Here is a 57179-nt window from a genome sequence, read left to right as displayed (position 1 = left end):
TCAATCAGCCGTTCTGGCGTCGAACCGACGCTATTCCCGGCCGTCACTCCGCGACTCGGTGGAAAAGTGAAACCAGGTCGTTTTCGCCGGCTCGGCACCACATCTCCCTTTCCCAAAATTCTGTGATTTTCTCCATACACTCTTAGAGTGTATTGCTGCGGACCGGCCCGCAATTTGGGCGCTTCCCCTTGACCGGATGCAAAAGCGCGGCCATGTGAGCGACAAATAGAACGAGATTTCGTCGCGCGCAGCGGAATTCTTCTGCCGCACCACAGCTGATATGAGACCTCATGGACGTCGTCGTCGTCGAATCGCCGGCCAAGGCGAAGACAATCAACAAATACCTCGGCAAGAACTACAAGGTTCTGGCCTCGTTCGGCCATGTCAGGGATTTGCCGGCCAAGGATGGCTCGGTGCGTCCGGATGAGGATTTCGCCATGTCCTGGGCGGTCGACACCGCCTCTGGCAAACGCCTCGCCGACATCGCCAAGGCGGTCAAGGACGCCGACGGCCTGATCCTCGCCACCGATCCGGATCGCGAAGGCGAAGCGATTTCCTGGCATGTGCTGGAAGTGCTGAAGCAGAAGCGCGCGCTGAAGGACAAGCCGGTCAGCCGCGTCGTCTTCAACGCCATCACCAAATCGTCGGTGCTGGAGGCGATGGCCAATCCGCGCCAGATCGATGCACCGCTGGTCGATGCCTACCTCGCCCGCCGGGCGCTGGATTATCTCGTCGGCTTCACGCTGTCGCCGGTGCTGTGGCGCAAGCTGCCGGGCGCCCGCTCGGCCGGCCGCGTCCAGTCGGTTGCGTTGCGTCTCGTCTGCGACCGCGAATCCGAGATCGAGCGCTTCATCCGCGAGGAATACTGGCAGATCGCCGCCCTGCTGGGCACGCCGCGCAACGAGAATTTTGAAGCGCGGCTGACCGCCTTCGACCGCAAGAAGCTGCAAAAGCTCGACATTTCCAACAAGGCGCAGGCCGACGACATCAAGTCGATGCTTGATGGCGCAACCTTCAAGGCGGTGTCGGTGGAAGCCAAGCCGACCAAGCGCAATCCCGGCCCGCCCTTCACCACTTCGACCCTGCAGCAGGCCGCTTCGTCAGGTCTCGGCTTCTCGGCCAGCCGCACCATGCAGGTGGCGCAACGCCTCTATGAAGGCATGGAGATCGGCGGCGAGACCACAGGTCTCATCACCTATATGCGAACCGACGGCGTGCAGATGGCACCCGAGGCGATCGACGCCGCACGCGACGCCATTACCAAGGAATTCGGCGCAAAATACCTGCCGGAAAAGCCGCGCCAGTATACGGCCAAGGCCAAGAACGCCCAGGAAGCGCACGAGGCGATCCGCCCGACGGATTTCATGCGCACGCCGGCATCGGTCAGGCAATATCTCGATTCCGACCAGATGCGGCTCTATGAGCTGATCTGGAAGCGCGCCATCGCCAGCCAGATGCAGTCGGCCGAGATCGAGCGCACCACCGCCGAGATCGAAGCGGTCAATGGATCGCGCACCGCCGAGCTTCGCGCCGTCGGCTCGGTCGTTCGCTTCGACGGCTTCATTGCCGCCTACACCGACCAGAAGGACGACGATACGGAAGACGAGGAAAATCGTCGCCTGCCCGAAATCCGCGCCGGCGAGCAGCTTGCCCGCCAGGCGATCAATGCCACCCAGCACACCACCGAGCCGCCGCCGCGCTATTCCGAGGCGTCGCTGATCAAGAAGCTGGAAGAACTCGGCATCGGTCGGCCTTCCACCTATACGGCGATCCTGAAGACGCTCGAAGACCGCGACTATGTCACCATCGACAAGCGCCGGCTGGTGCCGCAGGCCAAGGGCCGGCTGCTGTCGGCCTTCCTCGAAAGCTTCTTCAAGCGCTATGTCGAGTACGACTTCACCGCGTCCCTCGAGGAAAAGCTCGACGAGATCTCGGACGGCAAGCTCGCCTGGAAGGACGTGCTGCGCGATTTCTGGAAGGATTTTTCCGGTGCCGTCGCCGACATCAAGGAACTGCGCGTCACCGACGTGCTCGACGCGCTCAATGAGGAACTGGCGCCGCTGGTGTTTCCCGCGCGCGAAGACGGTTCGAACCCGCGCATCTGCCCGAAATGCGGCACCGGCAATCTGTCGCTGAAACTCGGCAAGTTCGGCGCCTTCGTCGGTTGCTCCAACTATCCCGAATGCTCCTTCACCCGCCAGCTCGGCGACGCCGCCAATCCGAATGGCGAGAATGGCGGCGGCGAGGACGGCACCAAGGTCATCGGTAAGGATCCCTACACGTCAGAGGAAATCACGCTGCGGAGCGGCCGCTTCGGCCCCTACCTGCAGCGCGGCGACGGCAAGGAAGCCAAGCGCTCCAGCCTGCCCAAGGGCTGGACGGCCGAGTCGATAGACCATGAGAAGGCGTTGGCGCTGCTGTCGCTGCCGCGCGATGTCGGCCAGCATCCGGAAACCGCCAAGATGATCTCGGCAGGGCTCGGCCGCTACGGTCCGTTCGTGCTGCATGACGGCACCTATGCCAATCTCGAGAGCATCGAGGACGTGTTCTCGATCGGCCTCAACCGCGCCGTGTCGGTGATCGCCGAGAAGCAGTTGAAGGGCAAGGGTGGCCGCAATGGCGGCACTGCCGCTGCGCTCAAGGAACTTGGCGACCATCCCGATGGCGGCGGCAAGATCGTCGTGCGCGACGGCAAATACGGACCTTACGTGAATTTCGGCAAGGTCAACGCCACCCTGCCCAAGGGCAGGGATCCACAGTCGGTGACCATCGAGGACGCGCTGGCGCTGATTGCCGAGAAGGAAGCCAAGGGCGGCGGCGGCAAGAAACCTTTCCGCAAGGCAGCAGCGGCCAAGGCCCCGGCAACCAAGAAAGTGGCAGCCAAGAAGCCGGCCGCGAAGAAAAAAGGATAGGGCAGCGTGGCGCGCAAGATCACCGGCAGAACCCACGGCGATCCGCGCACCGCCGACACCAGGGCCAAGGTCAAGGACGACTACCGACCGTCGCGTGACGAAATCCTGCGCTACATCGCCGAAAATCCCGATCGCGCCGGCAAACGCGACATCGCAAAGGCGTTCGCGCTGCGCGGCGACGACCGCATCTGGCTGAAGGACATTTTGCGCGACTTGCAGGACGAAGGCGTCCTTACCAAGGAGCGCAAGGGGTTGGCCCGCGTCGGCGCCCTGCCCCATGTCACGGTCCTCGATATTTTCGACCGTGATGCCGATGGCGTGCTCTTGGCGCGTCCTACCGAACACACGGCCAATGGACCGCCGCCCATCGTTTCCATCCGCCTGTCGCGCAGTGGCAGTGGACCGGCGCCCGGCATTGGCGACCGCGTGCTGGCCAAGACCTTTCCGGCCGACGACACGAACGTCGCCCTGGGCGGCCCCGCCTACACCGGGCGGGTGGTGAAGATTTTCGAAAAACGTACCGATGCCGTGCTCGGTGTCTTTCGCATCTTGCAGGACGGCACCTTCCGCATCGAACCGGTGGAACGGCGCCAGCCCGAACTGATCGTCGACAAGGAATTCCAGAACGGCGCCAAGAACGGTGACCTGGTCGAGGTCGAGCCGGCGCGGGCTTCCCGCTATGGGCTGCCGAGGGCCAAGGTGCTCAACGTGCTGGGCTCGCTGACCAGCGAAAAGGCGGTCTCGATGATCGCCATCCACGCACACGACATTCCGCATATCTTCCCGGCCGACGTCATCGCAGAATCCGAAGCGGTCAAACCCGCGACGCTGGATCACCGCGAGGATTGGCGCGACCTGCCGTTGATCACCATCGATCCGGCCGACGCCAAGGATCATGACGACGCCGTCTTCGCCACGCCGGATCTCGACGAGAAGAACCCGGGCGGCGTGGTCGCCACTGTCGCCATCGCCGACGTCGCCGCCTATGTGCGCTACGGCACGGCACTCGACCGCGAAGCGCTGAAGCGCGGCAATTCGGTGTATTTCCCGGATCGCGTCGTGCCGATGCTGCCCGAGCGCATCTCCAACGATCTCTGCTCGCTGCGCGAGGGCCAGGACCGGCCGGCATTGGCAGTGCGCATGGTTTTTTCGGCCGAGGGCCGCAAGCTCAGGCACTCCTTCCATCGCGTAATGATGAAGTCGGCGGCAAAGCTCGCCTACCAGCAGGCTCAGGCGGCGATCGAGGGCGCGCCGGACGACAAGACAGGCCCGATCCTCAAAACCGTGCTGAAGCCACTGTGGGACGCCTATGCGATCCTGAAGCGCGGCCGCGATGGCCGCCAGCCGCTCGAACTCGACCTGCCGGAGCGCAAGATCGTGCTAAAGCCGGACGGCACCGTCGATCGCGTCATCGTGCCGGACCGGCTCGATGCCCACAAGCTCATCGAAGAATTCATGATCCAGGCCAATGTCGCGGCGGCCGAAACGCTCGAGGCGAAGAAACAGGAACTGGTCTATCGCGTCCATGACGCGCCATCGCTGGCCAAACAGGAATCGCTGCGCGAGTTCCTGCAGACATTGGGCCTGTCACTTGCGCGCGGCGCGCAGATGCAGCCAAGCCAGTTCAACGGCATTTTGGAGCGCGTGCGCGGCGCCGACAATGAAGGCCTGGTCAACGAAGTGGTTCTGCGCTCGCAGAGCCAAGCCGAATACTCGCCAAAGAACATCGGCCATTTCGGTCTCAACCTCCGCCGCTACGCCCATTTCACCTCACCGATCCGCCGCTACGCCGATTTGATCGTGCATCGCGGACTTATTGCCGCACTCGGATTGGGTTCGGGCGGGCTGACGCAGGACGAAGCGGCACGGCTCGAAGATGTCGCCGTGCTGATTTCCGGCACGGAACGCCGCGCAATGGCGGCCGAGCGGGACACGGTCGACCGTCTGATCGCCAGCTATCTCGCCGAACGCGTCGACGACCGGTTCGATGCCCGCATCTCCGGCGTCACCAAGTCAGGACTATTTGTCCAATTGCCGCAGTACGGCGCGGATGGTTTCATCCCGGTGTCAACTCTGGGCGGCGATTACTATATATACGATGAAACGGCCCGCTCCCTGTTCGGGGAACGCTCGGGCAAAGGCTACCAGCTCGCGGACCGCGTCGAGGTCCGACTCGTCGAGGTGGCGCCGATGGCCGGCGCGATGCGCTTCGAAATGTTGACCGACCCGAAGCCTTTGCCGGGCTCCAAGCGGTCGTTTCACAAGGCCAAGGGCCGCGCCCGCGCGTCGCAATCGCGACCGGGTTCGCGCGGCAGGAGACGATGATGACAACAGCCATGGAAGAACAGGTTTTCGGCGGAGAACATCACTCGGGCCGGACCGCGCGCCCGCTGTGGACGGCGATGAAGCGCGGCCTGCTCGGCCGCTGCCCGCGTTGCGGCGAAGGCAAGCTGTTTCGCGCTTTCACCAAGACCGTCGACACATGCAGTGTCTGCGGCGAGGAACTGCATCACCACCGCGCCGACGACCTGCCTGCCTATCTCGTCATCGTCATCGTCGGCCATATCGTGCTGGGCGCCTTCATGGGCGTTGAAGCGACGTCGACGCTGTCCACATGGCAGCACATTGCCATCTGGGTGCCGCTGACCATCCTTTTGTCGGTTGCGCTGCTGCAGCCGATCAAGGGTGCCGTCATCGGACTGCAATGGGCCTTCTATATGCACGGCTTCGGCGGCGAGCACGACGTGATCGAGCCGCATCCCGGAGCCTAGGCCGCAGCCAAGAATGCTGCCTGGTGCAACATACCGACCGTGAAAGGCCACTTTCGCTTGCCAGAAGTTTCCGCTAGGTCCTGCGCATGGACGGTATGACCAAGGCGGAAGTCGACAAGATCGAGCGGAGCATGATCGCTCATAGCGACCGGCCAATCCGCCCGCGCGACGCGGCAACCCTCATCCTGCTCGACCGCAAGGACGATGATGTGCTGGTTCTGATGGGTCGCCGTCATGCCGGCCACGCCTTCATGCCGGGCAAGTTCGTCTTTCCCGGCGGCCGCACCGATCCGGCCGACAGCCGCATACCGGTCGTCGCCGCCCTGCATCCGGAGCAGGAAGCCAGGCTGATCGCCGGGCCAGGGCGCACAAGCGCCGCACGAGCCCGCGCCATCGCCCTGTCCGCCATCCGCGAAACCTATGAGGAAGCCGGGCTGCTGATCGGCCGCAAGGGTGCCTTCGCAACCTCCAGGTCCGACTGGCAGGGTTTTGCCGAACACGGCGTGCAACCCTCGCTGGACATGCTGCGCTTCGTCGCGCGCGCGATCACGCCGCCCAACCGGGTGCGCCGCTTCGACACCCGCTTTTTCAGCGCCTGGCGTGACGACGTCGCCGTCGAACTGCCCGGTGGCGGTCCCACCAACGAGCTCGAAGAGCTGGTCTGGCTGCCGCTCGCCAAGGCCAGGGAAGCCGACATACCCGATATCACCCGAATGATCCTGGACGAGCTGGAAAAGCGCCTCGCCCATGATCCGCTGTTGCGTCCTGGCGGTCCCGTGCCCTTCTACCGGCTTGTCCGCAGCCGCTTCACCCGCGAACTTCTCTAGAGCAATTCCAGGAAAAGTGTGACGCGGTTTTCCGCCCGGAATTGCGTAAGATCAAAAAGACAGAGTATTCAGCATCCCATGACGGTCGATACCCAACCACAGGGCGACGAACGCGTACACTGGCTGCCGATGGTGGCGGCGATCTCGTCGATCAGCGTCGTCGGCATCGCCATCGGCCTCGGTATGCCGCTGCTCAGCGTCATCCTTGAAACGCGCGGCCATTCGGCTTCGATGATCGGCCTCAACACCGCCGTTGCCGGCCTCGCCTCGATCGCCGGTGCGCCTCTGGCGACCCCGCTCGCCATGCGCTTCGGCGTTGCCTGGACCATGATCGCCATGATCGCCGCCGGCGCTCTGGCCTTTGTCGGCTTCCATTTCGCACCCGATTTCTGGATGTGGTTTCCACTGCGCATCGTGCTGCACATTGCGCTGACGGTGCTGTTCATCCTGTCCGAATTCTGGATCAGCACCTCGGCGCCGCCGCACCGACGCGGCCTTGTCCTCGGCATTTACGCCACTGTCCTGTCGCTCGGCTTTGCCGCCGGACCGTGGCTGTTCGCCCATCTCGGCAGTTCCGGTTTCAGGCCGTTCGGCGTTATCATCGCGTTGGTGACGCTGGCGGCCATACCCGTGCTGGCAGCACGCAACGAGAGCCCGTCGATCGCCTCGGATGGCGAAACCAGCAATTTTCTGCGCTACATCTGGCTCGTGCCGTCGGCGACCGCTGCCGTGCTGGTGTTCGGCGCGGTGGAAACCGGCGGCTTTGCGCTGTTCCCGATCTATGGCAGCCGAATCGGCTACTCCGAAGCCGATGCAGCCCTTCTGCTGACCATGATCGGCCTCGGCAATGTGTTGTTGCAGATCCCGATCGGCATGATCAGCGACCGCGTCAGCGATCGCCGCTACCTGCTGATTGCCTGCGCCACGGTCGGTCTTATCGGCACCGTCTTCATGCCCTTCTTCGCCCAGAATTGGCATTTGATGGCCGCGCTTCTGTTCGTCTGGGGCGGCGTCGTCGCTGCCATGTACACGATCGGCCTCGCCCATCTCGGCTCGCAGCTTTCCGGCCATGAACTGGCGTCGGCCAACGCCGCCTTCGTGCTGTGCTACGGCGTCGGCATGGTGCTCGGCCCGCAGGCGATCGGCATCGGCATGGATGCGTTCGGCCCGTCCGGCTTCGGCTGGTCGCTCGGCCTGTTCTTCGCCGCCTATATCGCTTTGGTCGCCGTCAGGTTGGTTCGCAAGATCCTGCTGTAGCGCGACTGTGGCCAGCCATGCATTTGGCACGGCACGGAGACAGGCTGCTGACAGAACCGTGTCAGGAGCACAGGGCTAAAAAGGCGTCCCAAAACACTCGAGGACACTTCCATGATCGACAGCGGCTTTGAAACCACATCGCTACGAATGACACTGCTTCTGCTCGTAACGTTCCAGGCTCCGGCCGCCGACGTCGACCGCATCATGGATGCCGTGGTGGCGATTGCGCCGCTGGCCATGGGCAAATACGACCGCAATGCCTATCAGTCGGCGCACGGCATCGAACGCTACAGGCCGCTTGACGGTGCGGCCGCCGGCGCCGAAACCGAATTGAGACGGCGGCCCGGCACGGTCGAGGTTTCCTTCGAACTGCCGGACGACCAGGGGCTGGCCGCGCGTGTCGTCGAGGCGATTTTCCAAGCACATTCCTATCAGGAACCGGTGATCCGCATTCAACCGATTCTCGCCAGCCGTTCCAAGGGGCTGGACGACCGCGCCAATCCGAATCGCTGGTGGAACACGACCGGAGACTGGAAGAAGGTTGCTGCACCGGCGACAGAAACCGCATGATTTCCGTTCACCAGCAGGCTCAGGCGGATCGCACGAGGCTTGCCGGGCTTGACTTTCCGGGCGCGTTCTTTATGTGTCGCGCCAAGTTTCCCGCGTCCGGGTGTTTCCCCGTGCTCCAGCGGCCAAAACCCCACGAACAAACGGACTGATATCATGGCCAAAGCCGCAAACATCAAGATCAAGCTTCTGTCGACCGCCGACACCGGTTTCTTCTACGTGACCAGCAAGAACAGCCGCACCAAGACCGACAAGCTGTCGTTCCGCAAGTACGACCCGGTCGCCAAGAAGCACGTCGAATTCAAGGAAACCAAGATCAAGTAATCTGGGTTTCCCGCTGCAATGCCGAAACGCCGCCCAATGGGCGGCGTTTTTCGTTTGTAGCCAATTGATTTCGTTGCATCCGAGCAGAGACTCCAGCCAAAGGATTGACCCTTCGCCATGGTTGCGGCACCCTTGGCCGTGGGTTGGGTGTCACGAACAAGGCGCCTATGGATGTCGAAGAAGTTGAAAGCTGCAATCATTGCAGCCCTTGTCGCTCTGGCTGCTGGTTTCGCCGTCAGCAACGGGCTGATAAGCCAGCAGACGGCCGATGAGATCAAGGCCAGGACTGACCAGGTTCTGACTGAGGAAGAGGCCGCACAGCCTGCACCTCAGCCTGACAGCCCCGCCCCGCCTTCCACGGAACCCGCACCGCAGGCTCCGGCCCCTCCCGCCGCGGCACCCCCGCAAGGATCACAACCGGGTCAATGAAGAAGCCCCGCCGGCATGGGCTCCTCTCGTGCGATCGTGCCATCACCATACCTGCTGAGTGTATCGTTTTAATACAATCGCCGATTGGTAGACTTGCGCCACGGATAGGCAGTTAGTTTCAGCGTCAGGCAAAAAGGGGGGAAATGCCTCGCACTGGGAGAAAACGATGTCCGTACAAAAAGGCGACTTTCGAACCAACAGAGCCGACTACGTGATTGCCGCGATGCATGGCGGAGTGACCGCCGAAGACAGCGTTCGAGACGAGAACCTGGCAAGGAGAAAGAAGTCCCTGTGGCTGAAGGAGCGGCGATCGGCCAAGTCGGCTGAGAACCCGTTGGACAGCTCGCCGCTGTCTAAAAGAAGCCCTCGCGGTTAGCGATTTACAATCACCTTCCGCGATCACACCATATCCGCACACAACCCACTCACCCATATTGCAGGTGCCGCCGTCGGTGTTGACTAGCTCCGACGGCGGCCTAGTTCGTGGCGAAATAACCTCCGTTCTTTTGAGAAGACGGCGGGACTAAGGTCTTGTGCTCTACGCGCAAAGGTCCAAGCGGTCCTGTTAGGTTCCGGAAATGTCTCTTGGACGTTCCGCTATTTTATCCAATTGAAATGTAGCGTTACCGTGTATTCCCGCCCGATAACTGCGCCTGATCCGGCTGCCCGCATCCGCCCTGGCCGAGTCCCCTCAGCCGATGCGCTCACCGCCCTTCGGATCGAATAGATGCAGCTGGTGTGGTTCGGCCGCCAACCGTACCTCGTCGCCGGGCTTCACGCCGGCACGGCCCATGGCAAAGACGCAAAGCTGCTGGCTGGCCAGCTTGACGTAGAACTGCGTCGAAAGTCCGAGCGGCTCGACCACCCCCACCTCGCCCTTCAACGCGCCGTCATCCGCCAACTTGATATGCTCGGGCCGCAAACCGACGGTGATGGCGTCACCATCCTTGAGCGGCAGGCCTTCCGGCAGCCTCAGCGCCTGGCCGTCGGTCAGTACGGCCTCCGGGGTAGTGCCCTCCCGAACCGTCGCCGGCAGGAAATTCATGCCCGGTGAGCCGATGAAACCGGCGACGAACATGTTGGCCGGCCGATCATAGAGATCGAGCGGCGCGCCGACCTGCTGGATCAGCCCGTCATGCATGACGACGATCCGGTCGGCCATGGTCATCGCCTCGATCTGGTCGTGCGTGACATAAACCGATGTCGTCTTCAGCTGCTGGTGCAGCGCCTTGATCTCGGCGCGCATATGGACGCGCAGCTTGGCGTCGAGGTTCGACAGCGGTTCGTCGAACAGGAAGACCTTGGGATCCCGCACGATGGCACGGCCCATGGCGACGCGCTGGCGCTGGCCGCCCGACAATTGCCGCGGCAGGCGCTGCAGGAAGGTGTCGAGCCCGAGCCGCTTGGCGGCGCCGTCCACCCTGGCATCGATCGTCGTCTTCTGCGCCTTCTTCAAGAGCAGGCTGAAACCCATGTTCTTCGACACGTCCATATGCGGATAGAGCGCATAGGACTGGAACACCATGGCGATGTCGCGGTCTTTGGGTGCTACGTCGTTGACCAGCCGCTCACCGATGCGGATCTCGCCGCCGGAAGCTTCCTCCAGCCCGGCGATCATGCGCAAGAGTGTGGACTTGCCGCAGCCTGACGGACCGACCAGGACGACGAACTCGCCATCGGCGATTTCAAGGTCGACCGCGTGCAGGACGCGGACGGCGCCATAGTCCTTGCGGACCTTTTCGAGCGTAACAGAGGCCATAGATCTATCCTTTGACGGCGCCGGCGGTCAGGCCGGTGACGAGATAGCGTTGCAGGAAGGCGAAGAAGATGCAGACCGGGATCAGCGCCAGGATGGACGCCGCCATCATCTGTCCCCAATCGACGGCGAACTTGCCGATGAAGGTGAGCAGGCCGACGGCAAAGGTCTTCTGATCGTCGCTGGAAATCAGCATCAGCGCGAACAAAAGCTCGCTCCAGGCTGCAGTGAAGACGAAGCCGAGGGTGGCGCCCATGCCTGGCAGCGTCAGCGGCACGATCACCTTGCGCATCGCCTGCGCGCGGGTGCAGCCGTCGATCATCGCCGCTTCCTCCAGATCCTTCGGAATGCCGTCGAAGAACGACTGCATCAGGAAGGTGGCAAAGGCCGTGTTGAAGGCGGTGTAGATGATGATCAGCCCGGTCAGGCTGTTGATCAGGCCGATCTGACCCATCACGCGGTAGATCGGCGGAATGACCATCACCAGCGGAAAGGTCTGGGTCAAAAGCAACATCAGCGCCAGTGCCGCCTTGCCGCGAAAGGTGAAGCGCGACATTGCATAGCCGGCGAGCGTGGCGATGATTGTCACCAGTGCCGCCGTCGATACCGAGACGATGACGCTGTTGAGGAAATAACGCGGAAAATCGGTGGCCTCGAGCACGGTGACGAAATTCTGCAGCGTCATGTGCGACGGCCAGAAGGTGATGCCTTCGGAATAGAGAAGCCGCTCCGGCGTGACCGAGATTTTTAGCGTCCAGTAGATCGGGAACAGGGCAAAGAGCACGTAGGCCGCGATTGCCGCGTAGAGGCCGATGCCGCCGAAGAAGCGCTGCGAGGTTGAGCGTCCTGCGATCATCAGACGTGCCTCACCAGGGTGCGGCGGATACCGATCAGCGCAATCGCATAAGCAATGAGCAGGACGAGCAGCAGCACCGCCACCGCCGAGGCATAGCCCTTGTCCAGCGATTTGAAGGCGCTGACATAGATGTAGACCGGCACCGTGTTGGTCGAGCCGGCTGGCCCGCCCTCCGTCATGACGAAGATCAGGTCGGCGAAGGTGGCGATCCAGGTGGTGCGCAACATCACGGTGATGGCGATGGTCGGCGCCAGAAACGGCAGCGTCACCTTGGTGAAGCGCTGCCAAGGCGAAGCGCCGTCGATGGCCGCTGCCTCATGCAGTTCCGACGGAATGGATTTCAGCGCCGCCAAGAGCGTGATGGCGAAGAACGGAATGCCGAACCAGATGTTGGCGACGATCGGCCCCCACATGGCAGTCGAAGGATCGGACAGCACATTGGTCGGCTCCGCCTTCAGTCCCAGTGCAAACAGCCAGTGCGGCAAAGGGCCGATGATCGGATTGAACAGCCAGGCCCAGGTCAGACCCGACAGGAAAGACGGCACCGCCCAAGGCAGGAAGACCAGGGCTTGTACTGCCTTGCGGCCGCGAAACGGCTTGTTGAGCAGGAGCGCCAGGCCAAGGCCGAGGAAGAACTGGAAGAAAAGGCTGGCGACAGTCCACCACAACGTGTTGACCAGCGCCTGCCCCAGCACCTGATCCGACAGCATCGCCTGATACTGCCCGAGCCCGACATATTCGGATTTGAACGCCGAGAACTTGCGGAAGGAGTAGCTGATGCCGATGACCAGCGGCACCAAAAGCACCACGATCAGCAGGATGATCGCCGGGCTGAGATAGAGCCATGGCTCGATTGCGGCGTGGGATAGCCGCTTGCGACGCGGCTTGTCGGCGGATCGTATTTCGGACACGGCGTAGGTCATTGGGTGTGGATCTAGCTCCCTGGAGCGGCGTCGGGGACAGCGTCCTTCTCCCCGTCGCTATGCGGGGAGAAGATGCCGGTCCCACCCTCCGCAGCTGCTGCGGAGGACGGGCAGGCAGATGAGGGGCAGCGCGAACCTATCGAGGCGTGGCGCCGCCCCTCATCCGTCACTTCGTGACACCTTCTCCCCGTGAACGGGGAGAAGGGAAGAAAAACTACTTCTTGTTCTTCGCCAGCCAATCCTGCTGTTCCTTGGTCAGGAAGGCAGCCCACTGGTCGGCGACGTCCTTGGCCGTCTTCTGGCCAAGCAGCACTTCCTGAAAATTCTTGATCGCCACCTGGTCGACGAAATTGCCGAGGTTCTCCAGATGCGTCGGCGGGGTGACCATTTCATATTTGGAGCTGTCGCTGAGCTCCGTAAACCAGCCCTTGAACTGCTCCGTCTTGAAATGGGGATCCTGGTCGGCGCCGTTGTGGATCGGGACAACGCCGACTTCCTTGGCCCATTCCAGATTGTCCTTCGGCGACAGAAGCGTCGCCATCAGTTTCCAGGCGTCGTCCTTGTGCTGCGAGTTGGCGAACATCGCCCAGCCGGCATAGCCCAGCGTCGGATAGGATTTGCCGCTCGGCCCGACCGGCAATGGCGCTACCGCGAAATCGTCGGCGCTCATCTTGTCGGCAATGCCGAGCAGCGCGTCCGGATCCTGGTTGAGCATGGCGCAGGTGCCGGAATAGAAGCCGGTGACCGTTTCGTTGAAACCCCAACTCACCGCATCCTTAGGCGCCAGTCCGTCCTTGTACATGTCGGCCAGCATCTGCAGGCCCTTGACCGAGCCTTCTTCGTTGATCGTCGAAGTGCCATCCTCGTTGAAGTAGCCGCCCTTGCCGGCGGCGATGTTCATGAACATGTGCATGCCGTTGAAAGCGCCCGGCCCGCCGCGCAGGCAGTAGCCATATTTGCCCGGCAACGCAGAGATTTTCTTGGCGTCGGCGATGAAATCATCGAGCGTCGCCGGCGGACCATCGAGGCCGGCTTCCTTGAACAGTTTCTTGTTCCAGAACAGCGCGTTCACATAGTAGCCGTAAGGGATCATGAACTGGGTGTTGTTGACGGTCGAGCCGAACTGCTTGGCGCGGTCGCCCAGCGTTTTGGCGTCGTCCCATTTGGCCATATAGGGGCCAAGATCCTCGAGTTGGGCGTTGTTGGCATAGAGGCCCATCCAGCGTTCCGGCATTTCGACGATGTCGGGCGTATCGCCGGCCTGCACCATGGTCAGGAATTTCTCGAAGGCCTGGCCCCAGGGCAGCGAGATCAGCTCGACCTTGATGCCCGGATTGGCTGTTTCGAACTCGGCGATCTGCTTTTTCAGGAACTCGGTGCGTGGCGGGCTGGTGATGACTTCGACCATTTTCAGGGTCGAATCGGCCACGGCATTTCCGGCGGAAATCGCCAGTCCCGCAACGGTGGCAAGCATGACGGTCAGTTTTTTCATGTTCAAGACTCCCATTTTGAACCCGCTTGTTATTTTCTGGCTTTTTCGAAGGCTTGGGCGACATCCGCCCACAGGTCTTCGACACTCTCCAATCCGACATTGAAGCGGATGGTTCGGGGGCTGACGCCGAAGCGCGCCATCGAATTCAGGCCAGGCGTCTGCTCCAGCGACGCCTTGGCCGGCACGACCAGGCTTTCATGCCCGCCCCAGCTGACGCCGATGCGGAAATATTTCATCGCATCGACGAAGACGGGGATGTCGATCTCGTCCGTCACCTCGAAGGAGAACAGACCGGCATAGCCGGCCAGTGTCGCCTTGCCCGGATGGTTCGAATAGACAGGATGGTTGACGCGCTCGACATTGGCATGCGCCTTCAGCCGTTCGGCGATGGTCAGGCCGCTCTTCATGTGGTGCGGCAGGCGCAGCGGCAGCGTGCGCAAGCCGCGCAGCAACAGCCAGGCTTCGAATGGCGACAGCTTGCCGCCGAGATAGGAATAGGTCTGCTCGTTGATGTGCTTGATATGAGCGGCCGAACCCGCGACGACGCCAGCGACGGTGTCGCTGTGGCCGCCAAGGTATTTCGAGGCCGAATGCAGCACCAGGTCGACGCCATGCGCGATCGGCTTCTGGAACACCGGCGTCGCCCAGGAATTGTCGATGGTGGTGACGATGCCCTGTTCCTTGGCCAGCCGTGTCAGATGCGCGATGTCCTGCAGCTCGAACATCATCGAGGTCGGGCTTTCCAGGTAGAGCAGCTTGGCGCCGGGAAGTGCCGCCGCGACCGCATCCGGGTCGGAGCCGTCGACATAGTCGACCTTGATGTTGAGCCGAGGCAACAGCCGCTCGAACAGCCGGTAGGCATCGCCATAGCAATTGCGCACCGCCACGATGCGCTCGCCTGCCCCAACGAACGCAAGCACCGTGGCGCTGATCGCCGCCATGCCGCTGGAAAAGCCGCGCGCGGCTTCTGCGCCCTCAAGCGCTGCCACGCGCGCCTCGAACTCCATCACCGTCGGATTGTCGCCACGCGAATAGATCGGCTGCTTTCGTTTCCCGGCAAAGGTATCGGCCATCTCGGCATAATTGGCGAAGGTGAACAGCGAGGTCTGGTAGATCGGCGGCACCACCGCGCCGCCAGGGAACGGTTCGTCATGCGCCAAGAGTGTCGCGGCCTCGGCAAGATAGTCGTGATCGAAACCTGATGGATGCTCGTTCATGTCTGGCTCGAAAGTTGGAGTTTGGCCGCACCGCGCTTGAGATCGTCTTCGACGGTGGCGATCAGCTTGAGCGCCTCGGCGCGTGCGCCTTGCGGGTCGCGCGCGGCGATGCGTTCGTAGATGGTGCGGTGATAGGGAAAGCTGGCGTGGCCGAAGTCGCGCACGCCGAGCGGATGCTCCCAGAAGCGGTGGAACAACTCGTACATGGCGGCGATGATCTGCTCGAACAGCGGATTACCCGAGGCCCGGTAGATCGCCTGGTGGAACTCCCAATCCTCTTCCGACGACATGCCGTCGCGTGTGCGGAACGCCTGCTCCATGATGTCGAGCTTGCGTGCGATTTCGGCGATATCTGCCTGGCTGGCGCGTTCGGCGCAAAGAGCTGCGGCCTCCGCCTCCAGTGCGCGGCGGATCTCCATCGTCTGCATCAGGCTGGTGAAATCATTGCCGCCCGCCAGCGTCAGCGGCATGTGCAGCATATCGTGTGAAACAGCCGCCTTGAGATAGGTGCCGCTGCCCTGGCGCCTCTCGACGAGGCCGAGCCCTTCCCAGCGTGTCAGCGCCTCGCGCACGGTGTTGCGGCTGACCTTCAGCCGCTCGGCCAGAATACGCTCGGTTGGAAGCCGCTCGCCCGGCTGCAAGGCCTCGGCGCGAACAAAGCCCACCAACGCCTTCAGCACGGCGTCATCGCGCGCCGTCGTCTGGATGGGTGGCAGGCTGTTCTGGTCCACATTTCCTCCAAGTGGTCCAATGGTCCAACCAATTTCTGCACAGAAGGAAGCTCCTGTCAACCAACTGTCAGGAGCACTGTCGGAGGGAGCGACGCAATATTTTCAAGGCGGTCGCGCGATTGCGCTTCGATCGTATCTGCTAATCTGAGGCAGCAGGCGACCCGAACCAGGTGGTCAGCGCGTCCACCAGCCCCTGTTGGGTTCCCGCCCCGGCCCAAGCCACATAACCATCGGGCCGGATCAAGACGGCGCAGGGCGCGGCGACCCTCCCGAGCACCGGGAGGTCCCAGATACCGGCGTAACCGGCGTCGATCTGCCGGACCCGATCAGCCCAGGGCGCGAGGTCCAGCCTGCCGGGCTCACCGAAGTTGAGCAACACTGGCTGCGCGTCGTGCAGGTGAAGACCCGCAACGGTCCGCCAGCGGTGGTCAGATCGAGATCGGGCATTCGCCGCCCAAGCAGTGGATGCCCCTCGCCAAGGTCGTAATGGACACCCAAACCAGACATCTCCGCGGCGATTTTCTTGCGGGCTTCATCCATGCCGAGCAACTCGGCAACAGTGTCGGCCAAGGCCTTGCTGCGGTCATCCGTGCGGCGAAGCGCGACCTGTGCCATCGTATTGCGCAACACGCGGGCGGCAACCGGATGACGCTCGGCGTGATAGCTGTCGAGCAGGCTTTGCGGCGATATCCCCTTGATGACTTGGGCCAGCTTCCATCCAAGATTCACCGCATCCTGCACGCCGATGTTGAGGCCCTGCCCACCCATTGGCGGATGGATGTGCGCGGCATCACCCGCCAGCAGCACGCGCCTGTCGCGGTATGCGGCAGCATGGCGCGTCATGTCGGTGAAGCGGGAGAGCCAGGTCGGGCTGTGGACCCCGAAGTCGGTGCCGTAGATGGCAGTCAGCGCCTCGCTGAGCTCGCGCAGGGTCGGGTCGCCGCGCGCCTCCAGGTTCGGTTCCGTCAGCACGACGCCAACTTTTTTGCCGTCCTCGATCTTACCCAGGGCATGAATTCCGAAGGCGTTGCTGCGGAAGCCCCATTCCGGCTCTTCCGATATCTCGACCTCGGCAATCATCCAGCTCATCGTCGGATCCCATCCGGCGAACTCAATACCGGCTGATTTGCGAACGGTGCTGCGGCCTCCGTCGCAACCAACCAGATATGTCGTCTTCAGCCGGTGGCCGTTGGACAGTTTGACATCGACGCCGCTGGCGTCCTGGGCAAACCCCGCAACCTCGTGTCCGCGATAGATCGGCACCTTGAACTCGCCGACCCAGTCGGCCAGGATGCGCTCGATGTGGTTTTGCCGCAGCGCCAGCAGATAATTGTGGCGCGTGGGAAAATCGCTGATGTCTAACCGGATCATGTGGAAGCCCACGGACGGCGATATCTGTCCCTGTGAAAGAAACCGATCCGCAATTCCGCGCTGGTCGAGCACCTCAAGAGTGCGCGCATGCAGGCCGCCAGCGCGCAATCCTGCCAGTTTCTGATCCGGTCGCCTTTCGACAATGGCAACGTCCACGCCTGCCAGCGCCAGTTCGCCTGCCAGCATCAATCCCGTCGGACCACCCCCGGCGATCACAACCGCATGATCTGAAATCATTATCATAACTCCCGTTTTCCGCGCCCTGGCTTGGGTCGCGGTTTTACGGGAGGAGCCGGGTCTTGCCGCAAGCCTCTTGTGCGCCATATGTATGAAATGGAAGGGGTATTCTTCCCCTCATCGTTGGCTGCCCTCACAGCGAAACTGTGTAGGAACGGCTAGAACGGGTGTTCCGATTTCACCTGCAGAAACGCAGATTCCTCCGTGCTTTGGCACGTTCTGATGTTCTTTTGGAGAGAAGGGGGCCGGTCGGCGTTTGGCAGCGGTACGAGGAGGCCACTATGTGCCAGCGCCGGCCGGCCGACCCCACGGACCCAGGAGATGCGGCGGACCTGAGCATCATGGGGTATTCCCAGGGATCGGAGCCGGCTTTCTATCCTCGTGCCGGCTTCGTCTTGGCCTGCACAGTTGCGCAAGAGCTTATGAAAATCAACAGTTTCTTAACCAAGGCTCGCGAATCGCTTGGATTAAGGTAAACGGGTAACCCTGTCGGGTTGACTGGATATTCGGAGCCTTGGCCGGTTATGCGGCTTTGGCAACAACCCGGTTGCGGCCGCCGCTCTTGGCTTCGTAGAGCGCGAGATCGGCACGCTTCATCAGCGCCGCCACCGTGTCCACGCCTTTCAGCACCGACGACACGCCGACGCTGACCGTGACTTCGATCGCCTTGCCGTCCTGGCCGATGGCAAAAGCTGCCTGGGCGATTTCGGCGCGAATGCGCTCGGCTACCTTCTCGGCCACCGCGCCCTCGGTGTCCGGCATCACCACGACGAACTCCTCCCCGCCAAAACGGCAGGCAAGGTCGATACCCCTGACATTCTTGCGCAGCCGTCGTGCGAATTCCCGCAGAACCTCGTCGCCCCCGTCATGACCGTGCGCGTCGTTGATCGCCTTGAAGCGGTCGAGGTCGGTGATCATCACCGACAGCGGCCGGCGCCGCGCCACCGCGCGATCGAACAGCGTCTGCAGATGGCTGTCTAGATAGCGGCGGTTGTGCAGCCCCGTCAGGCCGTCGGTCACCGCCATTTCGATGGTCTGGGTGACGCTGGCGCGCAGCTGGTCGTTGTAGCGCTTGCGGCGCACCTGGGTGCGCAGCCGCGCCGTCAACTCCTGCTGGTCGATCGGCCGCATCAGATAATCATTGATGCCGAGTTCGAGGCCGCGGATGATGCGTTCCTCCTCGCCCTCCTCCGCCAGCAGGATGATCGGCACGAAACGGGTGCGATCGAGCGAGCGCAACTGCGAACAGAGCCTCAGCGGATCGAAATCGGCGAACGCGGTCGAGATCATCACGCATTCATAGGACGTCTCGGCGGCCTGGAAGAAACCGGCATGCGGATCGCTGGAGATATCGAGATCGGCGCGGTCGCACAGCATCTTCTGAATGCGCTCGACGGATGATTTGCGTTCGTCGATCAAAAGCACTTTGGGCGTCGTGTCCTCGGATGCGAAATTGCGGCTGAGCAACTCCTCGATGCCGATGTTGCGCGTCGTCGAGGCGCGCAGCCGCAACTCGTCGGTCAGCGACTTCAGGCGAACCAGGCTCTTGACGCGCGTCATAAGCTGCAGGTCGTTGACCGGCTTGGTCAGGAAGTCGTCGGCGCCGGCCTCGAGCCCGCGGACGCGGTCGGAAACCTGGTCGAGCGCGGTGATCATCACCACCGGAATGTGCGATGTCGCCGGATCGCTCTTCAGCCGACGGCAGACCTCGAAGCCGTCCATGTCAGGCATCATCACGTCGAGCAGCACGACATCGACCTTGCCGTTCTCGCAGGTCTCGATCGCATCCGGCCCGTTGGTGGCGGTCAGCACTTCGAAATATTCTGCCAGCAGCCGGACTTCCAGCAGCCGCACATTGGCAGGGATGTCGTCGACGACGAGGATCCGCGCAGTCATTTCACAACGCTCCGGCTCGGCTGAAGGGGCACATCACGCATCGCCCAGATAGGATTTGATGGTTTCGATGAAACGCGGCACCGAGATCGGCTTCGAAATATAAGCCTCGCAGCCACCCTGGCGGATGCGTTCCTCGTCGCCCTTCATGGCGAAGGCGGTCACCGCAATGACCGGGATGACGTGCAGCTCGTCGTCCTCCTTCAGCCATTTGGTCACTTCAAGCCCCGACACTTCAGGCAATTGGATATCCATCAGGATCAGATCCGGCCGGTGCTGGCGCGCCAGATCGAGCGCTTCCAGACCGTTGCGGGTGCGCACGGTCTCGTAACCGCTTGCCTCGATGAGGTCCCGAAAGAGCTTCATATTGAGCTCATTGTCCTCGACGATCATAACCTTCTTCGGCATCGATTTCCCGTCCCGGCTGCCCTTCCGCTTCGAAGGCGACCGTCATGCGCCCATGTCTGAACGCACCAAACCCTGCTTCACTTTACGGCAATATGATTGACGAAACGGAAATCCGCGGCTGGAAAACAGCGCGAATTCCACCTCGTCCCTGCGCGTCCAAAGGGCGCGCCACGCTCTAATGGCTTGCCGCAAGCAACTCTTGCCATTACTGCGGGAGAGACTCATTCCACACACCGAAGGTAGTGATGGCAAACGCAGCGTCAATGCGCGAAGAAGCGGAATCGATTGCCGTGAAGGCCCTGGGCTTCGTCGCCTCCGATCCGGAGCTGCTGCCGCGCTTTCTGGCGATCACCGGCATAGAGGTCCATTCGATCCGCAAAGCCGCCAGCGAGCCGGGTTTTCTGGCCGGTGTCCTGCAATTCATCCTCGCCCACGAGCCGACTCTGATGCGCTTTGCCGAGGAAACCGGCACCCCGCCGGCGGCTGTCGGCAAGGCCTTGCGGTCGCTGCCGCTGGGCGACGACAACCACGAGCATTCCATATGAGCGATGATCCGGAAACCGCGCGCCAGATTGAAGAACTGGCAGCCGACGACCGACCGCTGCTGGTGCTCGACGTCGATGACGTCGTGCTCGAATTCATCCGACCGTTTCCGAATTTCCTCAAGGCGCGCGGCTATGGCTTGACGCTGGCCTCGTTTCGGCTGACCGGCAACATCGCAGAGACCGCCAGCGGCCGCCTGATCGAACAGCCCGAAGTCACGGCACTGCTGGCCGATTTCTTTGACGCGCAAGCCGATTGGCAAAACATTACGGACGGCGCGGCAGAAGCCCTGGCAGGGTTTGGCGACCGCGCGGAAATCATCTTGCTGACGGCCATGCCGCACAAGCACCGTGCCGTGCGTCGCGTCCATCTCGACGCGCTTGGACTGAGCTATCCGCTTCTGACCACTGAAATGGCCAAAGGACCGGCGGTGGCCAAGCTTCGCGGCAGGGCCGGCCGACCGGTGGTTTTCGTCGACGATCAGCCGCACAATCTGGCGTCGGTACGGGAATCGGTCGCCGACGCCGAACTGTTCCACCTGATGGCCGACAATTCGCTGCGCGCATTCCTGCCGCCGGTGACGGACGATGTGGTCGTCGTCCAGGACTGGCACGAGGCAGCGCCCAAGATTCAAAGCGCGCTGGGGCTCTGAACTCCAGCTTCAGGGGTTCAGTTCGCACCTGCGCCGCCGCTGTCGTCTCCGCTGTCATCGGCGCCGTCACCATCATCCACGCTGTCGTCCACGGCCGGATCGGCGGGCTTCAGCATGACGCCATTGACGGTGACCGAGCCATCGGCCTTGGCATTGACGATCCATTCCAGCCGGCCATCGGGCAGCGTCTTGCCAAAGCCCTTCGCCATGAGAGCGACTGGCACGTATTGGCCAACCTCCGGTTCCGACTTTGCCGCTTGCTGCAGGCCTTCGACAAGCTTGTCGAAGCCGGCGACATTGACGGTCACGCTACCTTCGGGCTTTTCGCCTGGGAATGTCATCTCGCCTTCCAGCGCGATCTCCGTGTCCTTGTTCTTCACGGTGCTGTGGCCAAGCACGACCTTCGGCATCCTGGCCATGAAGTCGACTTTAAGTTGCTCGCCGAATTCGGCCGACAGCGGCGGATTCTTATTGAGATCAAAGGCTTCGATCGCCTTCTTCGCCATGCTGTCGAGATCGATATTGGCGCCGCCAAAGTTCAAATCGACATCGGTGGGCAACAACCCCACGCTCCAGCTCGGCAGAAGCTGGGTCGGCACGGTCAGCCCCGATGCCTTGATGCCGTACGTGATCGTGCCGTTCTGGGCCACGCCATCGGTGCCGAACACGGTGCTGAGCTGGGTGGCGCCGAAATTGCCGACCGGGCTTTCCACCGCGAAATCCTTGAAACCGTAGGTCCCGTCGATACGCTGCCAAAGCGGCAAGGCGGCGAGCAGAAGCGATTTGAGCTGCGCCTGGTTGTCCTTCAGCGTCGCCTCGTCCTCGTTGGCCACCGCAAATGCCAGGAGATCGAGCAATGGCTTGGTCCGCACGCCCTTGCCGCTGGCTTCGACCGACAATTCCGGCGACCTGACGGTGACCGGGAATTTCAGCCCGCTCTCGGGGTCATCGAAATTGATCGCTTCGACAAAACTCGACACCTTCTGCGAGGTTGTGAAATCGACGCCCCCGGTCGCCGACTTGGTCGCGGCAACGGTCGCGATGCCGGCGCCCGTGCTGGCTTCCATGTGCTGCTTGGCATCCTTCGATGCCATCGTCATGCCGGCCATCGAGCTGGTGCCGCTGGTAAAGGCCGCCAGATTTGGATCGTAGACGCCCGAACCCTTGCCGTCCTTGATCGAAAACTGAGTGCTTTGCAGCCCCTCGGGTCCGTTGAACTCGAAGGAGGCGGTTTGGGAGAAATCCATGGAGACATCCCAGGACCCGTCGCTGCGCGGCTTGACCATCAAGGCATAGGGCGCGAAGTCGAACTTCAGCAGTTTCTGGTCCGGAAATGATGCGGCAAGTGCCTTGAAATCGAACACGATCTTGTAGGCGCCACCTTCGAGCGAAACCTTCAAAATGCCTTTGTCGATGGCCTGCTTGCCGACATAGCGGGACAAGTCGTCGGACAATTGCTTCGCACCCTGACTGTCGGCGGTCTGGCTGAAAGCAGGGGCACTCAACGCAAGAAGGAACACGAATGGCAGGGCACGGTTCACGCGAATTCTCCGTTTGACCTAGAAGAAAGACTTTGTCCGTCTGGTATGAAATTACCGCTGCAACCGCAAGGTGAGATCGACAACGGCACCCGGGCAGACCATCTCGATCAAAGCACCAGCCGCATCAGCGGGCGACCGGCCTTGCGTTCCACCAGCCGCTCGAAACCCGCCTTCTCGAAGACCCGTGACGAACCGACGAACAGGCCGATCGAGCGCGAATCGCGAGACAGGTCCATCGGGCACGCCTCGAGCAGCCGGGCCCCATTCTGGCGGGCGAAACCTATGCCGCCTTCGACGAGGCGATGCGTGATGCCCCTGCCGCGCGCCTTGGCGCGGATGAAGAAGCAGGAGATCGCCCAAACGGCCGCATCCCCCGCGTCGGCAGGATCGACCGGTGCCGACCCCCTGCCCTGATTGTTCCATTCGGGCACGTCGGCGCGCGGTCCGATCTGCATCCAGCCAACCGCCTGGCCATCCTCGAATGCCAGCAGTCCGGGCGGCGGGCCGGCTTCGATACGCGCCTTGATGTGGTTCTTGTTGCGTTCCCGGCTGCTCTCGCGGCGCATCGCCGGCGCCAGCCGGAAATGCGTGCACCAGCAGCCGTAGCAGGCGCCTTGCTTGCCGAAGAGGTCCTCGAATTCAGCCCAAAGCTCGGGCGCAAGCGGCGCTATGGTCGTGCTCATGCGTTCTCCCCAGGCCAGCCTTGTCGCTGGCCTTGCACTGTCGTACCATTGCTTCTGTTCTCTTTATGTTCGCAGCGATGGCGGCCCCTGTCAACAATCCCGATCACGGTTTTTGCCGCGACTGCCTGATGTTTCAGCGCAGCCCGACGCGCCGCTGCGAGCGCTGCGGCAGCCCCCGGCTTGTGCGTCATCCCGAGCTTTACCGGCTGCATCTGGCCCATATCGATTGCGACGCCTTCTATGCGGCGATCGAAAAGCGCGACAATCCGGCGCTCAAGGACAAGCCGCTGATCATCGGCGGCGGCAAGCGCGGCGTCGTCTCCACCGCCTGTTACATCGCCCGCATCCAGGGCGTCCGCTCGGCCATGCCGATGTTCAAGGCGCTCGAAGCCTGCCCGGAGGCGGTCGTCATCAGCCCCAACATGGAAAAATACGTGCGCGTCGGCCGCGAAGTGCGCGCCATGATGCAAGCGCTGACACCGCTGGTCGAGCCGCTGTCGATCGACGAGGCGTTTCTCGACCTCGCCGGCACCGAACGACTGCACGGCCTGCCGCCTGCTGTGGTGCTGGCGCGCTTCGCGCAGGCCGTCGAGAAGGAGATCGGCATCACCGTTTCGGCCGGCCTGTCCTATTGCAAGTTCCTTGCCAAGATTGCGTCTGATTTTCGCAAGCCGCGCGGTTTCTCGGTCATCGGCGAGGCCGAGGCAGTCGGCTTCCTGGCGGCGCAGCCGGTGACCATGATCTGGGGTGTCGGAAAGGCATTCAACGCCACCCTGGAGCGTGACGGCATCCGCACTATCGGCCAGTTGCAGCAGATGGATCGCGGCGACCTGATGCGCCGCTACGGCACGATGGGCGACCGGCTCTACCACCTTTCGCGCGGCGAGGACGTCCGCCGCGTCGATCCCGACCAGGATGCCAAGAGCGTATCGGCCGAAACCACCTTCGACACCGACATCGCGTCGCTAGAGGAACTGGTCGCGGTTCTCAGGGGTCTTTCGGAAAAGGTTTCGGCACGGCTGAAAAAGTCAGGCATTGCCGGGCGCACTGTGGTGCTGAAACTGAAGAGCCAGGATTTCAAGCTGCGCACGCGCAATCGCCAGCTCGGCGATCCGACCCGGCTCGCCGACCGCATCTTTCAGACCGGGGTGGAGCTTCTGCGCAAGGAAACCGACGGCACGAAATATCGGCTGCTCGGCATCGGTGTCAGCGACCTCTCGGACGACGACAAGGCCGACCCGCCCGATCTGGTCGACATCCAATCGCGCAAGCGCGCCATGGCCGAAGGCGCCATCGATGCCCTCCGCGACAAGTTCGGCCGCAAGGCGGTGGAAACCGGCTACACATTCGGCAAGGGCCGCGACGCCCATCCGCCGGAGCCGCTCGAGGATTAGGTGCGCTGCAGATCAATCCTGCTCGTCACCACGCTCTTGCCGGTTTTCGGGTCGGTGTCGATGACGGTCAGCCGCATGCCGTTCTCGCCGCGTTTCTCGACCTTCATCTGCGCCCTTCGGTCGCCATTGACCTCCTTGGCCCAGCGAATGCCCAGGTTGATCGCGTTGCCCGAACGGCTGCCGTTGAGCTGTGCCGGTCCCGTGCGAGAGCCGACATAGGTGCCGCTGTATTTGGCGCCGCTGGCCTTCAGATCCGCGCTGATGGCACGCGTGACCACGACAAGCCCCCGGCAATTGCCGTCGAGCGACAGGGAGGTCGATGTCGCGTTCGAGCTGAACGTGCAGGACACGTTCACGGTCGGCGCATCGGTGGTGACCTTGACGATACCCCTGCCGGCGAAATTGCCCTTGAACGACTGGAGAAATTGCGTCTCGTCGGCATGTGCCGCGCCTGCCGCAACCAGTAAACCGCCGGCAAGCGCGAATTGCGCGAAGGATCTCATCGAAGCTCTCCCTGTCGATCTTCAAAAAGGCGGGACGGTCCGCCAGCACGGCTGACCATCGGGATTCAACGCCACTTGCCGTTTCAGGTTCCGCCCGCCACATGACTGTTTTACAATATCCAGCCAGTCGCGACTGGCCCAGAAGAATGCCTCGCGTAGCGATTGCGGCAGAAGTCCTGGCCTGCGACATAGCGCGAATGGCACCCACACCCTCGATCCCCAAGGCCGCGTTCTGGATGGCGCTGTCGATCGCTTCCTTCCTTGGGATGACGGTCGCCGGCCGAGCCACGACAGCGGAGCTCAACGTCTTCCAGGTGCTGGAGTTGCGCTCTGTGATCGGCTTCTTCATCCTTCTGCCGCTGGTGATGACGAGTGGCGGCTTTCAAGCCATGCGCACGCGGCGCCCCATTGCCCATATCGCCCGCAACGTCATCCACTACACGGGCCAGGCGGCCTGGCTCTACGCCCTCACTTTGATCCCGCTGGCCGTGCTGATCTCGATCGAATTCACCACGCCGATCTGGACAGCTATCCTGGCGGTGATTTTTCTTGACGAAAGGCTCAACCGGCCCAAGCTGGCAGCGATCGGGCTGGGGCTGATCGGCGTGGTGATCATCGTGCGCCCCGGTGTCGGCTCGATCGATCCTGGACATCTCGTCGTGCTGGGTGCCGCGGCCTGCTTCGGCATCTCGGTGGTCACGATCAAATCGCTGACCCGGACGGACAGCGTCGTGCGCATCATCTGCTGGATGCTGATTATCCAGTCGATAGTCGGTCTCATCCCGGCGCTCTATACGTGGCGCAACCCGCCACTGGAGCTGTGGCCATGGATCGTGCTGATCGCCTTCACCGGCATGTCGTCGCATTTCTGCATGGCCCGTGCGCTTGGTCATGCCGACGCGACTATCGTCTCGCCGATGGATTTCCTGCGCGTGCCGCTGTCGGCGCTGATTGGCTGGCTGCTCTATAGCGAGCAGATCGACGCCTTCACCGCTGGTGGCGCGCTGCTGATCCTGATGGGCAATCTGCTCAATCTTCAGCGCAGGCCAATGAAGCCGGCCGAAGTGGCGGCGTCGTAGTCCCGCCGGCCGTCAGTTCCCTTCGTCGGGTATGTTGAGAAGATGGCCGCAGGCTTTGCAATGCACGGCGTCCGGCTCGTGCCGCCGCAGGCCGCACTGCGGGCAGGGAAACAAAACCTTGGCTGGCCGGAAGATCGCCTGAGCCAGTCTGACAAACAGCGATATGCCGATGATCATGGTGACGATTGCCGTCAGCTTGCCGGCCATGCCCGGCAGCACAATGTCGCCGAAGCCGGTCGTCGTCACCGTGGCGACGGTGAAATAAAGCGCGTCGATATAGTTTTCCAGACCGGCGCCAGTGCGGAAGAAGAACGTGTAGACGAAGCCAGTGATGACGAACAGGAAGGTCAAAAGGTTGATGACGGCGTGGCTGGCCTCGCGCCACGGCCGCAGGCCGCGCATCTCCAGATGCCGCCAGAGCGAACCGCTGCGCGACAACGACCACAGCCGCAGGATGCGCAGGAAGGCGAGATTGGCGAACGCCGTCGGCATCAGCAGCGTCAAAAGGATGAAGACATCGACCCACGACGTCGGCTGCTTCATCAGCCGCAGCATGTTTTTGGAGGCAAGCAGCCGGGCGATCAGGTCCGCGGCGACAAGCGCGGCCGCCGAATAGTCGAGCCAGAGGAATGACGGCTTGTCCTGAAGAACCGGCGTCGCGATGAAGAAAGCGATGATGGCGAGGTCGATGACGACGGCCACCAGTTGGAACCGGAAAGCGGCCGGCGTGCGCCCATGATAGAGCCTGCGCAGCCTGTCACGCAGCCGCGCCAAGGCTGAAACCGCCTGCGACCCGTTCCTCTGCGCCGGCTTCATGCTGACTGCGCTGGCGTTCGCGGCAGCGACCGCCAGGCTGATTGCCGCGCGCGAGAAAGAGCGGGGGTCACACCAACTCCACTTCGACCACGCCCGGCACCGCGCGCATCGCCGAGGCGATCTGCGGCGAAATCCGGTAGCGGTTCGGCAGCTCGATCTCGATTTCCCCCTCGCCCTCTTCCTTGATCAGCACGAAGCTGACCTGGCCTTCGCCCCTGACGGTCAGTTGGCCGGCCAGCGTATTGATCGGCGAGGCGTTGCGCACGAAGATGCGAAGTGCCTTCTGGATACGGCTTGCCTCGTCCTCCAGCGACTGCACTGAGTTGATGCGCAGATTGACGCCTTCCGGCCTGTCCTCGGCGGCAACGGTGATGACCACGGAGCGGCCGGCCTCGAGCAGATCGCGATATTGCGCCAGTCCTTCGGAAAACAGCACGGCTTCGTACTGGCCGGATGTGTCAGAAAAGGCGATAACGCCCATCTTGTTGCCGGTGCGCGTCTTGCGCTCCTGCTTGGACGTCACCGTGCCGGCCAGACGGCCGGCGGCGGCACCGCGTTTGACGGCCGCCGAAAACTCGGCCCACGTCTGAACCCGCATCTTCTGCAGGGCCGCCTTGTACTCGTCGAGCGGGTGCGCCGAGAGATAGAAGCCGACCACCTGGAATTCACGGTGCAGCCGATCGGCGGCGAGCCACGGCTCTGTCGCCGGCAGATTGAGTGCCTGCGACTGGGCGCCGAGCGAAGCGCCGAAGATGTCGTGCTGGCCGGAAACCGCATTCTGCTGCGCCAGCGACGCCAGTCCCATCATGCGCTCCACGCCCGCCATCATCGACGCGCGGTCGTGGCCGAAGCAATCGAGCGCACCGGCCATGATCAGGCTTTCGAAGACGCGCTTGCCGACAATCTTGGGATCGACCCGCTCGCAGAAATCAGCAAGGTTCTTGAACGGCTTTTCCCCACGTTGGGCAACGATGTGTTCGACCGCCGCGTCGCCGACGCCTTTGAGCGCCGCCAGCGAATAGTAGATGCGGTTCTCACCGACCTCGAAGGGGCGAAAGCTCGATGTCACCGACGGCGCCAGAACCTCTATGCCGAGGCGTAGCGCGTCCTGGCGGAAATCGGCGAGCTTGTCGGTGTTGCCCATGTCGAGCGTCATCGACGCCGCCAGGAACTCGACCGGATAATGCGCCTTGAGATAGGCGGTCTGGTATGAAACCACCGCGTAGGCGGCGGCATGCGATTTGTTGAAACCATAGTCGGCGAACTTGGCCAGCAGGTCGAAAATGAAGTCGGCTTGCGGCTTGCCGACGCCACGCTCGACAGCGCCGGAGACGAAGCGCTCGCGCTGCTTGTCCATCTCGGCGCGGATCTTCTTGCCCATGGCGCGGCGCAGCAGATCGGCTTCGCCGAGCGAGTAGCCGGACAGCTCCTGCGCGATCTGCATCACCTGTTCCTGGTAGACGATGACGCCTTGCGTCTCCTTCACCAGATGGTCGATCTTGGGATGGATCGACGCCATCTCCTCTTCGCCATGCTTGCGGGCGTTGTAGGTCGGAATGTTCTCCATCGGACCGGGGCGGTAAAGCGCCACCAGCGCAATGATGTCCTCGATGCAGTCGGGCCGCATGCCGATCAGCGCCTTGCGCATGCCGGCGCTTTCCACCTGGAACACGCCGACCACTTCGCCGCGCGACAGCATGGCGTAGGTCTCGGGATCGTCGAGCGGGATCGTTGCCAGGACGATCTCGATGCCGCGCCGGCGGATCAGCTTCACAGCCGTTTCCAGCACCGTCAGCGTCTTGAGCCCGAGGAAGTCGAACTTCACCAGCCCGGCCTGCTCGACATATTTCATGTTGAACTGGGTGACCGGCATGTCCGAGCGCGGATCTCGGTACATCGGCACCAATTCCGACAGCGGCCGGTCGCCGATGACGATGCCGGCGGCGTGCGTCGAGGCGTGGCGGTAAAGGCCCTCCAGCTTCTGCGCCATGTCGAGCAGCGTCTGGACGATCGGCTCCCTCTCGGCCTCTTCGGCAAAGCGCGGCTCGTTGGCGATGGCGTCGGCGAGCTTGACCGGATTGGCCGGGTTCTGCGGCACCATCTTGGACAGCTTGTCGACCTGGCCATAGGGCATCTGCAGGACGCGGCCGACGTCGCGCAGCACGGCGCGAGCCTGCAGCGTACCGAAGGTGATGATCTGGCCGACCTGGTCGCGGCCGTATTTCTGCTGGACGTAGCGGATGACCTCCTCGCGGCGATCCTGGCAGAAGTCGATGTCGAAGTCGGGCATCGACACGCGGTCGGGATTGAGGAAGCGCTCGAACAGCAGCGAGAAGCGCAGCGGATCGATGTCGGTGATAGTCGTCGAATAGGCGACCAGCGAGCCTGCGCCCGAACCGCGGCCCGGCCCGACCGGAATGCCTTGCGCCTTGGCCCATTTGATGAAGTCGGCAACGATCAGGAAGTAGCCGGGAAACTTCATCTTGGTGATAATGCCAAGCTCGAAGTTCAACCGCTCGCGGTATTGCTCGACCGTATAGCCGGCGGTTGGGCCATGCATGGCGAGGCGCGCGTCGAGCCCCTCATGCGCCTGGCGGGCCAGTTCGTCGGCTTCCGCCTGCACGGCGGCGTCATTGTCGGCGACATCGCCGCCGGTGAAGCGCGGCAGGATCGGATTGCGGTTCTTCGGATAATAGGAGCAGCGCAGCGCGATCTCGACAGTGTTGTCGATCGCCTCCGGCAGATCGGCAAAGAGCCTCGCCATATCGGCCTGGCTGCGCAGGAAATTGTCCGGCGACAGCCGGCGACGATTGTCGGCGGCGACGACCGATCCCTCGGCGATGGCGATCAGCGCGTCATGTGCGTCATAGTCGTCACGAGAGGAAAAGAACGCCTCGTTGGTGGCGACCAGGGGCAGTTCATGGGCATACGCCAGATCGATCGAGGATTTTTCGATCACGCGGTCATAACCGGAAACCCGGTCCAACTCGACATAGAGCCGGTCGCCGAACATCTCCTTGAGGGTCAAAAGCCGGGCTTCGGCCAGGTCGCGGCGATCTTCCTTAAGCGCGGTGCCGATCGGTCCGCGCGGCCCACCGCTGAGGCAGATCAATCCGTCACAATAGCCGTCCATCATTTCGGTGGTCAGGTGCACGGCTTCGCCCGGCGGTGTTTCGAGGTAGACGCGACTGACCAGCCTGACCAGATTGGAATAGCCGGCCTCGGTCGCGGCGAGCAGGACGACCGGCCGCATATCCGGGCCCTGCCGCCTGCGGTCGCGCTGGCCATCGCTGTTTTCGCCGGAAAAGGCGAGCGCGGTCTGACAGCCGATGATCGGCTGGATGCCGTCCTTCATCGCCTTCTGCGCGAATTCCAGTGCGCCGAACAGATTGTTGGTGTCGGTGACGGCGATGGCCGGGGCTTCGTCCTTGACCGCGTGAGCCACCACCTTGCCGATCTGCAAGGCGCCTTCCAGCAGGGAATAGGCCGAATGCACGCGCAGATGGACGAAGGGCCGCGCCGGGGCCTCCGGCCGCGCCGCAGCAATCGCTGCTTCGCGCTTCAGGGGATCGCGGGGAAGTTTTTCGTCGGCCATGGCGCTGCGTGAAGGTCCTTGAGTCGATGGAGATGTATTGTCCGGGACCGCGCGATGCCAGTCCAGCACAAACCGCTGCTGATCACAGGCTGCCTGCCCGGCCAGCCTTACGCAAACTCCATGATCACCGCATCCACGGCCAAGCTGTCGCCTGGCTTGGCGTTGAGTTTGGAGACGACAAGGTCGCGTTCAGCACGCAGCACGTTTTCCATCTTCATCGCTTCGACCACCGCCAATGTCTCGCCGGCCTTGACCTCCTGGCCTTCGGCAACGGCAATTGACACGACAAGGCCAGGCATCGGGCAAAGCAGCAGGTTCGACGTGTCCGGCGCCACCTTTTCGGGCATCAGCCTTTCCAGCTCGGCGGTGCGCGGCAGCATGGCGCGCGCGGTCACCGACATGCCCTTCCAGGCAATGCGAAAGCCGTTGGCAACCGGCCTGACCTGAGCCGCGACCTTGCGCGTGCCGACCGTGCCGCGCCAGATCAGATCGCCCGGCCGCCAGTCGGATGCAACGGTCAGCGCCCTGCCGCCCTCGATCGACAGATCGATTTCCATCGGAATGGAAATCATGCCCTCGATGATCGACGCCGACAGATAGTCATCGCCGATCTTTACCACCCAGTCGCGCTTCAGAGCTCCCGAATGCGGCGCCAGCCGCCCGCTCAGCCGGTCGAGCCGGTCACGGCGCAGCAGTTCCACCGCGGTCGCGATCGACGCCAGCACGGCCTTCTCATCGTCGTTCGGTACGACCGGCGCGAAGCCGTCGGGATATTCCTCCGATATGAAAGCGGTCGATATCCGCCCTTCCCGCCAACGCGGATGCTGCATCAAGGCGGCCAGGAACGGAATGTTGTGCTCGATACCGTCGACGACGAAGCTGTCGAGCGCTTCCGACATGGCATCGATGGCCTCCAGACGCGTCGGCGCCCAGGTGCACAGCTTGGCGAGCATCGGGTCGTAGAACATCGAGATTTCGGAGCCTTCGGTGACGCCGGTGTCGTTGCGGATGACGACATCGCCGAATTGTCCTTCCTCAGGCGGCCGGTAGCGCGTCAGTCGGCCGATCGAAGGCAGGAAGTTGCGGTAAGGGTCTTCGGCGTAGAGCCGGCTCTCCACCGCCCAGCCGTTCAGCTTGATGTCGCTTTGCTTCAGGCCAAGCTTTTCGCCGGCGGCGACGCGGATCATCTGCTCGACCAGATCGATGCCGGTGACGAGCTCCGTCACCGGATGCTCGACCTGCAATCGTGTATTCATTTCAAGGAAATAGAAGTTCTTGTCCTTGTCGACGATGAATTCGACCGTGCCGGCGCTCTGGTAGTCGACGGCCTTGGCCAGCGCCACCGACTGCTCGCCCATGGCCTTCCGTGTCGCGGCGTCCAGGAATGGCGATGGAGCCTCTTCGGCGACCTTCTGATTGCGTCGCTGGATCGAGCATTCGCGCTCGCCGAGATAGAGCGCGTTGCCATGCGCATCGGCCAGCACCTGGATTTCGATGTGGCGCGGATCGACGACGAATTTCTCGATGAAGAGACGATCGTCGCCGAACGAGCTCTTGGCTTCCGAGCGCGCGCGGTCGAAGCCGTCGCGCACTTCGGCCTCGCTCCAGGCGATGCGCATGCCCTTGCCGCCGCCGCCGGCCGAAGCCTTGATCATCACGGGATAACCGATCTCGCCGGCGATCTTTTCGGCATGGTCGGCATTCTCGATGACGCCGAGCCAGCCGGGCACGGTGGAAACCTTGGCGGCGTTGGCGAACTTCTTCGATTCGATCTTATCGCCCATCGCCTTGATCGCCTTGGGCTTCGGGCCGATGAAAATGATGCCTTCCGCTTCCAGCGCTTCACAGAAAGCCGCCCGCTCGGACAGGAATCCGTAGCCGGGATGCACGGCCTGGGCTCCCGTTTCCTTGCAGGCGGCGATGATCTTTTCCGGGACGAGATAGCTCAGCGCGGCTGGCGAAGGCCCGATATGCACCGCCTCGTCGGCCATCTCGACATGCACGGCATCGCGATCGGCATCGGAATAGACGGCAACCGTGGCGATACCCATCTTGCGCGCCGTCTTGATGACGCGGCAGGCAATTTCGCCGCGATTGGCGATCAGGATTTTCGTGAACATGCGAAATGTCATCCCCTCGGGTCGGCCGTTCCTTTTATGGCCTGTGCTTGCAGGGTCAAGCCGACCATGCAATTCACTGCCTTCCAATCGATCTGCGATTCCAATTCACCGCTGTGGACCAGTCCTGGCACCAGGTTCCGGTTGATCGTGTCGATAAAACCTGAAACCTTGGAAAAAAATTCGCATTGGAGGAACTGCCCCATGAAAACCCGCGCCGCTGTCGCTGTCGCCGCCGGAAAGCCGCTGGAGATCATGGAGGTCGATCTCGACGGCCCACGCGAGGGCGAGGTGCTGGTCGAGATCAAGGCGACCGGCATCTGCCACACCGACGAATTCACGCTGTCTGGCGCCGATCCGGAAGGCCTGTTTCCAGCCATCCTCGGCCATGAGGGCGCCGGCGTCGTCGTCGATGTCGGCAAGGGCGTCACCTCGCTCAAGAAGGGCGACCACGTCATCCCGCTCTATACGCCCGAATGTCGCCAGTGCCATTCCTGCCTGTCGCGAAAGACCAATCTGTGCACGGCCATCCGCGCCACGCAGGGCCAGGGGCTGATGCCGGACGGTTCATCGCGCTTCTCGATCGGCAAGGACAAGATCTTTCACTATATGGGCTGCTCGACTTTCTCCAACTTCACCGTGCTGCCCGAGATCGCGCTGGCCAAGGTCAACCCCGACGCCCCCTTCGACAAGATCTGCTACATCGGCTGCGGCGTGACTACGGGCATCGGTGCGGTTATCAACACCGCCAAGGTCGAGATCGGCGCGACAGCCGCGGTCTTCGGCCTCGGCGGCATCGGCCTCAACGTAATCCAGGGGCTAAAACTTGCCGGCGCCGACATGATCATCGGTGTCGACCTGAACAACGACAAGAAGGAATGGGGCGAAAGATTCGGCATGACGCATTTCGTCAATCCGAAGGAGATCGACGGCGATGTCGTGCCCCACCTCGTCAACATGACCAAGCGCGGCGCCGACCAGATCGGCGGCGCCGACTACACATTCGACTGCACGGGCAGCACCAAGGTCATGCGCCAGGCGCTGGAAGCCTCGCATCGCGGCTGGGGCAAATCGGTCGTCATCGGTGTGGCCGGTGCCGGCCAGGAGATTTCCACACGGCCGTTCCAGCTGGTCACCGGGCGCACCTGGATGGGCACCGCCTTCGGCGGCGCACGCGGCCGCACCGACGTGCCGAAGATCGTCGACTGGTACATGGACGGCAAGATCCAGATCGACCCGATGATCACCCACACGCTGAAGCTCGAGGACATCAACAAGGGTTTTGATCTCATGCATGAGGGCAAATCGATCAGGAGTGTCGTGGTTTACTGAGCAAGACCACAAGTCGCCGACCAGCCGGCCTGCGACTTCTGGGTTCACAACTGGGAGGAAAAAAGAATGCCGGAAAAACTGCATCCGAAAATCGACAATGGACTGCCCCGGGAAAGCGCCAGCTTTGCCGGCGGCACGCTGGTCTGCGCCTGCACCAGCAAGCCGGTCAGGGTGAAGGTCAAAGGCCAGATCGCCCACAACCACGCCTGCGGCTGCACAAAGTGCTGGAAGCCGGAGGGCGCGGTGTTCTCGGTCGTTGCCGTTGCCGGCACCGGCGACGTCACCGTCACCGAGAATGGTGACAAGCTGAAGGTGGTCGACCCCTCGGCGCTGATCCAGCGCCATGCCTGCACCGGCTGCGGGGTGCACATGCACGGACCGGTCGAGCGCGACCACCCGTTCAAGGGCCTGTCCTTCATCCATCCCGAGCGCTTCGAGGAGGACGGCTGGTCGCCTCCGGGCTTCACTGCCTTTGTCTCGTCGATCATCGAATCCGGTGTCGATCCAAAGCGGATGGACGGCATCCGTTCGCAGCTGAAGACGATCGGGCTCGAACCCTATGACTGCCTCAATCCCGGACTGATGGACTATATCGCAACCTGGACGGCGAAGAAGTCCGGCGCCTTGCCGGCCTGACTATCGTGAGATTTCAGGGTATGGGGCCGGACAGGTTTCCGGCCCCTGCTCGTTCTGGAGAGACAATGCCCTCACCCGCCATTCTCGTCGATGCCGACGCCTGCCCGGTCAAGGCCGAGGTCGAAAAAGTGGCCGACCGGCATGGCGTCGTTGTCACCTACGTCTCCAATGGCGGCCTGCGGCCATCGCGCGATCCGATGATCCGCAATGTCGTCGTCTCAAAGGGCGCCGATGCCGCCGACGACTGGATCGTCGACAATGCGCGGACCAACGACATTGTGATCACCGCCGACATTCCGCTGGCCGCCCGCGCGGTGGCGCTCGGTGCGCATGTGCTTGGACCGACCGGGCGCCCCTTCACGCCGGAAACGATCGGCATGGCGGTGGCGATGCGCGACCTAAAGCAGCATCTGCGCGAGACCGGCGAAAGCAAGGGCTACAATGCCAGCTTCGCCCCGCAGGACCGGTCGCGGTTTCTCGGCGAACTCGACCGCATCTTGCGGCGGGCCGTGAAATCAGCCACACCGGATTAGCGCTATCCAGGGCTGGAACCACCATGGCCGCCGAAGCTCCGATAGACAAACCCATTCAGCGCCACATGCTGTTCGCTGTGTCGGCCTGCGTTGGCGTTTTTGCGCTTCTCGTGGCGTTGCTGCTGCACGCCCCGCTTGCCTATTCGATCGGCGCCAACGCGTTCTTTGCCGCCTATGTCATTCTCGTCGTCGCCCAGATGCCGAAGTTCACCGGCAGGTATCTGAGCAGGAATGCGCGTGCCACGGACCAGCCTGTGCTGGTCATCTTCGCTGTGACGCTTGTCGTCGTCGGCGTTGCCGTTATCTCATTGTTCCTGCTGATCAATCAGAAGGACAGAAGCCATCCCGTCGAGCTCACCTTCGCGCTGCTGTCGATCCCGCTCGGCTGGTTCACCATTCATGCCATGGCAGCGCTCCATTATGCCCATGTCTACTGGATGGACGGCGATGCGGTGGATGCCGAGACCAGGAAGAAAATCCCTGTCGGCGGACTGCTGTTTCCGGGCGACAAACGGCCGGAGGGCTGGGACTTCCTGTACTTCTCGACGGTGATCGGCATGACGGCACAGACCGCCGATACCAACATCTCGACAACGCATATGCGTCGTGTCGTGCTTGTCCATTCGATCCTGTCGTTTTTCTTCAACACGGTCATCGTCGCCGCCGCCGTCAATCTCGCCGTCAGCTTGGGCGGTCCGTAATAAATCCGTGATCGGATGAAACATCGGTTTGGATCGCGACGTATCAGGAGGACAATGAACGCGCAGGCCATGCCGCGAGGCCGGGAGACGAAACACGATGGAATCCGTTGCCAGAAGCCAATCCGCCGCCGATCGAGGCGCTTCTGCGTCGAACGACAAAACGCTGATTTACCGGCAGTCGCGCTGGACGCGGCTGACGCATTGGCTATGGGCTATCTCTTTGTTCTTCATGCTGCTGTCAGGCCTGCAGATCTTTAATGCCCGTCCGCAGCTCTATATCGGCAAAGAATCGGGCTTCGAATACAACAACACCATCTTCGCCATCGGCGCTGAGAATTCCGACGCGGGTCCGCGCGGCTACACGGAAATCTTCGGCAAGCGCTTCGACACGACTGGCGTGCTCGGCTGGTCGGGTCCGGCCGGCCAGGAGACGTCCCGCGCCTTTCCGTCCTGGGCGACCATCCCGTCCTACTATGATCTCGGCACCGCGCGCGTCATCCATTTCTTCTTTGCCTGGATACTCACCACGACGTTGATCGTCTGGTTTGTCGCCAGCACCGTGAACGGCCATCTGCGGCGCGATCTCGCGCCACGCCTCGACGATTTGAAACGATTGCCGCAAGACATCGTCGACCACGCCAAGCTCAAATTCCACCACGCGCGCGAATACAACACGCTGCAGAAGATGGCCTATGGCGGCGTGCTGTTCGTGCTGTTGCCGCTGATGATCATCACCGGCCTGGCGATGTCGCCGAGCATGAATTCGGTGCTGCCGTTCCTCAACGATCTGCTCGGTGGCCGGCAGACGGCACGCACCATCCATTTCACCGTCATGGTGCTGCTGGTCGCCTTCTTCGTCGTCCATATCCTGATGATCCTGGCCGCCGGCCCGATCAACGAACTGCGGTCGATCATCACCGGCTGGTATCGCACCGATCCTCCCGCACAGGACGACAAACCCGTCGAGAGGAGTGCCTGACATGGCAAAATTCCAGATCAGCCGCCGCACATTCCTGACCGGTGCCAGCCTTGGCGGCTCCGGCATCATGCTGTCGAGCTGCGACGCCTTCGACAGTCAGCTAGGTGTCGGCAGCGGCCTGCGAAGTTTCCTCGAAAACGCCAATGGCCTGACCTATCGCGCACAGCGGCTGCTTGCCGGAAGTGACGCGCTGGCCCCGGAATTCACCGAGGCCGACATCCGCCAGCCGCAGCGGCCGAATGGTGTGACGGCTCCCGATGACGATGTCTACAAGGGCTTGCTCGCCAACAACTTCGCCGACTGGCGACTGGAGGTTTCAGGCCTTGTCGAGAAGCCGCTGTCGCTCAGCCGCGAGCAACTCCAGAATATGCCGAGCCGCACCCAGATCACGCGCCATGACTGCGTCGAAGGCTGGAGTTGCATCGCCAAATGGACCGGCACGCCGCTGTCGCTGGTGCTGGACCAGGCGGTGGTCAAACCGCAGGCGCGCTACGTCATGTTCCATTGCCTCGACACGATCGACCGCAGCCTGTCGGGCGACATCAAATATTACGGCAGCATCGACCTGATCGATGCCCGTCACCCGCAGACGATCCTCGCCTATGGCCTGAACGGCAAGCCGCTGCCGGTCGAGAACGGCGCGCCGCTGCGGGTTCGCGTCGAGCGCCAACTCGGCTACAAGATGCCGAAATATCTCTACAAGATCGAGCTGGTCGACGGCTTCGCCACTGTCGGCGGCGGTCGCGGCGGCTATTGGGAAGACAATGGTTATGACTGGTACGGCGGAATCTGAATCGCACACCGCAAACGCTGCGGCCCCAAAGATGGCCAACCTATAGCGAGCGGCGAAACAGTTCGCCCTTTCCGGCGATCTGCTCGCCAATGCCGCCGAGCCGCAGCATGTGCCAGGCAAGGGCGTGATTGCTCGAGGTTACCGGTTTCCCCAGTTCCTTCTCGACCTCCTCGATGATGCGGGCAACGCGCATGCTCGTGCAGGAAACAAACACCGCCTCACAGTCGCTCGACGCGCCGATCTCCAAAATGGCCTGCTTGACCGATGCCGGCGTGATGCGTGCAACGACATTGTCGTCCGCCTCGTTGAAGGAGCCCATGACCGGAATATCCATCCCCCGCGCCATCCGCGATGCCCGCAAGGAATGATTGATTTTCGCCAAATAAGGGGTGAGCAACGCGATCCGCGAAACGCCCAGGGCCTTCAGCGCCGCCCGCGCCGCCGTCACCGGGTTGGTCACTTGCACGCCCGGCAGCACCTCGTGAACGCGTTCGGCGACCTTGTCCTCGCCGATAACCAGCGCTCCCGAGGTGCAGGCAAAACCGATCACATCGAACTTGACGTCCGGCAAGAGCCCGACAGTTCCCGGAATCACGGCCGACATCTTCATCAGGTTTTCAGGCGTGATCTCGACATCACTGTAGAGCCGCGCCTCGTACAGCGCGATGGCGCGCGCGGGCAGCGCATAGCGGAATTCATCCTCGATGGTCTGGTCGGTCCGAAGGACGAGCAGGCCGAGATTGGCGCGGGTGCCGATGCCGTCGTCGGTCGTGAAGGGAATGTGTTCCTTGTCGAGGACAAGCGTGTCGTCGGCGCGGCTAAGCGGGGCGTCCATGGCACAGTCCCCTTCCTGATGCCAATCAGAATTGTCGACAATAGAAACGACAACTTTGCCAAACGTGTCAAGAGCTCCGTTCGAATTTTGGCAACCGAGAAATGCCGGAATTTCGCTCTGTCTGAACGGTGAATCGATCGTCGACCCACGTGCCGTTGACAATGACCAGCGTCTTCCTATTGAATTGTCGACAATAGAAACGACAACCATTCGGGACAGCGATGCGCGTATTGATCTTGGGCGGCGGCGTTGTCGGGATCACCACGGCCTATCAGTTGCAAAAGGACGGCCACGCGGTCACCGTTCTCGAGCAGGCACCGCAGGTGGCCGAGGGCGCGAGCTGGGCAAATGCCGGCATGATCGCGCCCGGCCATTCCTTCGTCTGGTCATCGCCAGCCGCGCCAAAAATCCTGCTGAAGTCGCTTTTCCTGAAGGACCAGGCGCTTCGCTTCAAACTTTCCGCCGACCCGCATCTCTACAGCTGGTCGCTGCGCTTCCTCATGCAATGCACGGCCGCCAAAGCACGTCGCAACACTCTGCTCAAACACCGGCTTGCAGTCCATTCCCAATCGGTCCTGCAGGCGGTCGTCAGGGAAGAGGCGATCCCGTACGACAGGACGTCGGACGGCATTCTTTATTTCCACCGCAGCCATCAGGCGCTCGACAAGGGCGTCGCCAACATGCGCCTGCTGGAAGCCGACGGCCAGGAGATCCGCATCGTAGACGCGCAGGAAATCGTTGACCGCGAGCCGGCGCTGGCTTCGTCGCGCGACAACATTGCCGGCGGCGTATTGTGTCCGACCGACGAAACCGGCGACGCCGCCAAGTTCACGCGCGCGCTGGCGGCCATCGTCGAAAATAGGGGCGGCAAGATCCTGACAGGGACCAGGATCGTGGGGATCGAACGCAGAAAGGAAACGATCACCAAGGTCGTCACCGACAAGGGAGAGTTTCTGGCCGACACCTACGTTCTGTGTCTCGGCGCCGAGAGCCCCGTCCTCGCCCGCAAGATCGGCCTTGGTCTGCCGATCTACCCGGTCAAGGGATATTCCCTGACCATTCCCATCGTCGATCGGGCGCTGGCTCCAAAACTCCCTGTCATCGATGAGCACAACCTCGTCGCCATCACGCCGATGGGCGATCGCATCCGCGTGACCGCCACCGCGGAATTCGCAGGCTATGATCGCAGCCACAAGCCTTCGGATTTCGCCTTCATGAAGCGCGTCACGCAGGACCTGTTCCCGCGCGGCATCGCCTATGATCGCGCCGAGATGCGGGCCTGCCTGAGGCCCATGACGCCCGACAACCTGCCGATCCTCGGCCTGCGCAACATCAAAAATCTCTGGCTGAACACCGGCCACGGTCATATCGGGTGGACCATGGCACATGGATCGGCCCGCATCGTCGCCGATCTGATCGCCGGCCGGGCGGCACCAATCGCCCTCGATGACATCCTTCCCACACGGGCGCGGTTCGCCGAACCAAGCGCCGCAAAGGCTTGACCGACGCCATGCTCCGACCCACCAGGCAAACCAACCAGGGCAACAGCGCGGCCCTGCCATCCAAGCCGATCAAGACCGGCCCGCGTGTCTATGAAGAAATCCGTCGCATGGCGATGGACTATCGCTTCAAGCCGAACGAGCGCATCAACGAAGTGGCGCTTGCCGCTAGGCTGAATGTCAGCCGCAGCCCGATCCGGGAGGCGCTCCAGCGGTTGGTCACAGAAGAACTCATCACTTTCCAGACCAATCGCGGCTTCTTTTGCCGGGGCTTCGATGTAGACGAGATCGTCAATCTTTCCGACGTGCGGGCGGTGCTCGAGGAGCGCTCCGTCAGGCTGGCGATCCAGCGCGCGACAGATGAGGAGCTTGCCGCGCTCGTCGACTGGTGGACGCTCACCATGGCGCGCGCCGACTCATTTTCCAGCGCCGAACTGACCGCCAGGGACGAGGAATTTCACATCCGCATCGCCAGGCTGTCAGGTAATCCCGAACTGGCGCGCATGCTCGAAGGCATCAACACGCGCATCCATTTCGTTCGCACGATCGAAGTGGAGAAGCACCGGCGATTGTCGACGACCTACACCGAACACAGCGAAATCGCCCGGGCCATGGTAGCCCGCGATGCCGACAGGGCCGCAAGGCTCATGCACGACCACATCGCCATCAGCGTCGCCGATGCCATGTCGACCGTCAGGGAAGGCTTGGCAAGGATATACATCGACGTCGACCAGATCTAATCGGGCAACCCCGGCTTTGACCGAGGCAACCCCCTACCGCTCAGGCAACCTTGTCGAGCAGCGGCCTCAGCGCCGGATGGATTTCCGGTGAGGCGTGCTTGATCAGCGTCAGCAGCGCGCGTTCGTTCTCGTAAAGAGGCCTGTCGACGCCGATATGTTCGATCAGCCAGCCGGCTTCGCCGGCATCGATCGTCTCGGCGCGGCGGGCCAGGGCCTCGGCCGCCCTGTTCTTGGCTTCCCACTCGGCCTCGATGTCGCCTGGAGACCGATAGGCTTCCATGATGCCGGCAAGGCCGCCAGAGATCATGCGGCTGAAGAAGCCGCCGATTTCCGGATCGGCATGTTCGAGGAAGGCATCGCGGCGCAGCGCCACATCGCGCGTCGGTGCTTCGTAGCCGGCCGAGCACATGACGAAATTGGCGATCGCCTTGACGAACAGCTCGTTCCAGGACGGATCGTTGTGCCCTTGAGCAGTGCACTCGTTGATCTTGAACAGCACCTCGGCCTCGGCGCGCGTGATGGCGATGTTGCCGTCGCCGCCATGGGCATGGAGGATCCGGCGCAGCAGCTCGACCTCCGCCTGTGCGATGAGGCCGGGAACCAGCGTGCCGCCGAGGATCAGCGGCCCCTTGCCGTCAATGACCGCATGCGCCACCTGCTCCAGCGCATAGACGCAAAGCTGGCTCGGCGACGATTTCGCCTGTTCCAGCACGTGCACCAGCAATTCGAGCTCGGTCCGGCTGTCGACCATACCATCGCGCGAGATGGTGCGGATCAGCCAGTCGGCATTGTCCTGCGAGATATAGCCCGATGGCTTTTCCTGGTGGACGATATAGTCGGTGACCGCCTCGACGAAGAAAGGCGGCCATTCCTGGCATTTGTCCTTCGCCGTGGCATCGAGCGCGAACAGCGCCTCGGCCTCGCCGCGCGTCACGACGCCGTCGCCGAACACTTCATGGCGCAACATCGCCACGTCCTCCGCGGCGATGCGGCTTTTCGAGGTCAGCCCGGCCACCGGCGCGCTCATGATCAATTCGCCCATTTGTCGTTCCCGTCCGCCGTCGCAAAGCGCCGGCCCAAAGCGTCATACCCGCCAACATATCAGCAGTGTCTTGAAAAACCGGCAAACGGCGTGGTTAGCGAAGACTTGTCGCCAACGCATGTCGCCTGAAAGCGTGCCGCGGTTTTGAAGAACGACATGCACGCGCTTTAGATGTCGCTGACAGGTGACAAGCCGTCGCGCGCGAGCTATGGATGGCGCGTCGAGGACTCAGGGTCTGAGTCCTACCTGTTTGCGGGAGAGAACAGCGAGAGCTGTCGCCGAAGGGGAAATCGCCCGAAATCTCTCAGGCAAAAGAACCGTAGACGGGAAAGACACTCTGGAAAGTCGGGGCTTGCCCCCGCGCCGAAGGTGTAAGCGCCGCTGACAGAGCTCCGGCTGCGCGAGTCTCTCAGGCTTCAGACAGAGGGGCACGGACTGGTCGCCATTCGCGGCCGATTGCGTGCGACTCTGGAGACAACATGACGGGCGACGATACAAGACACCTACCCCTCGAAGACATCCATGTGGCCGCCGGTGCGCGTTTTGGCGCTTTTGCCGGCTGGTCGATGCCGCTGACCTATCCGGCGGGCGTCATGAAGGAACATCTTCACACCCGCGAACAGGCCGGCCTGTTCGACATCTCGCATATGAAGCTGTTCGAAGTCAGCGGGCCGGAGGCGGTTGCGCTACTCAACCGCGCTTGCCCCTTGGATGCAGGCGCACTCCAAATCTCACAGTCCAAACTGTCATTTTTCCTCAACGAGGCAGGCGGCATTCTGGACGACCTGATCGTCACCAGACTTGGCGATAGCAGGTTCATGGTGGTCGCCAACGCAGGCAACGCCGTCGCCGACGAAAAGCATTTGCGTGCACTTGCCGCGGATTTCGACGCCAGGGTCGAGCCGCTCGACCGCGTCTTCCTGGCCATCCAGGGTCCTGAAGCCTGGGCCGCCCTTTCGCGCGCCGGCATCGAGACCGGCTCGCTGCTGTTCATGCATGGTGTCGAACTGCGCAAGAACTGGTTCATGAGCCGGTCGGGCTATACCGGCGAGGACGGTTTCGAGATCGGCCTGTCGGAAGCCGATGCGCGCGACCTCGTCGCGAAGCTGCTCGGCGATGAACGCGTGCTGTGGATCGGCCTGGCCGCCCGCGACAGTCTGCGGCTGGAGGCAGGGCTGTGCCTGCATGGCCAGGACATCACGCCGGAGACCGATCCGGCCAGCGCCGCGTTGATGTGGGCAATTCCAAAGGACATCCGCGCTTCCGGCGCTTTCATCGGCGCCGATGCGCTCCGCGCCGCCGTGGAACGAGGCCCCGCGCAAAAGCGGGTCGGGCTTAAGCCGGAAGGTCGCCAGCCGGTGCGTGGCGGTGCCGCGCTCTTCGACGCCGACGGCAATCCGGCCGGCCAGGTCACATCGGGCGGTTTCGGCCCCTCGGCCGGCCATCCGGTCGCCATGGGCTATGTCTCGACACCTCTGGCAAAGCCCGGAATACGGGTTTTCGCCGATGTGCGCGGCACGAAAATCCCAGTCGATATCAGCTCCCTGCCCTTCACACCGCATCGCTACCGCAAAGGATGATTTCCATGGCAACGACCTATTTCACATCAGATCACGAGTGGCTCCGCGTCGAGGGCGGCATCGCCACGGTCGGCATCACTGATTACGCGCAGGAGCAGCTCGGCGACCTCGTCTTCGTCGAACTGCCGGAAACCGGAAAGAAATTGACCAAGGGCGACACCGCCGTCGTGGTCGAATCCGTCAAGGCGGCATCCGATGTCTATGCGCCAGTCGATGGCGAGATCACCGAAGCCAACAGCACGCTGTCGTCGGACCCGTCACTGGTCAACTCGGCGGCAACCGGCGCCGGCTGGCTGTGGAAGATGAAGCTTGCCGACGAAAGCCAGCTTGCGGGCCTCATGGATGAGGCCGCCTACAAAGCCCATATCGGCTGATATCAGGACGGATTGACATGACCGCAGCACTCACTCCCTTCTCGGCCCGCCACATCGGCCCGAGCGTCAACGATGTCAGAGCCATGCTTGCCGTGATCGGCGTTCCGTCCATCGAGACGCTGATCAGCCAGGCCGTGCCGCAGTCGATCCGCCTCGACTTGCCGCTGACCCTGCCCGCACCGGCCAGCGAAGCGGAAGCGCTGGCCGAATTGTCGGCGACCATGGCCAAGAATACGGTGCTGAAGAGCTTTATCGGTGCCGGCTATCACGGCGTGCATGTGCCGCCGGTCATCCAGCGCAACTTGTTCGAGAACCCGGCCTGGTACACGGCCTACACGCCCTATCAGGCCGAGATCAGCCAGGGCCGGCTGGAGATGCTGTTCAACTTCCAGACGCTGGTCACGGAATTGACCGGTCTGCCGGTGGCGTCGGCCTCGCTGCTGGATGAAGCAACCGCGGTCGCCGAAGCCATAGGCATCGCCTTGCGCCACCACCGCGACAAGCGCACCAAGATCGCACTTGCCGGCACGCCACACCCGCAGACACTGGACGTCGTGCGTACCCGCGCCGAGCCGCTCGGCATCGAGATCGACGGCGAGACGATCGACGACAACACCGCTGCTTTGCTCGTCTCCTGGCCGGATACGTTTGGCGTCTATGGCGACCACAAGGCGGCGATCGACAAGGCGCGTGCGACCGGCGCCATCGTCGTCTTCATTGCCGATCCGCTCGGCCTGGCGCTGACCGATGCGCCGGCCAAGCTTGGCGCCGACATTGCCGTCGGCCCGATGCAGCGTTTTGGCGTGCCGATGGGCTTTGGCGGGCCGCACGCCGCCTATTGCGCCGTCTCCGACAAGTTGACGCGGCTGATGCCTGGCCGCCTGGTCGGCCAATCCACCGATAGCAAAGGCCGGCCCGGCTACCGGCTTGCCTTACAGACACGCGAACAGCATATCCGCCGCGACAAGGCGACCTCCAACATCTGCACCGCACAGGCGCTGCTTGCCAACATGGCGACGGCTTATGCGATCTGGCACGGCCCCGCCGGGCTGCAGGCGATTGCCGGGCGCATCCACACGCTGGCCAATCGTCTGGCAAGCGGCCTCGAAGCGGCAGGCGTGTCGGTGATCGGCGCCAGCCGTTTCGACACGGTGACGGTGGAGACCAAGGGCAAGGCGGCGCAGATCGCCACTGCGGCTGAAAAGACCGGCCGGCTGCTGCGCGTCATCGATGCCGACCATGTCGGCATCAGCTTCGATGAGACCTCGACCGATGCCGATCTCGATGCGATCGCCGCCCTGTTCGGCGCCAAGGCCTCTCCGTCGGCCGACAGCACCGTGCCTGGCAAGCCGCGCGGCAAGGAGTTCCTGACCCAGCCTGTGTTCCATGAGAACAAGTCGGAAACCGACATGATGCGCTTGCTGCGCCGGCTGGCCGACAAGGATCTGGCGCTCGACCGCAGCATGATCCCGCTGGGATCCTGCACCATGAAGCTCAACGCGGCGGCGGAAATGATGCCGGTAAGCTGGCCTGAAATCGCCAATTTGCATCCCTTCGCGCCGGCAAGCCATTCGGCCGGCTATCGCGCCATGATCGGCGAACTGGAAGGATGGCTGTCGGAGATCACCGGCTTCGACGCCGTCAGCCTGCAGCCCAATGCCGGCAGCCAGGGCGAGTATGCCGGCCTGCTTGCAATCCGCGCCTATCATCGCTCGCGCGGCGAAGGTCATCGCACCGTCTGCCTGATCCCCTCCTCCGCTCATGGCACCAATCCGGCAAGTGCTGCGATGGCCGGGATGAGCGTTGTCGTTGTGCGCTGCCTGGAGGACGGCAATATCGACATGGACGACATGAGAGCCAAGGCCAACGAGCATTCCAAGAATCTTGCGGCACTGATGTTCACCTACCCCTCGACGCATGGCGTCTACGAGGAAGGTGCGCGCCACCTCTGCGCCCTTATCCACGAGCATGGCGGCCAGGTCTATTTCGATGGCGCCAATCTCAACGCGCTGGTCGCCTTGGCGCGGCCCGCCGATATCGGCGCCGATGTCTGTCATATGAACCTGCACAAGACCTTCTGCATTCCGCATGGCGGCGGTGGCCCGGGCATCGGCCCGATCGGCGTAAAGGCGCATCTGCAGCCCTATCTGCCGGGACATGTCACCGAAGGTTCGGCGCACGCCGTGTCGGCCGCACCATTCGGCAGTGCCTCGATCCTGCCGATCACCTGGATGTATATCCGCATGATGGGCGCCGCCGGACTGAAGCAGGCGACGGAGACCGCCATCATCTCGGCCAACTACGTGGCGACACGGCTCGCGCCGCATTTCCCGCTTCTCTACAAGGGCAGGCACGATCGCATCGCGCATGAATGCATCCTCGACACCCGCGTGCTCAAGGACAGCGCCGGCATCAGTGTCGACGATGTCGCCAAACGGCTGATCGACTACGGCTTCCACGCGCCGACCATGTCCTTCCCGGTCGCCGGCACGCTGATGGTGGAGCCGACCGAATCCGAGCCCAAGCGGGAACTCGACCGCTTCTGCGAGGCGATGATCGCCATCGCAGGCGAGGCAGCGAAAGTCGCCAGGGGCGAATGGCCTTTGGCCGACAATCCGCTGGTCAACGCGCCGCACACCGCCGCCGAGGTGCTGGCCGGCCAGTGGACGCATCCCTACTCGCGCCTGGAGGCGGCCTATCCCGCCGGCGACGCCGACACGGCAGCCAAATACTGGCCACCGGTGTCACGCATCGACAATGTCGCCGGCGACCGCAACCTGGTCTGCTCCTGCCCGCCACTGTCGGACTATCTGGGTGCGGCGGAATAATTACGCGGAGCGCAAGGCCGGCTTGATAGGTTCGGCCTTGCCTGTCCTTTTACGGCTGATGACGCAGTTTCGCCCGGCGCGCTTGGCGGCATAGAGCGCCGCATCGGCCTCGGTCAGCACCTCATCGAGGCTGCTGCCGCTTGCCTCGCCAAAGCCGATGCCGCCGCTGACCGTGCTGCGCAACTTGCCGAGTTGGGTGGCGACGATCTCGGTGCCGAAGGCCACACAGATCTTGCTGGCGAGATCATGGGCCTTCTCTTCCGTCATTCGCGACATGACGACGGCGAATTCCTCGCCGCCCAGGCGAAAAGCGTCGACGCCGGTCCTGGCATATTTCTTGATGACCGCGGCGAAGCGGCACAAGACCTGGTCCCCGACCGGATGGCCATAGACATCGTTCGTCCGCTTGAAGTGGTCGAGGTCGAACATGACGACGGACATGAACGGACCGAAACTCCGCTCGCCGTAGAGCGACGTCAACGCCCGCCGGTTCATCAACCCCGTCAGCGGGTCGGTCATGGTCTCGGCCTTCAGCTCGATCTGCGCCTGCAGATGGTGGAGGGAGAGCGTCAATGCGCCGAGCCCGGTCATGCAAGCCACCGCCACGACGGAATTCAGTCGTTCGGCCCAGTTGTCGGGCGCGACCGCGAGCGTCCATTGCCCCTTGGTCAGCAGAACCACGCCACAAAGCGCAAACGACACAGCGCAGGTGCCGCTCAGAAATGAAACCACCAGCAGGATCCGGCGATCGTGACTGCCGTTGATCCAGAACATGGCGCCGATCGCCGACAGCAGCGCCGTCACCGTGGTGTAGGTGATGATGAAGCCGACGCCATCAAGGCCCAGAAAGGTCACGGCGGCACAGATAGCCATGGCGGCAAGCGCCGGTGCAATGGCGCGTCTGTGGCCGGGCACGCCCAGATATTGCATGGCCGACACGCAGAGGATCAGGAACCCCAGGCTGAGCAGCGCAAGCACGATCTGACAGAGCAGCGGATCGGGATCCTTGGTGTATCGCCAGAACAGGATCACATGCGCGACGAGCACCAGAATGCCGCACGCCACCGTCAGGACGAAGCCTGCCTTGGGCGCGGTGAACCAGATCGCAAACATGGTGACGCTGAGGCAGATGCCCGACAGCGCGGCCGCGAGCAGGAGCGAACTGAAGTCCAGCATATCAGGCGAAGGCCTCTCGAGCGTCGGCGGGTTGCACTGTATTCTAGGTCAGCGGCAGCCGTCAGATACGAGTTTTCAGCCGATCTTTCGACGCAACCTGCCGATAGGGTTTACAAAGCGTCGATGCCTTATGTGCCGATCCGGATCCCTAGGATGCAACGACCGGGTCAACCCTTGTTCAGCAAGGCGATATTGGCATTGACGACGGTGGGATCCGCCATGCCCGCCTTCGCTTCGAGCAGCAACGCCTTGGCCTTCTTGCGATTGCCGCGCAGCAGTTGCGAATAGCCCATGTTGTTGATGATCTGCGGCTTGCGGCCGGCGACTTTCAAAAGCTGGCCGTAGGCGCGATCGGCGAAGTCGAAGCGGCCGAGTTCATCATAGGAAGCGGCGAGCCCCATCCAGGCCTCCGCATTGTCGGCCTTCAACTCGACGGCCTTGCGGAAGTGCTTTTCGGCGAGGCCGTAATTGGCGTCGCGAAACTGCGCCTTGCCTTGCGCCAGATCGGAGGTGTCGATGTCCTTTGCCGCCGGTTGGATGGCGGTGGTCTTGGTGGTGTCGACGCCGCCCGTTGTACAGCCAGACATCATCAAGACGGCCGAAATCGCGGCCATTGCCGTGAAGTTACTGTGACGCATGCCCCTGCCTCATCGCCCGATTTGCCGGGTCGTTCTTCAGGAAACACATTATATCAGCGACGCTTAAACTTTGGTGCCGAAACGTCACCAAAATTTGGTTTCGGGCACACCAGCCATTAACCACCAGGCCACGCTGCTTCAGTCGCAGCCAGCGGCGTCCTCACGGCTCCAGGGCTTTGAGCCCCGCAGGAGCCGTATACCGGCTGCCATCATAGCGCAGCCGGTAGGTTTGGCTCACGGACTTGCCGGGATGGGACTGGCACTCGCCATCCTTGTCGGGCAACGGATTGTCAGTATCCATTTGCTCGACCACCGTTATGTCGTGGTAGCCATGATGTTTGGCCGGGCTCATCGCCAGGCTAACCCGACTAGTATGAAAGTATCCGGCGCAATTGGTATCGCCCTCGCCGCCATTGCCGCCCACGACCAGGCCATCGAGCACCATCCTCAGGGAATCGCCATCGACGGCATAGAGCCGCAGGTCGGTTTCACTGAAGGGATTAGGCAGCGAATTGTTCGCCATTTCGATGCGCAGGCCAAAGGCAGTAACATCGGGCGCCAGCGCATAGCGGCCGGTATCAAGTTCGACCTTGCGGATGGCGATGGCATCATCATTCATCAGCCCGGGCTGGAGCACCTGCCGGCTCTTCCTGTCGACAATCAAAAGCTCGATATCGCCGGCATGCGCGTAGTCGCTGGGTTGGGACCCCTCCATCAGCGGCACTGCGACCAACAGCAGGTCGTCATGGACGGGCCAGATCTTGCAAACCAGCCCCGGCGGATCGCCATACGCGAATGTCAGGGCGATGCTGGTGTGGGGTTCGAGCGTGAACGAGGTGCCGTCGGCGTTCTTTCGAGCTTTGGGATAGGCCTGCTGCACCAAGGCGGCGGCATCGCCGCAATCGTCGGCCACGGCCCAGGCGGGCGACAGGCTGGCCGCGGCAAGGCCGAGCAAGAGAGTGCGCAGCAGCATGGACTTCTCACCTGCAAAGCCGGGTTCGGTCAGAACAATGGTTGTCAGCCCCTTGCTAGGGCTTTTGTGAAGCGCTCGCTAGTGCGCCGTCATTTTGACGATGACTGGAATGGCCGCGATCATCAGCACCACCGGCAGGATGCACACAACAACCGGCACCGACATCTTGGCCGGCAAAGCGTGCGCCTTTTCCTCGGCCAACGACATACGCTTATGGCGCATGTCGTCGGAGAAAACGCGCAGCGCCCCCGACAGGCTGGTGCCGAGTTCCTTGGACTGCTGCAGCAATGTGGCGAAGGAACGCACCTCGTCCAGGCTGAGGCGGTCGGCGAGCGCCTTCAGCGCGTCGTCGAGGCTGCGCCCGGCCCTCAGCTCCAGCGACACCAGCTGCAGGTTCTGGCTGAGCGCGGGATAGGTCTTGGCGAGTTCCTTGGAGACGCGCTCTATGCCGGCCTCCATGCTCATTCCGGCATCCGAGCAGACAATCATCAGGTCCATGAAATCGGGAAAGCCGTTGCGGTACTCACGCCTGCGTTCCCGCACTTTCTGGCTCAGCACCAGGCCGGGCAGGAAATAGCCGGCCGCTCCCGACAGGATGACGAATGTCCAGCGACTGGCCATCGTCGCGTCCGGGCTGGCCATCCACCGGTTGAGCACAAACACACCGATTGCCGTGCCGATCATCGCGCTGAACCGGATCAGGAAGAACGTGCCGACAGCACGCGGCTCCATGTAGCCCGCCTGGATGAGCTTCATGCGCAGCCGGGCGACATTTTCCGGATCGCTCCTGGCGTAGAATTCTTGCGCCCGCTTCACCGCCTTCTCGCGCACGACGCCGGTATTCTTCTTCTGCACCGGCTCTGGTTTGGCGGCCACGGGACCGTTGTCGACCCTGAGCCGGCGCATGACCTCGTTGCGGTCGCCCTTCGCCATGACAACAGGCCAGGCAACAGCGGCAGCACCCGCCGCCAGCAGCAGGATGGCCACCGGCATCAACGAGGTCGGTGCAAGCGAGGCGAGGAATTCGATGAAGCCCTGCATGTCAGAACTTGAAATTCGACATCTTGAACATCATCAGATTGCCCAGCATCAGCCAGGTGATAGACCCACCGAGCAGGTACCAGGTTTTCGCCTCGCCCCAGACGTCGCTGTAGAAGCCCGGCATCAGCGCCATGATGGCGGTGAACAGCAACGCCGGCACCGCCGTCAGTATGTAGGCCGACATCCGGCCTTCTGTCGCAATTGCGCGCACCTTGCGGCGCAGTTTGCCGCGCTCGCGGATCGTCGTCGCCAGGCCGTCAAGGATCTCGCGCAGATTGCCGCCCGAACTGGTCTGGATCGAGACAGCGGTGACGAACAGCGGCAGATCCTCCTGGCCGACCCGGTCGAACAGCGAGTTCAACGCCGAAACCAGATCGGAGCCATAGGTCACCTCGTCGGCGATGACGCCGAACTCGGTGCCGATCGGGTCGGGCATCTCGCGCGCCACCATGGCGATCGCCACCGGCACCGGATGGCCGGCCTTCAGGCCACGCGTGATCAGTTCCAGCGCCTCCGGCAATTGCATGCCGAACCGCTTTACCCGGCGCTTGCGCTTGAAGCGCAGCGTGATCACTGGCAGCACCGGCACAAGCACCACAAACAGCACAAGCCCCATCAGCGGCGGCAAGCCGTACCAGATGGCGACCAGGGTCATCGCCATCGCCACGCCGCAGGTGATCATCAGGAATTTCGACAGCGGCATGACCATGCCCGACTGGGTTCGCAAAGCTCGGAACCGATCCAGCGAAAACAGCGGCGTGCCTGCATCGAGGCCGCGTTCCTTGCGCAGTTGGACAAGCACCTGCTCTTGGCTGATCTTGCTTTCCTGCAGTTTCATGCGCCGGTTGATGGCGGTGCGTTTGTCGCTGCGACCGGCGTAAAGCAGGTAGCAGGCCTCGGCGATCAGGATGCCGGTCAGCGCGGCCGCGGCATAAACGACATAGATCGCGCTCATTCCATCGAACACTTGGCTACTCCTGCGGCCGGCCGGGTTCGAAATATCGTCCAGGAAACTCGATGCCCATGGCGCGCAGATCCTCAAGGAAGCGCGGCCGGATGCCGGTCGCCTCGTAGTGCCCCAGAATCTTGCCGTCGGCCTCCATGCCGGTACGCACGAAGCGGAAGATCTCCTGCATCTGGATGACATCGCCTTCCATGCCGGTCACCTCGGCGACACTGGTCACCTTGCGCTTGCCGTCGGACAGGCGCGTCAGCTGAACGATCAGGTCGAGCGCGCTGGCGATCTGGCTGCGGATCGACTGTACCGTCATCGGCATGCCGGTCATGCCAAGCATCTGCTCGAGCCGCGAAATGGCGTCGCGCGGCGTGTTGGCATGGATGGTCGCCATCGACCCTTCGTGGCCGGTGTTCATTGCCTGCAGCATGTCGAATGCCTCCTCGCCGCGGCACTCGCCGAGGATGACGCGGTCGGGGCGCATGCGCAGTGCGTTCTTGACCAGGTCGCGCTGTTTCAGTTCGCCATGGCCTTCGATGTTGGCAGGCCGCGTCTCCATACGCGCGACATGCGGCTGCTGCAGCTGGAGTTCGGCCGCGTCCTCGATGGTGATCAGCCGCTCGTCTTCCGGAATGAAGGCCGACAGCGCATTGAGCATGGTCGTCTTGCCGGTGCCGGTACCGCCAGAAATGATCGTCGTCTTGCGGGCGTGCACGGCCGCCGCCAGCACTTCGGCCATGTTCTGGGTGATGGCGCCGAATTCGACCAGTTTGTGCAGGCCGAGCTTGTTCTTGGAGAACTTGCGGATCGACACCAGCGGCCCATCGACCGCAACCGGGCGGATGGCCGCGTTGAAGCGCGAGCCGTCCAGCATGCGGGCATCGACCATCGGCTGCGATTCGTCGACGCGGCGACCGACCGCGGCGACGATCTTGTTGACGATGCGCAGGAGATGCGCCTCGTCCTTGAACGGAATGTGGACCGGCTGCAGCTTGCCCTTCTTTTCGACAAAGCAGTTCATGTGGCCATTGATCAGGATGTCGTTGATGTCGGGGTCCTTGAGCAGCGGCTCGAGCGGACCGAGGCCGACCATCTCGTCGACGATGTCGTCGACCAGTGCGTCGAGCTCGACGGTGTTGATCGCCATCCGCTCCTGCTTGGTCTTTTCCGACACGAAATCATGCACTTGCCGGCGCATCTCATCCTTCGGCAAACGCTCCAGCGCGACAAGATTGATCTCTTCGAGCAGCAGCCGGTGGATACGCACGCGCGCATCGAGCACCTTGTTGGCATTCTTTGCCGGCGCTGTGTCCGGCTTTGCCGGCAAAGCCTTTCGGCTGGTCGGAATGACGACGGCATGATGGGCGACCGGCGTCGTCTCAGGCGCGCGCTGCGGACGCGCATCGCGGTTCTGCAGGGCGGAGAAGCGGCTGGTCATCCGGCTTTCCTCTTCAGTAATCCACGGCCCATGCCAAACAGCGAGCGCGATTTCGCCCGAGTTGGGACCGCTTCCTCCGGCAGGATGATCTTTTTCAGATCGTTGACGACATTGGCGTTGGGATCGATCTCGTGCAGCGGCACGCCGCGATCGACCGCTTCGCGCACCAGCCGGTAGTTGTTGGCGATGCCGCCGACGAAATGCTCGCCGAGAATTTCCTGAACGTCCGCCTGCTTGATGCCGTTGTCGAACATCTTCTGTTCGAAACGGTTGACGATGACGTTCGGCTTAACTTCCTTGCCGGCAGTCTCGTAGACCGCCTGGATCAGCCGCTGGGTGTGGCGCAGGCACGGCACCGTCATTTCCGCGACGATGTAGAGCTTGTTGGAACCGAGCAGCACGGTCTCCGTCCATGGAAACCAGGTGCGTGGCATGTCGATGACGACATTGTCGAAATAGGCCGAAACGAGGTCCAGCATGCGCACCACGACATCGGTCTTGAACGAGCGCATCTCTGCTGGATGCGCCGGTGCCGCCAGCACGCACAGTCCGCTGGCATGCTTGGACAGCATCACGTCGAGCAGTTGCCGGTCGAGACGCTCGGGCTGGTTCTCGATCTCGGTAATGTCGAAACGCGGTTCGAGGTCGAGATATTCGGCACAGGCGCCCTGCTGGAAGTTGAGATCGACGACGCAGGTCGAGGCGCCGCGCGTCACCGAGTGATGCAGCTGAAAGGCGGTCTGCAACGCCAGCGTGGTGGTGCCGACGCCGCCCGCGGCCGGCATGAAGGTGTAGATCTGCGACTCGCTATTTTCCTCGCGCCCGGGTCCCTGCAGCGCCCTCACCACGGAGCGCACGAGATCGGCGGTGGTGATCGGCTTGACCAGGAAATCCGCGACCTTGAGCTGCACGAGAATACGCACCGCGGCCGCGTTGAACTCCTGGGTGACGACAACGACCGGAACCTTGTCCTCCAGCCGGCGCATGATGCGCTGCAGCGACTCGACCTCCTCCAGCCTTGCCGCATCCATGTCGACGATGATGGCGCCGAAGTCGGCTTCCTGGATCTCGCCGCGCAACTCGGTAACGTTCTTCTCCACTGTCGAGAGCTGTATGATCTCGGAGGCGGAAAACGCGGTGCGCGTGTCCTGCGCAAACGTCCTGTCGGTCGATACGAGCAGGATCTTCCTGGTCTTGATGCCGTTTGCCATTCTGTCAGCCTGTCAGGTCGATCGACCGTTGGATCAGTTGCCCGTGGGATCAATTGGTCGTGCTGGACTGCGACGCCTTGGCACCGGCCGCCTGATCGTGTGTTACGGCCGCGGCACTGCCTCGTTGGGCCGGCACCAGGAGCCTGGTGTTCTGGACCCCGTATTTCCAGGGATCGACCATCTGCATGACGGTATTGGCGGCCTGCGCATTTCCGGCGCCGGCCGTCGGCCCTTCGCTGCGCACATAGTCGTCGCTGGTGCAGCCGGCGGCAAAGCCGGCCAGCAGCAAGGCGACGCTCGATCCAAAGACCAGACGCATGGCTTCAATCCTTCGGCAGGTCGAGGAAATGCCCAGCCGAAGCGGCCGCTGCAGGTTGAGTGACGCGGCCGTCTGCCAGCGCCACGGTACGCCCGGCATCGGCGCCCTTCACTTCCTCGGTGTTGTTGAGAAAATAGTCGGCGTTGCTGGCCGGCTGCGTGCCATCCGTCGGCTCGACGAGCTTCTTCGACGGATCGACCGGCTTGACCAGATAGGGCGTTACGATGATGACGAGGTCGGTCTCGCGCCGCTGATAGGATTTCGACGAGAACAGCGCCCCAAGCACCGGCATCTTGCCGAGGCCGGGAATGCGCGACGTGGTGATGTCGTTCTGCGACTGCAGCAATCCGGCGATCATGAAGCTCTGGCCGTTCTTCAGGTCGACCGATGTCCTGGCACGGCGCACGATGAAACCGGGCACCGAAATGCTGCCTATGTTGTAGGAGGCAGACGCGTCGATCGAGGAGACTTCCGGCGCGATGTCCAGGCTGACCAGCCCGTCCTTCAGAACCGTCGGCGTGAAATCCAGGCTGACGCCGTACTTCTTGTAGCTGACTGAGATCTTGCCGTCGTCCTCGGAGACCGGGATCGGGAACTCGCCGCCGGCGAGGAAGCTCGCCGTCTGGCCGGACCGGGCGATCAGGTTCGGCTCGGCCAGCCGCCGCGCCAAGCCGCGCTCTTCCAGCGCTTTGATGGCGATATCGATGGAGACGCCATTCGACAGCAGCTTGCCGATGATCTCGCCTGTTCCCGCGCCCTGTATCGATCCGGCCGGCAGCGTGACGTCGCGGCCACCCATGCCATAGGCGAAATTGGCGGCGTATTTGGCGCCGAGATCCTGGCCCGCCTGGCGGTTGATTTCGACAAAGCGGACGTTGAGCTGGACCTGCTGCGACGACGAGATGTTGACCGAGTTGATCACCTCCTCGGCACCGGAAAAGCGCGTCGCGATCTTGTTTGCCTTTTCGGCGGCGACCGCGTCATCGGCCTCGCCCGACAGCACGACCCGGCCATTGGCCGATCCGACCTTGATCCTGGCATCCGGCACGCTGGCGCGAATGGTGCTGGCCAGTTGGTCGGTGTCGAGCGTCACCTCGATGTCGACAGTGCCGACAAGCTGCTTTTTCTCATCGAACAGGGCAATGCCGGTGGTGCCGAGATTGTTGCCGAGCACATAGAAGGATTTGTCGGTCAGCGGATTGACGTTGGCGATCTCCGGATCGCCGATGACGATCTGGTAGAAGGCGGCACTGGTCATGATCGTCTTCGGCTTGCCCTTGGCGACCTTGATTGACGCATTCTTGGTCGACGACACATAGACGATCTCGTTGTCAGCCCTCGCCGAGGCGCCGAAGGCCAGCATCGCGGCAGCAGCCAGCGAAGACGCGACAGCCGCCGCACGCAAAACGCGCAACCGCCCCATGACCCGATATGTGAACAGCCCGAACATTGTCCCGTCCCTCACCCAGTCCCCACTGGCTTATTTCTGGTCCCGCGAAGGAACCTGGTATTCCTCGGCCTTTGTGCCGCGCGTTACGATGACCGTCTTGAACTTCGGCTTCTCCGGCTCTTTCACCACGGCATCGAACAGCGAGCCGGCAGCGGCCTGCACGTTCGAGGCGGCCGATCCACCGAACGAAGAGATGGTGGTGACGCCGCCCTTGCCGTCGCCGCCTTCGCTGGCCGAGCGCAGCGACAGCGACAGCGTACCGACAGTGCGGGCCAGCGCCACTTTCTGCGCGCCGTCGGTCGTCACCTCGATGGTCACCGAATTGGAAATCTGCGGCGTCGTCTGGCGCTCGTCGGCACCTTGCCCGACGCTCAGCACCTTGGCATCGGCAACGACAATCTCGGAGGTGACCGTCGATCCGGCCGCACCCTGTGCATTCTTGGCCACTTCCTGAATTTCGCCGGCATCGCGCGTCAGCACGACATCAACGCGGTCGCCCGGTGTGACGAAGCCGCCGACACCTGCTATCTCGTCGGTGCGGATGGTGACCGCCCGCATTCCGGGCGTCATCATGTTGGAGAGTGTCGCGCGGCCGTTCGGACCGGACAGCTTGGTCAGCAGTACCGGTTCGTTGACCTCGATCGGCGACAGCACCACGCGGCTGCCATCGGCAAGCAACGCATTGATGGTGGTGAAGGCGCCCTGCGGCACGGCCTCTTGCGACCACGGGATTTCGCTGAGCTGCGCGCGGTCGAGCGCCATGCCGTAGCGCAATGGGGCATTCGCCACCACGATGGTCTTGAACTCGACCTTCGGCACGACAGCTGCCGGAATAGACGACGTCTTCTCTTCGGAATCGGCCTTGGCCTGGCTTTTGACCCAGAAATCCGCGGCAAAGATCGAGATCGCCCCGAAAACGGCGGCGATGCCGATCATCGATATGGCCTTGCCCCTCACGCCGAAACCCCTGATGCCCGCAGTTTCTTGTTTTGTTGGGCTTAACCCTAGGCGGCATTGTTAAAGAATCAGGAATCCTGCACCGCGGTATCGGACCTATTTCCGCCGGCTTGGTTATCGAATGGTTTTGGAGTAAGAGGGGCCATATCCCCGAACGGAACAGGAACCTCGGTCGCTTGGCGCTGAAAAGCGTGGCAGTATCGCGAGGTGATTCGCAGCATCGGACTCTATGGCAGGCATGGACGATCTTTTCGG

General features: G+C 62.6%; 51 protein-coding genes, 1 pseudogene and 1 riboswitch (1 of these 53 only partly in view). Of the genes and pseudogenes, 24 read left to right on the top strand and 28 right to left on the bottom strand.

Translation table 11 applies throughout. The annotated features are described in order from the left end of the window. Positions 1-290 precede the first annotated feature (290 nt). From topA to NKH95_RS06355, 8 genes are all read left to right on the top strand, one after another. A complete protein-coding gene (gene topA, locus NKH95_RS06390) occupies positions 291-2912 on the top strand; it encodes a type I DNA topoisomerase (RefSeq protein WP_352440272.1) in 2622 nt (873 codons plus the stop codon). Between the two features lie 6 nt (positions 2913-2918). Then, the gene (gene rnr / locus NKH95_RS06385; protein ID WP_352891205.1) at positions 2919-5237 is read left to right on the top strand and encodes a ribonuclease R; all 2319 of its coding nucleotides are present in this window, start codon (positions 2919-2921) and stop codon (positions 5235-5237) included. An 11-nt stretch (positions 5238-5248) separates the two neighbouring features. After that, positions 5249-5683: a DUF983 domain-containing protein gene (locus NKH95_RS06380; RefSeq protein WP_352796893.1), complete on the top strand. Its 435-nt coding sequence runs from the start codon at positions 5249-5251 to the stop codon at positions 5681-5683. 86 nt (positions 5684-5769) lie between these two features. Then, the gene (locus tag NKH95_RS06375; protein ID WP_352796873.1) at positions 5770-6510 is read left to right on the top strand and encodes an NUDIX hydrolase; all 741 of its coding nucleotides are present in this window, start codon (positions 5770-5772) and stop codon (positions 6508-6510) included. A 78-nt stretch (positions 6511-6588) separates the two neighbouring features. Then, the gene (locus NKH95_RS06370; protein ID WP_023810543.1) at positions 6589-7767 is read left to right on the top strand and encodes an MFS transporter; all 1179 of its coding nucleotides are present in this window, start codon (positions 6589-6591) and stop codon (positions 7765-7767) included. A 111-nt stretch (positions 7768-7878) separates the two neighbouring features. Beyond that, the gene (locus tag NKH95_RS06365) at positions 7879-8337 is read left to right on the top strand and encodes a YqfO family protein (RefSeq protein ID WP_128364706.1); all 459 of its coding nucleotides are present in this window, start codon (positions 7879-7881) and stop codon (positions 8335-8337) included. A gap of 153 nt (positions 8338-8490) precedes the next feature. Beyond that, the gene (gene rpmG / locus NKH95_RS06360) at positions 8491-8658 is read left to right on the top strand and encodes a 50S ribosomal protein L33 (RefSeq protein ID WP_006201775.1); all 168 of its coding nucleotides are present in this window, start codon (positions 8491-8493) and stop codon (positions 8656-8658) included. Positions 8659-9253: 595 nt separating this feature from the next. Further along, entirely contained in the window at positions 9254-9463 is a 210-nt protein-coding gene (locus NKH95_RS06355; RefSeq protein ID WP_013531922.1) for a hypothetical protein, read from the top strand. Between the two features lie 315 nt (positions 9464-9778). Here the strand turns inward: NKH95_RS06355 and NKH95_RS06350 are convergent, their stop codons facing one another. The 9 genes and pseudogenes from NKH95_RS06350 to NKH95_RS06310 all read right to left on the bottom strand — a co-directional run bounded on the left by NKH95_RS06350 (position 9779) and on the right by NKH95_RS06310 (position 19971). Next, complete coding sequence (locus tag NKH95_RS06350; protein ID WP_352891204.1) at positions 9779-10846, bottom strand: ABC transporter ATP-binding protein; 1068 nt, start codon at positions 10844-10846, stop codon at positions 9779-9781. A 4-nt stretch (positions 10847-10850) separates the two neighbouring features. After that, positions 10851-11699 (bottom strand): carbohydrate ABC transporter permease, encoded by an 849-nt coding sequence (locus NKH95_RS06345; protein WP_027036797.1) that lies wholly within the window; start codon positions 11697-11699, stop codon positions 10851-10853. Then, complete coding sequence (locus tag NKH95_RS06340) at positions 11699-12622, bottom strand: carbohydrate ABC transporter permease (protein ID WP_352891202.1); 924 nt, start codon at positions 12620-12622, stop codon at positions 11699-11701. Before NKH95_RS06340 ends, NKH95_RS06345 begins: the two co-directional genes overlap by 1 nt. Before the next feature lie 214 nt (positions 12623-12836). After that, positions 12837-14114, bottom strand: a complete 1278-nt coding sequence (locus tag NKH95_RS06335; RefSeq protein ID WP_127296148.1) for an ABC transporter substrate-binding protein — start codon at positions 14112-14114, stop codon at positions 12837-12839. Positions 14115-14143: 29 nt separating this feature from the next. After that, positions 14144-15331: a PLP-dependent transferase gene (locus NKH95_RS06330; RefSeq protein WP_352751465.1), complete on the bottom strand. Its 1188-nt coding sequence runs from the start codon at positions 15329-15331 to the stop codon at positions 14144-14146. After that, the gene (locus NKH95_RS06325; RefSeq protein ID WP_128303389.1) at positions 15328-16062 is read right to left on the bottom strand and encodes a FadR/GntR family transcriptional regulator; all 735 of its coding nucleotides are present in this window, start codon (positions 16060-16062) and stop codon (positions 15328-15330) included. Before NKH95_RS06325 ends, NKH95_RS06330 begins: the two co-directional genes overlap by 4 nt. A 139-nt stretch (positions 16063-16201) precedes the next feature. Continuing rightward, positions 16202-17670: pseudogene (locus tag NKH95_RS06320) on the bottom strand (FAD-dependent monooxygenase). A gap of 522 nt (positions 17671-18192) precedes the next feature. Continuing rightward, a complete protein-coding gene (locus tag NKH95_RS06315) occupies positions 18193-19566 on the bottom strand; it encodes a PleD family two-component system response regulator (RefSeq protein ID WP_352891201.1) in 1374 nt (457 codons plus the stop codon). A gap of 33 nt (positions 19567-19599) precedes the next feature. Further along, complete coding sequence (locus NKH95_RS06310) at positions 19600-19971, bottom strand: response regulator (protein WP_013531932.1); 372 nt, start codon at positions 19969-19971, stop codon at positions 19600-19602. A gap of 245 nt (positions 19972-20216) precedes the next feature. Between NKH95_RS06310 and NKH95_RS06305 the strand changes: the two genes are divergently transcribed. Both NKH95_RS06305 and NKH95_RS06300 read left to right on the top strand, forming a co-directional pair. Further along, positions 20217-20516 carry a DUF3572 domain-containing protein gene (locus NKH95_RS06305; RefSeq protein WP_024503583.1) on the top strand — a complete coding sequence of 100 codons (300 nt, stop codon included), beginning with the start codon at positions 20217-20219 and terminating at the stop codon, positions 20514-20516. Beyond that, entirely contained in the window at positions 20513-21166 is a 654-nt protein-coding gene (locus NKH95_RS06300; RefSeq protein WP_352891200.1) for a hypothetical protein, read from the top strand. Before NKH95_RS06305 ends, NKH95_RS06300 begins: the two co-directional genes overlap by 4 nt. Before the next feature lie 17 nt (positions 21167-21183). Here the strand turns inward: NKH95_RS06300 and NKH95_RS06295 are convergent, their stop codons facing one another. Continuing rightward, positions 21184-22707, bottom strand: coding sequence for a hypothetical protein (locus NKH95_RS06295; protein ID WP_352630152.1), 1524 nt, complete (start codon positions 22705-22707; stop codon positions 21184-21186). Positions 22708-22814: 107 nt separating this feature from the next. Then, a complete protein-coding gene (locus NKH95_RS06290) occupies positions 22815-23390 on the bottom strand; it encodes a GNAT family N-acetyltransferase (protein ID WP_352891199.1) in 576 nt (191 codons plus the stop codon). Between the two features lie 65 nt (positions 23391-23455). Here NKH95_RS06290 and NKH95_RS06285 point away from each other — a divergent pair, with 65 nt between their 5' ends. Continuing rightward, positions 23456-24784, top strand: a complete 1329-nt coding sequence (locus tag NKH95_RS06285; RefSeq protein ID WP_128303383.1) for a DNA polymerase IV — start codon at positions 23456-23458, stop codon at positions 24782-24784. On the opposite strand, the gene NKH95_RS06280 is transcribed toward NKH95_RS06285, so the two are convergent. Next, positions 24781-25287: a hypothetical protein gene (locus tag NKH95_RS06280; protein WP_352440262.1), complete on the bottom strand. Its 507-nt coding sequence runs from the start codon at positions 25285-25287 to the stop codon at positions 24781-24783. The genes NKH95_RS06285 and NKH95_RS06280 overlap by 4 nt on opposite strands. A 197-nt stretch (positions 25288-25484) precedes the next feature. Between NKH95_RS06280 and NKH95_RS06275 the strand changes: the two genes are divergently transcribed. Continuing rightward, positions 25485-26366: a DMT family transporter gene (locus tag NKH95_RS06275; RefSeq protein ID WP_352552931.1), complete on the top strand. Its 882-nt coding sequence runs from the start codon at positions 25485-25487 to the stop codon at positions 26364-26366. 12 nt (positions 26367-26378) lie between these two features. On the opposite strand, the gene NKH95_RS06270 is transcribed toward NKH95_RS06275, so the two are convergent. The 4 genes from NKH95_RS06270 to NKH95_RS06255 form a co-directional block, all read right to left on the bottom strand. Beyond that, on the bottom strand, positions 26379-27182 hold the full coding sequence (locus NKH95_RS06270; RefSeq protein WP_128303380.1) for a potassium channel family protein: 804 nt from the start codon (positions 27180-27182) through the stop codon (positions 26379-26381). A gap of 67 nt (positions 27183-27249) precedes the next feature. Continuing rightward, positions 27250-30777 carry a DNA polymerase III subunit alpha gene (dnaE, locus tag NKH95_RS06265; RefSeq protein ID WP_352891197.1) on the bottom strand — a complete coding sequence of 1176 codons (3528 nt, stop codon included), beginning with the start codon at positions 30775-30777 and terminating at the stop codon, positions 27250-27252. Positions 30778-30884: 107 nt separating this feature from the next. Continuing rightward, on the bottom strand, positions 30885-32897 hold the full coding sequence (locus NKH95_RS06260) for an acetyl-CoA carboxylase biotin carboxylase subunit (protein WP_352891196.1): 2013 nt from the start codon (positions 32895-32897) through the stop codon (positions 30885-30887). An 8-nt stretch (positions 32898-32905) separates the two neighbouring features. Next, complete coding sequence (locus NKH95_RS06255; protein WP_023810524.1) at positions 32906-33100, bottom strand: hypothetical protein; 195 nt, start codon at positions 33098-33100, stop codon at positions 32906-32908. On the opposite strand from NKH95_RS06255, the gene NKH95_RS06250 reads away from it, so the two are divergent. From NKH95_RS06250 to NKH95_RS06225, 6 genes are all read left to right on the top strand, one after another. Next, on the top strand, positions 33099-34226 hold the full coding sequence (locus NKH95_RS06250; protein WP_352891195.1) for an S-(hydroxymethyl)glutathione dehydrogenase/class III alcohol dehydrogenase: 1128 nt from the start codon (positions 33099-33101) through the stop codon (positions 34224-34226). The genes NKH95_RS06255 and NKH95_RS06250 overlap by 2 nt on opposite strands. A gap of 66 nt (positions 34227-34292) precedes the next feature. Further along, entirely contained in the window at positions 34293-34862 is a 570-nt protein-coding gene (gfa, locus tag NKH95_RS06245) for an S-(hydroxymethyl)glutathione synthase (protein WP_352891194.1), read from the top strand. Between the two features lie 65 nt (positions 34863-34927). Continuing rightward, complete coding sequence (locus NKH95_RS06240) at positions 34928-35395, top strand: YaiI/YqxD family protein (protein WP_127297196.1); 468 nt, start codon at positions 34928-34930, stop codon at positions 35393-35395. A 23-nt stretch (positions 35396-35418) separates the two neighbouring features. Then, on the top strand, positions 35419-36096 hold the full coding sequence (locus NKH95_RS06235) for a DUF1345 domain-containing protein (protein WP_127297197.1): 678 nt from the start codon (positions 35419-35421) through the stop codon (positions 36094-36096). Positions 36097-36193: 97 nt separating this feature from the next. After that, positions 36194-37075 carry a cytochrome b/b6 domain-containing protein gene (locus NKH95_RS06230; RefSeq protein ID WP_352891193.1) on the top strand — a complete coding sequence of 294 codons (882 nt, stop codon included), beginning with the start codon at positions 36194-36196 and terminating at the stop codon, positions 37073-37075. 1 nt (position 37076) lies between these two features. Beyond that, positions 37077-37868: a molybdopterin-binding protein gene (locus NKH95_RS06225; RefSeq protein WP_352793559.1), complete on the top strand. Its 792-nt coding sequence runs from the start codon at positions 37077-37079 to the stop codon at positions 37866-37868. Between the two features lie 40 nt (positions 37869-37908). On the opposite strand, the gene NKH95_RS06220 is transcribed toward NKH95_RS06225, so the two are convergent. Further along, the gene (locus NKH95_RS06220; RefSeq protein WP_352891192.1) at positions 37909-38703 is read right to left on the bottom strand and encodes a maleate cis-trans isomerase family protein; all 795 of its coding nucleotides are present in this window, start codon (positions 38701-38703) and stop codon (positions 37909-37911) included. A gap of 221 nt (positions 38704-38924) precedes the next feature. On the opposite strand from NKH95_RS06220, the gene NKH95_RS06215 reads away from it, so the two are divergent. Both NKH95_RS06215 and NKH95_RS06210 read left to right on the top strand, forming a co-directional pair. After that, a complete protein-coding gene (locus NKH95_RS06215; RefSeq protein ID WP_352796835.1) occupies positions 38925-40205 on the top strand; it encodes a D-amino acid dehydrogenase in 1281 nt (426 codons plus the stop codon). Between the two features lie 8 nt (positions 40206-40213). After that, positions 40214-40942, top strand: coding sequence for a GntR family transcriptional regulator (locus NKH95_RS06210; RefSeq protein ID WP_023810515.1), 729 nt, complete (start codon positions 40214-40216; stop codon positions 40940-40942). A gap of 40 nt (positions 40943-40982) precedes the next feature. Here the strand turns inward: NKH95_RS06210 and NKH95_RS06205 are convergent, their stop codons facing one another. Then, complete coding sequence (locus NKH95_RS06205; RefSeq protein WP_352891191.1) at positions 40983-41984, bottom strand: hypothetical protein; 1002 nt, start codon at positions 41982-41984, stop codon at positions 40983-40985. 243 nt (positions 41985-42227) lie between these two features. After that, a riboswitch (glycine riboswitch) is annotated at positions 42228-42314 on the top strand. Between the two features lie 149 nt (positions 42315-42463). Between NKH95_RS06205 and gcvT the strand changes: the two genes are divergently transcribed. From gcvT to gcvP, 3 genes are read left to right on the top strand one after another with little or no spacing between them, the layout of a single operon-like run. Next, entirely contained in the window at positions 42464-43564 is a 1101-nt protein-coding gene (gene gcvT / locus NKH95_RS06200; RefSeq protein WP_352891190.1) for a glycine cleavage system aminomethyltransferase GcvT, read from the top strand. A gap of 5 nt (positions 43565-43569) precedes the next feature. Beyond that, positions 43570-43938, top strand: a complete 369-nt coding sequence (gcvH, locus tag NKH95_RS06195) for a glycine cleavage system protein GcvH (RefSeq protein ID WP_128303368.1) — start codon at positions 43570-43572, stop codon at positions 43936-43938. Positions 43939-43955: 17 nt separating this feature from the next. Then, entirely contained in the window at positions 43956-46766 is a 2811-nt protein-coding gene (gcvP, locus tag NKH95_RS06190) for an aminomethyl-transferring glycine dehydrogenase (protein WP_128303367.1), read from the top strand. Here gcvP and NKH95_RS06185 read toward each other — a convergent pair whose 3' ends face one another. The 10 genes from NKH95_RS06185 to cpaB form a co-directional block, all read right to left on the bottom strand. Further along, entirely contained in the window at positions 46767-47942 is a 1176-nt protein-coding gene (locus tag NKH95_RS06185) for a GGDEF domain-containing protein (RefSeq protein ID WP_352891189.1), read from the bottom strand. It abuts the gene before it with no gap. Positions 47943-48109: 167 nt separating this feature from the next. Beyond that, positions 48110-48580, bottom strand: a complete 471-nt coding sequence (locus NKH95_RS06180; RefSeq protein WP_352891188.1) for a hypothetical protein — start codon at positions 48578-48580, stop codon at positions 48110-48112. Between the two features lie 160 nt (positions 48581-48740). Continuing rightward, on the bottom strand, positions 48741-49553 hold the full coding sequence (locus tag NKH95_RS06175) for a PA3715 family protein (protein WP_352891187.1): 813 nt from the start codon (positions 49551-49553) through the stop codon (positions 48741-48743). Between the two features lie 78 nt (positions 49554-49631). Continuing rightward, positions 49632-50594 (bottom strand): type II secretion system F family protein, encoded by a 963-nt coding sequence (locus NKH95_RS06170; RefSeq protein WP_127322803.1) that lies wholly within the window; start codon positions 50592-50594, stop codon positions 49632-49634. 1 nt (position 50595) lies between these two features. After that, complete coding sequence (locus NKH95_RS06165; protein WP_352891186.1) at positions 50596-51561, bottom strand: type II secretion system F family protein; 966 nt, start codon at positions 51559-51561, stop codon at positions 50596-50598. Between the two features lie 4 nt (positions 51562-51565). After that, complete coding sequence (locus NKH95_RS06160) at positions 51566-52987, bottom strand: TadA family conjugal transfer-associated ATPase (RefSeq protein ID WP_352440246.1); 1422 nt, start codon at positions 52985-52987, stop codon at positions 51566-51568. After that, positions 52984-54198: a CpaE/TadZ family protein gene (locus tag NKH95_RS06155; RefSeq protein WP_023810504.1), complete on the bottom strand. Its 1215-nt coding sequence runs from the start codon at positions 54196-54198 to the stop codon at positions 52984-52986. The genes NKH95_RS06160 and NKH95_RS06155 overlap by 4 nt, the downstream gene beginning before the upstream one ends. Before the next feature lie 49 nt (positions 54199-54247). Further along, complete coding sequence (locus NKH95_RS06150) at positions 54248-54517, bottom strand: hypothetical protein (RefSeq protein WP_352440245.1); 270 nt, start codon at positions 54515-54517, stop codon at positions 54248-54250. 4 nt (positions 54518-54521) lie between these two features. Continuing rightward, positions 54522-55940, bottom strand: coding sequence for a type II and III secretion system protein family protein (locus NKH95_RS06145; protein ID WP_502895169.1), 1419 nt, complete (start codon positions 55938-55940; stop codon positions 54522-54524). A gap of 57 nt (positions 55941-55997) precedes the next feature. Further along, complete coding sequence (cpaB, locus tag NKH95_RS06140) at positions 55998-56924, bottom strand: Flp pilus assembly protein CpaB (protein WP_352673700.1); 927 nt, start codon at positions 56922-56924, stop codon at positions 55998-56000. A 229-nt stretch (positions 56925-57153) separates the two neighbouring features. Between cpaB and parE the strand changes: the two genes are divergently transcribed. Continuing rightward, a protein-coding gene (parE, locus tag NKH95_RS06135; protein ID WP_023810500.1) for a DNA topoisomerase IV subunit B crosses the window boundary here: on the top strand, positions 57154-57179 show its 5' portion. It continues 2032 nt past the right edge of the window; the window shows 26 of its 2058 coding nt (coding positions 1-26); the start codon lies at positions 57154-57156; its stop codon lies beyond the right edge, outside the window.

Source organism: Mesorhizobium sp. M0848 (assembly GCF_040319805.1).
Taxonomy (GTDB): domain Bacteria; phylum Pseudomonadota; class Alphaproteobacteria; order Rhizobiales; family Rhizobiaceae; genus Mesorhizobium.
This window is presented reverse-complemented; position numbering and strand designations above follow the sequence as displayed.

Excerpts from the sequence above, each read along its gene's own strand:
- topA (WP_352440272.1), top strand. The coding sequence starts at position 291 with ATGGACGTCGTCGTCGTCGAATCGCCGGCCAAGGCGAAGACAATCAAC.
- NKH95_RS06380 (WP_352796893.1), top strand. The coding sequence starts at position 5,249 with ATGGAAGAACAGGTTTTCGGCGGAGAACATCACTCGGGCCGGACCGCG.
- NKH95_RS06375 (WP_352796873.1), top strand. The coding sequence starts at position 5,770 with ATGGACGGTATGACCAAGGCGGAAGTCGACAAGATCGAGCGGAGCATG.
- NKH95_RS06370 (WP_023810543.1), top strand. The coding sequence starts at position 6,589 with ATGACGGTCGATACCCAACCACAGGGCGACGAACGCGTACACTGGCTG.
- NKH95_RS06365 (WP_128364706.1), top strand. The coding sequence starts at position 7,879 with ATGATCGACAGCGGCTTTGAAACCACATCGCTACGAATGACACTGCTT.
- rpmG (WP_006201775.1), top strand. The coding sequence starts at position 8,491 with ATGGCCAAAGCCGCAAACATCAAGATCAAGCTTCTGTCGACCGCCGAC.
- NKH95_RS06355 (WP_013531922.1), top strand. The coding sequence starts at position 9,254 with ATGTCCGTACAAAAAGGCGACTTTCGAACCAACAGAGCCGACTACGTG.
- NKH95_RS06350 (WP_352891204.1), bottom strand. The coding sequence starts at position 10,846 with ATGGCCTCTGTTACGCTCGAAAAGGTCCGCAAGGACTATGGCGCCGTC.
- NKH95_RS06345 (WP_027036797.1), bottom strand. The coding sequence starts at position 11,699 with ATGATCGCAGGACGCTCAACCTCGCAGCGCTTCTTCGGCGGCATCGGC.
- NKH95_RS06340 (WP_352891202.1), bottom strand. The coding sequence starts at position 12,622 with ATGACCTACGCCGTGTCCGAAATACGATCCGCCGACAAGCCGCGTCGC.
- NKH95_RS06335 (WP_127296148.1), bottom strand. The coding sequence starts at position 14,114 with ATGAAAAAACTGACCGTCATGCTTGCCACCGTTGCGGGACTGGCGATT.
- NKH95_RS06330 (WP_352751465.1), bottom strand. The coding sequence starts at position 15,331 with ATGAACGAGCATCCATCAGGTTTCGATCACGACTATCTTGCCGAGGCC.
- NKH95_RS06315 (WP_352891201.1), bottom strand. The coding sequence starts at position 19,566 with ATGACTGCGCGGATCCTCGTCGTCGACGACATCCCTGCCAATGTGCGG.
- NKH95_RS06310 (WP_013531932.1), bottom strand. The coding sequence starts at position 19,971 with ATGCCGAAGAAGGTTATGATCGTCGAGGACAATGAGCTCAATATGAAG.
- NKH95_RS06305 (WP_024503583.1), top strand. The coding sequence starts at position 20,217 with ATGGCAAACGCAGCGTCAATGCGCGAAGAAGCGGAATCGATTGCCGTG.
- NKH95_RS06300 (WP_352891200.1), top strand. The coding sequence starts at position 20,513 with ATGAGCGATGATCCGGAAACCGCGCGCCAGATTGAAGAACTGGCAGCC.
- NKH95_RS06290 (WP_352891199.1), bottom strand. The coding sequence starts at position 23,390 with ATGAGCACGACCATAGCGCCGCTTGCGCCCGAGCTTTGGGCTGAATTC.
- NKH95_RS06285 (WP_128303383.1), top strand. The coding sequence starts at position 23,456 with ATGTTCGCAGCGATGGCGGCCCCTGTCAACAATCCCGATCACGGTTTT.
- NKH95_RS06280 (WP_352440262.1), bottom strand. The coding sequence starts at position 25,287 with ATGAGATCCTTCGCGCAATTCGCGCTTGCCGGCGGTTTACTGGTTGCG.
- NKH95_RS06275 (WP_352552931.1), top strand. The coding sequence starts at position 25,485 with ATGGCACCCACACCCTCGATCCCCAAGGCCGCGTTCTGGATGGCGCTG.
- NKH95_RS06270 (WP_128303380.1), bottom strand. The coding sequence starts at position 27,182 with ATGAAGCCGGCGCAGAGGAACGGGTCGCAGGCGGTTTCAGCCTTGGCG.
- dnaE (WP_352891197.1), bottom strand. The coding sequence starts at position 30,777 with ATGGCCGACGAAAAACTTCCCCGCGATCCCCTGAAGCGCGAAGCAGCG.
- NKH95_RS06260 (WP_352891196.1), bottom strand. The coding sequence starts at position 32,897 with ATGTTCACGAAAATCCTGATCGCCAATCGCGGCGAAATTGCCTGCCGC.
- NKH95_RS06250 (WP_352891195.1), top strand. The coding sequence starts at position 33,099 with ATGAAAACCCGCGCCGCTGTCGCTGTCGCCGCCGGAAAGCCGCTGGAG.
- NKH95_RS06255 (WP_023810524.1), bottom strand. The coding sequence starts at position 33,100 with ATGGGGCAGTTCCTCCAATGCGAATTTTTTTCCAAGGTTTCAGGTTTT.
- gfa (WP_352891194.1), top strand. The coding sequence starts at position 34,293 with ATGCCGGAAAAACTGCATCCGAAAATCGACAATGGACTGCCCCGGGAA.
- NKH95_RS06240 (WP_127297196.1), top strand. The coding sequence starts at position 34,928 with ATGCCCTCACCCGCCATTCTCGTCGATGCCGACGCCTGCCCGGTCAAG.
- NKH95_RS06235 (WP_127297197.1), top strand. The coding sequence starts at position 35,419 with ATGGCCGCCGAAGCTCCGATAGACAAACCCATTCAGCGCCACATGCTG.
- NKH95_RS06230 (WP_352891193.1), top strand. The coding sequence starts at position 36,194 with ATGGAATCCGTTGCCAGAAGCCAATCCGCCGCCGATCGAGGCGCTTCT.
- NKH95_RS06225 (WP_352793559.1), top strand. The coding sequence starts at position 37,077 with ATGGCAAAATTCCAGATCAGCCGCCGCACATTCCTGACCGGTGCCAGC.
- NKH95_RS06220 (WP_352891192.1), bottom strand. The coding sequence starts at position 38,703 with ATGGACGCCCCGCTTAGCCGCGCCGACGACACGCTTGTCCTCGACAAG.
- NKH95_RS06215 (WP_352796835.1), top strand. The coding sequence starts at position 38,925 with ATGCGCGTATTGATCTTGGGCGGCGGCGTTGTCGGGATCACCACGGCC.
- NKH95_RS06210 (WP_023810515.1), top strand. The coding sequence starts at position 40,214 with ATGCTCCGACCCACCAGGCAAACCAACCAGGGCAACAGCGCGGCCCTG.
- NKH95_RS06205 (WP_352891191.1), bottom strand. The coding sequence starts at position 41,984 with ATGGGCGAATTGATCATGAGCGCGCCGGTGGCCGGGCTGACCTCGAAA.
- gcvT (WP_352891190.1), top strand. The coding sequence starts at position 42,464 with ATGACGGGCGACGATACAAGACACCTACCCCTCGAAGACATCCATGTG.
- gcvH (WP_128303368.1), top strand. The coding sequence starts at position 43,570 with ATGGCAACGACCTATTTCACATCAGATCACGAGTGGCTCCGCGTCGAG.
- gcvP (WP_128303367.1), top strand. The coding sequence starts at position 43,956 with ATGACCGCAGCACTCACTCCCTTCTCGGCCCGCCACATCGGCCCGAGC.
- NKH95_RS06185 (WP_352891189.1), bottom strand. The coding sequence starts at position 47,942 with ATGCTGGACTTCAGTTCGCTCCTGCTCGCGGCCGCGCTGTCGGGCATC.
- NKH95_RS06180 (WP_352891188.1), bottom strand. The coding sequence starts at position 48,580 with ATGCGTCACAGTAACTTCACGGCAATGGCCGCGATTTCGGCCGTCTTG.
- NKH95_RS06175 (WP_352891187.1), bottom strand. The coding sequence starts at position 49,553 with ATGCTGCTGCGCACTCTCTTGCTCGGCCTTGCCGCGGCCAGCCTGTCG.
- NKH95_RS06170 (WP_127322803.1), bottom strand. The coding sequence starts at position 50,594 with ATGCAGGGCTTCATCGAATTCCTCGCCTCGCTTGCACCGACCTCGTTG.
- NKH95_RS06160 (WP_352440246.1), bottom strand. The coding sequence starts at position 52,987 with ATGACCAGCCGCTTCTCCGCCCTGCAGAACCGCGATGCGCGTCCGCAG.
- NKH95_RS06155 (WP_023810504.1), bottom strand. The coding sequence starts at position 54,198 with ATGGCAAACGGCATCAAGACCAGGAAGATCCTGCTCGTATCGACCGAC.
- NKH95_RS06150 (WP_352440245.1), bottom strand. The coding sequence starts at position 54,517 with ATGCGTCTGGTCTTTGGATCGAGCGTCGCCTTGCTGCTGGCCGGCTTT.
- NKH95_RS06145 (WP_502895169.1), bottom strand. The coding sequence starts at position 55,940 with ATGGGGCGGTTGCGCGTTTTGCGTGCGGCGGCTGTCGCGTCTTCGCTG.